Below are 55,095 nucleotides of genomic sequence, written 5' to 3' on the forward strand. Positions count from 1 at the left end.
ACTCCTCGGGGTTGGCGGAGTCGTTCCAGAGGACGGTGGGACCGTTCTCGACCATCGTGTTGAGCGGCCTGCTGTGGGACATCGAATCCTCCACGTCGAGGTTGGTCGGCTGAAGCCATCCCATCAGCCCGCGCTCCCCCTGTCAATCTATTGTCTTTACATTTTTGATGATCTGCGTGTCTCCCCGCGGACATCCGAGCGGCGGACCCGCTTCAACAGCGGCAGATGATCCTCCAGTACGTCGACGCCTACGGCAGCATCACGCGGGGCCAGGTGGCCGACTTGTGTTCGGTCACCGCACTCCAGGCACGCAGCCTGCTGAAGAAGCTCGTCGAGGCAGGCGAACTGGCCCTCATCGGCGAACGACGGGCGGCCCGCTACATCCGCGCACCCAGGTAGGAGCAACGTGTCCTGGGTCCGTGCCGTTCTGGACGCCACCCCCGGGCGCCCGGATCCGATGTCCTACCCCGGTAGGACGCAAGTCCACGTCCGGTATGACGCGGGGCACCCTCTCCTCCAAGGAATCTGGAGTCAGTTCGAAAGCCCCCGAACGATCCGGACCCACTGGTTCGGGCGACGTCGGGAGTCGCACCGCCTGAACCGAGAAGGAGAGTGGGATGGACGTCTCGACCATGCCGACGAGTCGCTCGTTCTTCGTCGCCCTGCCCGACACCCCCGCCGCCGGCGGAGTGGCGGCAAGGCTGAAGGACGTCACGAGCACGATGCTCCACCACGCCTCGGGGCGTCCCTGGATCGTCGGGCACGTCACGACCGATCGGGTCGTCACCGGCAGGGCCGGCGCCAACGCCGTCGCCGTCGTCGGCACGAGCAGCGCCACCACGGCCGACCTCGACCGTGTCGCGGCGAGCGCGCGCCGCCCCACCGACCTCACGGCCGTCTGCAGCGGGCACGCCGGCAGCTACGTCACGATCGGCTCGATCGACGGAGAGCTGTTCGCGGCCGGTCAGGCGATGGAGTCCCGTCGCCTGTGGTCCTCCCGCATCGGCGGCATCCGGGTCGTGTCCGACCGCGCCGACGTGCTGGCCGAACTCGGCGGATTCGACATCGACCCCACAGCCCTGGCCCTGCGGCTGCTCACCACGCTGCCCCACCCTCTCGACCGGCGAGGTCTGTGGCGCCAGGTGGAGCCGCTGCCCGGCGACCGTCATCTCGTGATCGGTGTCGACGGCACCAGGGTGAGGGAGGGGACCTGGTGGCACCTGCCCGCCGACGACCTCGGTCGCGCCGAGGGAGCCGACCGCTTCCGTCAGGCACTCGAGGCCGGGGTCGCCGCCCGCACCCGCGACGGGGAGTCCGTCGCCTGCGATCTCTCCGGCGGCCTGGACTCCACCCCACTCTGCTTCTTCGCGGCCCGGTCACCCCAAGGGGTCGTCGCGAGAACGCTGTACAACGACGACCCCGGCGGAGACGAGGACCTGCGCTGGGCGCGCAAGGCCCTGGAATCCATGCCGGGCGTGCACACCCACGTCGTCTCCTCCACCGACGAGTACGTCGACTTCTACGAGGGCATCGACGACATCGCCGCCCACTTCGACGAACCCACCCAGGCAGTGACCGCAGGGCCACGGATCATGGCGATGCTCCAGGACGATCGCCGACGAGGCATCCGGATGCACTTGAACGGGCTCGGTGGCGATCACATCCTCCGCGGCATCGGGGCATGGGAGCACTCCATCGCCCGACAGAGACCGCTGACCGCCTGGCGACGAGCCCGCGGACAGCACATCCCCGACGGCATCGGCATGCTCAGCACACTGCGGGCGCTCACCGACCGCCGCCCCTACCGGGCCTGGCTCGCGGACTCCTACCGGGCGGCCGGCGAACACACCGGGGCACCGGCCGCGCCAGGCATGAACGACTGGTCCAGCCCGATCTCGATGCCACCGTGGCTCAGCTCCGATGCGCGGGCCCTCATCGACTCCGCCGTGCGCGAGGTCATGGACGAGGCCGAACCCCTGCACGCCTCCATGGCCGGCCACGCCGACGTCTTCTTCGTCCGCGAGGCGTCCCGCCTGGTCCGCAGCACCGCACAACTCGGGCAGCCCTACCAGGTCAGTTACGAGGCGCCCCTGCTGGACGACCGCATCGTCGAGGCGGCACTGGCCGTGCAGCGAACCGAACGCGACACCCCGCTGGAATGGAAACCGCTGATGAAGGCGGCGATGCGCGGGCTCCTGCCGAACGACTACCTCATGCGCACCTCCAAGGTGGGCGGCGGGCCACAGTCGGTCCGCGGATACTCCCGCCACTACTCGACCCTGCTGAAGCTGATGGACGAGGCCCGCCTCTTCGACACCGGACTCATCGACCGCGACGCACTCCTGCGCACGACCCGCCCCAACCAGTGGGAGACGCCCGCCGTGCACGTGTACCAGGCCATCAACGCGGCCGTCTTCCTCCGCAACTCGTCATGCCGACCGGCCCTGGCCGCGCTCTGACCTGCGACGACCCGACAGGAGAGATCCATGTTGTTCCGCAAGACACCCCGCCGTCACGAATACACGACGGTGCCCACCGAGTACGGACACGTCATGCTGGATGAGTCCCGAGGCCAGTACTGGCATCTCAACGACAGCGCCCTGACCGTCACGCGCTCCTTGCGGGACGGAGGGTCTCGCGACGACGCCGCGGATGCCCTGGTCGCCTCCTACGGCATCGAGCGTGGTGTCGCCCGGCGCGACGTCGACGCCGCCTGCGAGACGTTGCAGAAGGTGGGCCTGCTGTGAGTGACGTCCTGCCCTACGAACCGGTGCGAGTCCGCCTTCGAGACGGTGTCGCCGTCGGCACCTCGGTCGCCCTCGCTCGACTTCTCGCCCACGCCCCGCCCGATGTCCTGCGCTCGGTCCTCGACGCTGTCAGCGCCGGCGCGCGACCTGCGGATTACGAACAGGCCCGCGCCGCACGGGACACGGTCCTCACCGCGAGCGCCTACACCCGAGGCGGCTCGGCCTGCCTCCCACGGTCCATCGCCACGGCCCTGATCTGCCGCTTGCGCGGAACCTGGCCCGCCTGGTGCGTCGGAGTCCTCTCCTCGCCGCCGTTCACGGCGCACGCGTGGATCGAGTCCGAAGGACGCATCGTCGACGAGCCGATGAACAGCTCCGACTTCTCCACCTTCTTCAGCGTCACCGCCGCTGCCACGGCCTCCACCGCCGCGACCGCGACGACTCCCACCACCATGACCGCCGCGTGATCAGGAGAGACCCATGAACTTCCCCGCCTACGCACCACCTTTCGCCTCACGACTCGGATGCTTCGAGGAATGCACCGGATTCGGTCTCGGCTACCAGCCGGAACGCTGGACCCCCTTCGGCGATCGGTGGGCCTGATGAACACCTACCAGGCTCCCGTCATCACCGTCCTCGGCAACTTCGCCGAGCGCACCGGATTCGGATTCCGCCCCGAGATCGTCGAGATCGGTACGGCCCTTCCCGACCGCGTCTGAGGCCCCCCGCACCCCCGTGACCCCGTGCTCCGGGAAGCCGCAGGGCCCCGGTGCCCGACATGGTCACGGGCCCCGACCCACCGATCGCCACGAGAGGAGGTGACCGTCATGCGCACCTACACCGCACCCGCCGCCGTCGCACTCGGCACGTTCAGCGACGAGACCGGCTTCGGCGTCGGCTTCCAGGCCGAGGGCTGGAACCCCATCGCCGACCGCAAGAGCTGACCCGCTCGCACGCCCACACAGAACCGCAGAACCAACCCAGAAGGAGAACCACCATGCAGAAGCGCTACGACACCCCCAACGTCATCGACCTCGGCGCCTTCGCCGAGCAGACCGGAGAGTTCATCGGCCCGCACTCCGAAGCCATCCTCCCGCTGGAGGACCACTCCAAGGAGGGCTGACCTCCTCGGCTGCGGCCCCGCAGCCGGCGAACGCAAACGCCGGGTGGTCGTCCGGCCACCCGACCTGTAGGACATCTCGGCACGAAACCACTGCAGAAGGAGAACACCATGCGCTACACCACCCCCACCGTCATCGACCTCGGCACGTTCAGCGACGAGACCGGCTTCGGCGTCGGCTTCCAGGCCGAGGGCTGGAACCCCATCGCCGACCGCAAGAGCTGACCCCACTCCGAGCACCACCACAGCAGAAGGAGAAGAACCATGCAGAAGCGTTACGACACCCCCAACGTCATCGACCTCGGCGCCTTCGCCGAGCAGACCGGAGAGTTCATCGGCCCGCACTCCGAAGCCATCCTCCCGCTGGAGGACCACTCGAAGGAGGGGTGACCCCCTCGAACAGGCGCTTCGAGCGTCTCGACGTGCCGCGGGTCGGTGCCGAGGGCAAGTCGGCACCGGCCCGTGGGCGTCTGTCAGCGAACACCTGAGACCGACAACACCAGGATAGGCGATGAACCATGCATGTGATGAGCCGTGATTCGCACCGATCCATCGACGACAGACCGATGCGACCCGCGGTCGAATCCCATGATCTGCGAATGCGATACGGGGACAAGACCGTGCTCGAAGGTGTCGACCTCACCATCGCCCCTGGCGAGGTCGTCGCCCTCCTCGGCCCGAACGGTGCCGGCAAGACCACCACGATCGAAGTCCTCGAGGGCTTTCGCCGACGGTCCTACGGGACCGTGCGAGTCCTGGGCGTGGACCCCGACCGGGGTGACGAGCGTTGGCAGGCGCGCATGGGCGTCGTCCTGCAGTCGTGGCGCGACCACCGCCGCTGGAAGGTGCGCCAGCTGCTGCACCACATGGCGGCCCACTACCGGCGCTTCTCCATCCCCGAGCGCCGCCCCTACGATCCGGACGAGCTGCTGGAACTCGTCGGTCTGACCGCGCAGGCGGAGGCACGGGTCGGGCAGCTCTCGGGCGGGCAACGGCGCCGGCTCGACGTGGCCATCGGCCTCGTCGGAAATCCCGAACTGCTGTTCCTCGACGAGCCCACGGTCGGGTTCGACCCCGAGGCTCGCCAACTCTTCCACGACCTGATCCGCTCGATCTCGCGCGACACGGAGATGGCGATCATCCTGACCACCCACGATCTCGGTGAGGCCGAACTCCTCGCCGACTCCGTTGCCATCCTCGTAGGAGGTCGGATCGTCGTGCGCGGCACCACGGCCGAGATCGCCCACAAGTACGCCTGGGGGACGCAGGTCTCCTATCGCTGCGGCGGATTGGTCCACACCGAGACCGTCACCGACGCGACGTCCTACGTGCGCGAGGTGCTGACGGCCCGACCGGACGCGACCGATCTCGTGGTGCGGCCGCTCAGCCTCCACGACGCCTACCTGCAGATGATCCGCGCCGTCGACGACGAACTGGCCGACGCGCAGGCGCTCACCACCATCCAGGAAGGACCGATGATCACCCATGCTCACTGACGTCCTCCGCAACGGCCTGAGCCGCGGGATCATCGAGTTCCGTCAGAGCTTCGGCCTCGTCTTCCACTACCTGTTCTTTCCGATGATCGCCCTCGTGGTGATGTACTTCCTGCGCGGCATCGACGTGCAGGGCAGCTCGCTGGGCAGCTACTCCGTGCCCGGCATCCTCGCCATGAACATCGTGTTCACGGGCGTCATGGGGCTGGCGACCAACCTCATCGCCGAGCGTGAGGACGGCACGCTGATGCGGGCGAAGTCCATCCCCTACGGCATCCACTCCTACCTCGTCGGCAAGGTCGGCAACCAGATCGCCCTGACGGTGCTGACCTTCGCGTTCGTCCTGGTCGTGGCCGCGATCATGTACCCGGATCTCCTGGACGCGAATCTGCGCAACACCGTGAGCCTGCTGTGGCTGCTGCCCCTGGGTCTGATGGCGACGCTGCCGTTCGGGGCGATCCTCGGCTCGTCGATCCGCAACCCGCGCAACCTCAGCTTCGTCTCGCTCGGGTTGATGGGTCTGGTCAGCGTGTCGGGTGTCTTCTACCCGCTCGCGGGACAACCCCAGTGGATGCAGGTGGCCGGGCAGTGCTCGCCGATCTACTGGCTGGGCCTGGCCATCCGTTCGACGATGCTGAACGACGCGGCCGTGGCCGCCGAGATCGGCCAGTCCTGGTGGACCGCACAAATCCACATGGTGCTCGGTGCCTGGAGCTTCATCGGGGTCCTGCTCGCGGTGTTCGTCCTGCGGCGCGGCGCCCGGCGGCAGGCGGGTAGCCGGATCCCTCGGCAGATCGTCCGTGCCGAGCGGCTTCCCGACGAGGTCGTCCCCTCGGAGTCGAGCACTCCGCCGGCCGACCGCACCCTCCAGCCGGGCTGAGCCCGGGCATCACCATCTCGTCGGCCTTCGCGCGACGACGACCGGGGCCCGACCACACGGTCGGGCCCCGGTCGTCCGTACGGCACCGGCGGGTCTCGCCTGGGCGCGAAGACCGCTGCAGCGCAGGCGTCTACGCGTCCTCGCCGTCGTCGGTCATGAGGCCGTTCTCGTAGGCGAACACGACGCCCTGGATCCGGTCGCGCAGCTCGAGCTTGCGCAGGACCCGGCCCACGTGGGTCTTGACCGTGACCTCGGCGATGAACAGGTGTCGGCCGATCTCCGTGTTGTTCATCCCCCGGCCGATGAGCCCCAGTACCTCCAGCTCCCGCTCGGTCAGGGAGTCCAGCCGCTTGCGCGCCCCCGCTGACGCATTCGAACCGGCGTACTTGCGCGTCATCGACGAGACGAGGCTCCGCGTCATCTTGGGTGAGACCACCGCCGTCCCGCCGTGGGTGGAGACGATGGCCGCCAGGAGCGAGTCGGGCGGGGTGTCCTTGAGGAGAAAACCGCTGGCCCCGTTGGCGATGGCCTCGTAGACGTACTCGTCGAAGGCCAGCGTGGTGAGGATCAGCACCTTCGGCGCCTCGGGAAGCGCGGCGATGCGTTGCGCCGCCTCGACCCCGTTGAGGGTCGGCATGTTGATGTCCATGAGGACCACGTCGACCTGGCCCAGGTGGGAACGCACGAAGCTCACCGCACCGGCACCGTCGCCGGCCTCACCGACGACCCTGGCCACCGTGGAGGAGTCGACGATCATGCGCAGTCCGGCCCGGAACAATTGGTCGTCGTCGACGACGAGGGTGCGGATCATCGGGACCTCCGGGGTTCGTCGTCCTCGTGCAACACGTGGGCCGCCCCCACGATGGCATTCGCACCCTCCGGCCCCGACACCGGCCGCTCCCGACGGGGGTGGGGCAGGTGTGCTCGGACGGTGAAACCCCCTCCGGTCGAGGACCGGCGTCGAACGACCCGTCGAGGAGTTCGACCCGTTCTCGCATGCCTCGCAGACCGAAGCCCCCGGAGGCGGTGTCCCCCTGGTCGTCGCCGGCGCCGCCCAGCTCCCCGTCGTCGGTGATCTCGATGTCGAGCCCGGTGTCGCGGAAGGTCAGCGTGACGACCACCCGCGTGACCGAGGTGCCGTGCTTCATGACGTTCGTCGTGGCCTCCTGCACGACTCGCAACAACGTCTGCTGCACCTCTCCGGAGACCTCGCGGCGGTCGCCGTGCACGACGAACTCCACCTCGATCCCCGCGGCAGACAGGCCGGTGAGCGGCGCGGCGATGCCGTCCACTCCCCGCGACGGCGTGGTCATCTCGGGAGGCTCGTCGCGCAGCACCTGCAGCAGGCGACGCAACTCGCCCAGGGACGATCGGCAGGACTCGCTGATGTGGTTCAGGACCTGCCGGTCGTTCTCGTGCAGGTGGGCGGACGCGCGCATCGTCCCCTCGCTGAGCATGAGGATGTTGGCGAGGCTGTGCGAGATGACATCGTGCAGATCCCGGGCGATCCGTGTGCGTTCGTCGGCGGCGGCGATCTGCGCGAGGTGGTCCTGTTCCCTCATGAGCTGCTCGGCCCTCTCGTCGAGGCTGCGCTCGTAGGCGGACCGCAGACGTGCGTTGGTGCCCGCCGACCAGGCTCCGAGGATGATGAGTGTGGCAGCGACGGCGGGGACGACCGCCGAGATCGCGTCGGCGTGGACCGTGGCGGCGGTCAGGACGAGGAGGATGGACACTCCGACACCGGTCAAGGACACCTCGCGACCGGTCTTGGCCGCGAGGCTGTAGATCACGAGAAGAAGGAGCACGTTGCCGGGGACGAAGGCGATGCCCAGTGCGATCTGGGCTGCGACGGCGACGAGTGTGAGGCCCGTGGCGAGAACCGGCATCGACCCGGCGATCATCCACGGAAAGCACAGGGCGACTGCGAGAGCGACGACGAACGGCTGCGGCTCGCCCTGCCAGGGCAAAGCTCCTGTGACGGTCAGCGTGTAGAAGAGGATGAAGACGACCAAGGCGGCACGTCCCGCCATGTCTGCCCAGGCAGGTCCCCGATACCGCTTCATTTCCCCGAACACCCAGGCAGCTTAACCAGACTGGCTATGGCGACCATGACCACAAGGACCGGTCCACCACCGACGTCGATGGTGTCCCGGCCCTCGTGGGCAGTGTGGTCCGCCGTGATCGCCGACGGACCGCGTCGTCGACTCACACGGCATTCGCGTCATGGCCGTGTGCTGTTCCTCCGAGGTTCACCATCGACAGCCGTGGCTCGCCCGACGTCCGTCGAGGGCGGCCTCGTCGAGGTCACGACCCGAGGAGGCGACCCATCGCGTCGCGGAGGGCCTGGTGCAGTTCGGTGTACTGCCCGACGGCCGGGTTGACCACGGACAGCGCCCACATCAACGCGACGAACCCGGTGAGCGCGAGCACCGTCGCCGAGGCGGCGACGCCGACCACGGACAGGGATCGATCCCCGTGGGAGCGTCGCAGCGCGCGGCATCCGAGCCACAGGCCGACGGCCGCGACGGCCGGTGGGACGAACCCGACGACGGGCACAAGGATGAGAACCGGGGCGATGACCAGCGCCACCGCGGCCAGGGCGATGGAGCCGAGGGCGAGGCCACGGGAGCCGTCACGAACGGGAGCCGGGGCGGTCGTGGGAGGGGAGTGCGGGTGATGTTCGACATGGTTGCTCCTTGGTCTGGTGGTCGGTTGTCGTGCGCGACGAACGGCCGGGGTCAGGCGCGGACGTCGCGGCGATCGAGGGTCACGGTGGTCAGGCCCACGACGACGGCAGTGAGCAGGGTGGTCGCGAGGACGACCATCGAGATCGATCCGGCGGTCAGCGGGCCTCCTGCGTCACCGAAGCTGCCGGTCGTGAGCTGGGCCGATCGGGTGGCCAGCGCGTGCGGCAGGACGAACACGGCCGCGGAGACGCCTGCGGTGAGCAGCACCACGCCGATCCCTGCGCCGACGAGTCCGACGGCGACGGGAGCGGCGAAGGACCGCATGAACATAGAGAGTCCGGACTGCAGCGCCGCGAGCGGCAGGCATCCGACCGCGACGAGCAGGCTGACGCCGACATACTGCGCCGGCAGCATCCCGGGCAGGCCGTAGGCGACCTTGCCGACGAGGACGACGATCGCCAGCAGCACCGCCTGCATGGCCGCGGCCAGGGTCCCCACGACGAGGGTCTTGGCCAGGACGATCCGCAGCGAGGACGTCGGACCGGTCATCAGCGCGTTCCAGTTCCCGTGGCGGTGTTCGGCCCGCCAGGTCAGGGACGCGAGCACCGCGACGCCCAGGATCATCGGGAACAGCCCGTGGAATCCGACGGTCCGCAACCAGAGCGTGTCCCACCCGTTCTCCAGCGGTTCTCCGGAGGACAGGGTGCGGAAGGTGGCGGCGGCGACGATCACCAGCGGCAGCACGAGCACGACGGCCCAGCTCTGGGATCGCTTCAGCTTGAGCAGTTCGGCGGAGAAGCTGGTCATGTCAGGCCTCCTGACGGTCGATCCGGCGCGTGATCAGGGCGAACACCGCGATGGCGATGGCACCGAGGACGAGCACGCTCACGTAGGACGGGGTGAGGGTGACGACCTCGCCGCCCTGGTAGCGGCCGGCGGCGATGAGGGCGTAGTACCCCCACGGGGTGGCGTGGGCGGCCCAGGAAGGCAGTCCCTCGGCCATGAGGGCGACGACGGTGCCGACGATCCCGATGCCGAGGGGGATCAGCTGGTTCTCCAGTCGCGCCGACAACACCACGTGCAGGGCAAGGACGACGAGGTTCGCCACAGTGGCCGCGAGCGCGTACCCGGCCAGCAGCCCGACCGGCGCGGCGGACGTGGCTCCGAGCAGCGTCGCGACGGCCGCGACGGCCAGGATGGCGACGACGGTCACCCCGGTGATGACGACGCCCGTGGTCAGCAGCTTGGCCCGGCACAATCGCCCCCGGTCGGTGCCGGCGCTCTGGTTGAGCAGCCAGCCGTTGCCCTGATGCTCGATCTCGATGCTGCGGGAGGCGACGATCGCGATGAGCAGCGGCGAGGCGAGCGCCATGCCTCGGGAAAGCGAGGCGAGGACGAGCGGCCAGGTCACCTGGTCGGCTCCCGCGGAGACGATGCCCAGCAGGGTCATCCCGAGGACGGCCAGGACGAGCATGGCGCCGACGGTGCCGACGTGCAGGTGGGCGAGTTTGGCGAATTCGTTGCGGACGAGTGAGGCGTTCACAGTCGACCTCCGCTGGTGATGTCCATGAAGACGTCCTCGAGCGACTGCTCGTCGCGACGGACGCCGTACACGGGGGCCCCGGCAGCGACGAGGTCGGCGACAGCCCGAGCGGTGTCGGGCTCGTCGATGCCGCCCAGCCGGATGGTGGTCCCCTCGATCCCGGTGACGCGGCCGTTGAGCGTGTGTTCGGCCCGTTGTGGCTCGGGGGTCTCGATGAGGACGTCGGGGGTGGAGGCGGCGAAGAGATCGGTCCGGGTGCCCTGGAACAGCAGCCGGCCGCCCGACAGGATGCCGAGCATGTCGGCGGTCTTGTCGATCTCGCCCAGCAGGTGGCTGGAGACCATGACCGTGGTGCCGGCGTCGGCGAGCTGCCGCATGAGCCCGCGGATCTCCTCGATGCCGGCCGGGTCGAGTCCGTTCGTCGGCTCGTCGAGGATGAGCAGCTTCGGCTCACGGGCGAGGGCCATCGCGATGCCAAGGCGCTGCTTCATGCCGAGCGAGTAGTTGCGGACCTTCTTGTCCAGCTGGTCCTGCAGCCGCACGGTGCGCACGGCTCGGTCGATCTGTTCGGAGGACAGACCCAGGGACCGCTGCACGATCCGCATGTTCTCCCCGCCGGTCAGGTGCCCGTAGCCGGGGGCGCCTCGATGAGCGAACCGATGTGCCCGAGGAGCTCGCGGCGGCTGCGCCTGCTCATCGGTCGCCCGAGCACCTCGACCTCACCGGTCGTGGGCGTCACGAGCGACAGGATCATCTTCATCGTCGTCGACTTGCCCGACCCGTTGGGTCCGAGGAAGCCGTAGACGCAACCGGCGGGAACGGCCAGGTCGACGTCGTCGACGACGGTGCGGTTTCCGTACGTCTTGCCGAGGTGGTGGGTGCTGACGATGTCCATGACTCGACCCTCCCGCGCCGGGGCGGGTCGGGTCGTCACGCCTGCGGAGTATTTCCGGCGTCATACCCAGGTATCACCCTGCCGGCGTGCTCGACATCGTCGCAGGTCAGCGGCTTTCACCAGCAATCACGTGTCGACGCGCCACGGCGGCATCCGCGATTCCGCGATGCGACGAGGCGATCTCACCATCCTCTGACCCCTGAACCGACGGCCGTGTGTTCGCGCGCCTCCGGTCAGTGGCCGTCGCCGTGGCCGACCCGGACGACTCCGCGCTCATAGGCCAGGATCACCGCCTGGGTGCGGTCGCGCAGGTCGAGCTTGGTGAGGATGCGCCCGACGTGCGTCTTGACCGTGACCTCCGAGAGCACCAGATGCCGGGCGATCTCGGCGTTGGTACGGCCGGTCGCGATGAGCTCGAGGACCTCGTGCTCGCGCGGGGTGAGCTCCTCGAGTCTGACCGGTTCCCCGCCCGGCTCGGCAGACGCGCCGGAGGTGAAGTGTTCGATGAGTTCGGTGGCGCGGGGTCCGACGATCGCGTCGGCGCGGTGCACGTGACCGATGCCGGTGAGCAGATCCTCGACGGGTGAGTCCTTGACGAGGAACCCGCCGGCCCCGGCGCGCAGGGCGTCGTACACGTACTCGTCCAGGTCGAAGGTCGTGAGGATGAGGACACCGGGTCCGCCGTCGGCGCGCGATCCGTAGGCGTCGCGGATCGCGCGGGTCGCCGCGATGCCGTCCGTTCCCGGCATGCGGACATCCATGAGCACGACGTCGGGGGAGGTGCGTGCGACGAGGTCCACGACGTCGGCGCCGTCGGTGGCCTCGCCGACGACGTCGACCTCCGGGCGGGCACCGAGGACCATGCGCAGACCTGCGCGGACGAGCTCCTGATCGTCGACGAGGACGAGACGGATGGGGCTCGACCCGGTGTTCTGTGCGGGGTCGGACGCCGTGGCGTCGCCGTGATCGGAGATGGAAACGGACCTGGGTTCTTTCGGATCGTTCATGGGTTCCTCCGTCGGGGCAGGACGGCGCGGACTTGGTAACCGTCGCCGGTGGGGCCGGTGTGCAACGTGCCCTCGAGGGCGGTGACGCGCTCGCGCATGCCGAGCAGCCCATGGCCGGGGCCGTCGGCGGTAGGGACGGGGTCGCCGCGACCGTCGTCGCTGACACGGGCCTCGATCTCGTTCTCGCCGTAGGTGATCGCGACCTCGACGTCGTCGACGTCACCGGCGTGCTTGCGGACGTTGGTCAGCGACTCCTGCACGATGCGGTAGATCGTGAGCTGGGTGCCGGCGGGGAGGTCTCCCGCGTCGCCGGCGACGTTCACGCGTACGGGGGATCCCGCCGCCCTCGCTTCGTCGACAAGGGCGTCGAGGTCGGCGAGCCCGGGTTGCGGTCCGAGATCGGCGTCGTCGTCCGAGCGCAGGACGCTGAGCATCGAGCGCATCTGGGTCATGGCCTCGCGGCCGGTGTCGCGGACGGTGATCATCGCCGTGCGGGCCTGCTCGGGGTCGGTGCGGACCGTGGACGCGGCCCCGTCGGCCAGCAGCGTGACGGCGCTGAGGTTGTGGGAGACGACGTCGTGGATCTCCCGGGCGATGCGGGCGCGTTCCTCGGCCGCGGCCATCCTGACCTGGATCTCCCGTTCGCGTTCGAGCTGACGGTTGCGCTCCTCGAGGCCCTGGATGTGTTGGCGGCGGGTGCGGGTGAGCTGGCCGGAGACCCACGCGGTGATCGGCAGCAGGACGAGCACCGCGACGTCGCCGAGCGTCAACGACTGATGCGCCTGATGCAGGGCGGAGGCGAGCACGACCCATGCGATGGTCAGCCCGGCCGCGGGAACGGACCGGGCCGGGACGTCACGGGCCGCGAGGCCGACGAGCGCCAGCACCAGCATGAGGTCGGCGACGAGCAACTCGATGCCCAGACCGAGTTGGACGTAGGCCGTGAGGAGGATGACGACGAACACGGCGACCGGATGACGCCGACGCCACACGTACGGCAGACACAACCCCACCGGCACGAGCAGCGCGAGCAGCGACGCCCCGCCTGCGGGGATGCCCTGGATCGGGAGGTTGTAGAGGAAGACCGCCGCCGCGACGATCACGTCGACGAGGACTCCCGACCGCGTCGGTGGAGGTCGCACCGGCTCGTCCAGCGCGCCGCGTTCGGCCCCCTTCTCGGGAGCGGCGGTGGGCAGACGAGGGTCGTCACGGCCACCGATACCCATGCGTTCGAGCCTAGACGAGGAGGGTCGACGCGGTCATGGACGGGAGAGCACGCTCGATGCTCACCTCGGTGGGGGTGGCTCAGCCCGAGACGGTCATGGTGCTGAACATCGGCCACCAGAAGAGTTGCAAGGCGAACAAGGGCGGCGCGGGCAGCAGCGCCGGGATCACGCGACGGAGGACCGGGGCGTTGGTGAGGCGCGGGACGAGCGCGCAGACCGCCCACACCCAGAACACCGCAGCCCAGGAGGCGATGAGCCAGCTCAGCAGCCAGAAGATGGTCGAACCCTCCATCGCGGTGTACCGCTCGGCCTTCTCGACGATGTCGTAGAGGACACCGACACCGATCGCCACGACCATCGACCCGGTGGCCAGGTGTGCCAGGACTAAACTGAGGGTGAAGGGTGAATCATCGGCGCGGACCGTCACGGGCGCGGTTGCCATGGCATCACCGTAGACCCGGACGCCACGTCCCGATAGACCGGCGCGGATCGATGCAGAGATGACTGCAGCCTTGGTGTCGTCATGACGACACCGATCCTGCCTTCACGGCTGCGTTCACGGCTGCCTTCACGGTGATGACGCTGCACGCCCTTGCGCCCGGGTCCGCGCGACGCTCCTGCAGGGCACGGCCTCATCAGAAGGGTGGGGGTCCTGGGTCGGTGTCGGTCCAGGGGTCGCGTCGTCGTTCGGTGGTTCGACGTAGCTGTGGTCGTCGTGGTCGGTGGATGTGGATGGGGTCGTCGCCGAGGTCTCCGACCAGGACGGTGTCGATCGTGGTGGTGCGTCGGCAGTCGGGGCAGCGGGTGATGCGATGCACCACGCGCTCCGGCTCGGCGGCCCTCGATCCGGACGCAGTGACCGCTCCGGGCGCGGGGTCGGCGGCGGGGTGGCCGGCAGTGCTGAGGGCCTCCAGGATCTGATCGGGTGAGGGTGGGTCGGGGTCGCGATAGTCCCAGGGTGTGGTGCGATAGCGGCGTCCGGTGGGGGTGGTCCAGATGATCGTCCCGTCGGGTGCGGGTTCTCGATGGGAGTGCCAGGTGCGGCGGGTCTTGTGGTTGTGCCCGCCACGATGCTTGGCCGACACGTTCGACTCGCTGGTGGGGCCGCCGTCGGCGTAGTCGATGTCGTGGTCCATGTCGCAGGCCCCGGCCGGACGGGTGCTGCCTGGCACTCGGGAGACCCGGTCCCGGGCCACGATCCGTTCGCGCAGGTCTCCGGTGACCGCGTATCCGGTGCTGGCCAGGTCGACCAGGTGCCCGCTCATCGGGTCGGTGACCAACCGCCGCCAGGTCGACCCCGCGGCGAACGCCACATCGCGCACGATCTCCGCGCAGATCCACTCCTGTCGGCCCGCGATCGCCACCATTCCCGGATCGGTACTGGCACCCATGAGGGAGGCCACCGAGATCACCACATCGACCCGCGCCGCGGGCAACCCTCCGGAGAACGTCGAATACGCGGACAGGCCGGCGACGTCCAGGATGGTTGAGTCGGTGGGCAGTTCGCCCCACTGCAGCAGGTCCAGGGTGATGTCGGAGCGCAGCTGGGCCAACGTGCGCGGATCCCCCTCGCCCCGCAGCCGGCGCGCGATCCGATCGACGCGTTCATGGGCGCTGGCCACGCGCAGCACATGTCCCGATACCGACAGGGTGGCCTCGCCCTCGGGTAGCACGTCGATGCGGGTGCACCGCTGCCGCATCCGCTGGGCGTGACGCTCGGAGGCGTCCACGTGCCTGGCCACGAGGCGCCGCAGCCGGGCGCTGAACACCTCGTGCGGCACCAAGAGTCCGCCCACTCCGTCGAGCGACCGCGCCGGATAGGGCGCCACGACCCGCGTCACCAGGTCTTCGATGTGCTCGGCCGGGACCTGAGTCGCGGACTCCATCACCCGCCGTGCCCGTTCCCAGGACAATTCACCCCGAGCCAGCGCCGCCCGGATCGGTCCCGTCCGGGCGGTCTCACCGCAGGCCAGGTCCAGTCGGGCGCGGCATTCATGAACCCGCAACCCCGTCGCCAGTGCCACCTCATCGACCACACACGCATCGGCCTCGGCGACCTCCAGGGTGCGCCGCCCCGCCGGGACGTCCGGCGTCAGCGCCGCGAGGGCCTCCCGCTGCCGACCGCGCGCCATGACCTCCATGAGGACCACCGACCGCGCCACCAGCGCCGCCCGCTCACGTTCGATCCGTTCCAACTCGGACAGCAACTCATCCCCGGACATGCCCGCGAACACCGCCGCCTCGACACGCTCACCGTCCGGGCGCGCGAGGAGGGTTGCAGGTCCCACATATTCGGTCGCTGTCGACACAACCCTCACCCCCGATCACCCGTCTGATTCCTTCCCCCATCCTACCGCTCACTTCTGGTGAAAGTTATGTTCAACCTAGAAATAATCGAATATGTGTACGAGTTATCCACAGCGCTGTTCATGCTCATACGTCGTCCACAGCGACACCAGGTCAAGCTGGCTCTACAGGAACGGACACCGTCTGATGATCTCCACCGCCACATCCCCCGGGGTGCCCTCGTCGGTGTGAGGGACGTCGTGCCCCGCGCCGAGTCGGTCCTTCCGCACGGCGGCCCGGAGGAGTTGACTGACCACCGAGCACACCCGATCTCGACGTCCCGGCGTCCTCGACGTCACCGCCCCACCCACCAGGAGTGAACGCATGCGCGCCACCGTCATCCACGGACCTCGGGACATCCGCGTCGAGGACCGTCCCGACCCGACGATCCTCGAACCCACCGACGCGATCGTCCGCACCGTGGCGGCCTGCGTGTGCGGCTCGGACCTGTGGCGCTACCGCGGCATCGCCGAGGTGCCGGAGCCGGTGAAGATCGGGCACGAGTACTTCGGGATCGTCGACGCCGTCGGGGATGCCGTGTCCACGGTGCGGCCGGGTCAGTTCGTCGTGGGCGGATTCCGGCACAGCGACGACACCTGCTCGATGTGCGCCGTCGGGATGCACGCGCACTGCCTGAACGGCGGCGGGTACGACGGCTGCCAGGCCGAGGCGATCCGCATCCCCAACGCCGACGGCACGTTGCTCGCCACTCCCGAGGAGCCCGGAAAGGAGCAGGTCGCCGATCTGTTGGCCCTCTCCGACGTCATGGCCACCGGGTGGCACGCCGCCGTGTGCGCCGACGTCCGCGAGGGCGGCACGGTCGTCGTCGTCGGGGACGGCGCAGTCGGTCTGTGCGGGGTGATCGCCGCCGCGCAGCTCGGCGCGGGCCGGATCATCGCGATGAGCCGGCACTCCGATCGGCAGGCCCTGGCCACGCACTTCGGCGCGACCGACATCGTCGCCGAGCGCGGCGACGAGGGCGTCGAGCGGGTCATGGAGCTCACCGGCGGCGGCGCGGAGTCGGTGCTGGAGTGCGTCGGGACCCAGGACTCCGTGGTGCAGGCGCTGCGGGTCGCCCGCCCCGGCGGGATGGTCGGTTGGGTCGGCGTGCCGCACGTGACCGACCTGCCGCAGGAGCACATGTTCTGGCGCAACGTCGGACTGCGCGGCGGTGTCGCCCCGGTGCGTGCCTACCTCCCGCACCTGCTCGACCTCACCCTCGCGGGGACGATCGACCCGGGCAAGGTCTTCGACCTCACCCTCCCGCTGGAAGAGGCGGCCGAGGCGTACGCCGCCATGGACGAACGCCGCGCCGTCAAGTCGCTGCTGCTGCCGTGATCGACCGCCGGGAGCGGGTCCAGCCGCGCATCGTGCCTGCCGATCAGGCCGACTGTTCCGACCTCGACACGGTCTTCGGCGACCGGGGAGGCGCGGCCGAGTGTCGGTGCCAGCGGTACCGCCTCGCGCGAGGTGAGTCCTTCGCGAACACCCCGGTGGAGGAGCGTGCCGAGCGGTTGCGGGAGCAGACCGGGTGCGGCGAGGCGGGGGCGCCGTCGACGAGTGGACTCCTCGCCTACCTCGGCGACGAGGCGGTGGGATGGTGCGCGGTCGCACCCCGAGCCGAGTACAAGGGCCTGGTCCGCGACGCGAACCAGACCGCGTGGCGTGGGCGTCAGGAGGACCGCAGCGACCCCGGGATCTGGGCCGTGACCTGCGTGCTGACCAGGGCGGGATGGCGCGGCCGCGGCATCGCGACAGCTCTCGTGGCAGCGACCGTCGACCACGCTCGCGAGCGCGGGGCCCGGGCACTGGAGGCGTATCCGATCACCGTGTCCGCGACATGGGGCGAGGAGCATCCCGGCCCCCTCGGGATCTACCTCGCCGCCGGATTCGCGGAGGTCGCGCGGCCCTCGAAGCGCAGGGCCGTCGTGCGCGTCGAGCTGTGAGGTGAAGCGTGCCGCCATACTGTGCGCACTCGACATCGGGGTCGTGCTGGCGACCGGGCCCGCAGACGTGATGAGCGTCGAGTCCGGGTTGCGGCCCGAGGGCGGCATCGTCCGAGGACCGCAGCACGCCGGGCATCGAGCGCATCTGGGTCATGGCCCCCGACGCGTGCCGGACGGCGACCGCCTAGCGGGTCGGTGCGCATGATCAACCGCCCACGGTGCGTGGACCCGGCGACATCTGTCTGGCGCCGTTCACCGCGCAGTTCGGATCGTCAGGCTGTGTTCTGTCCATCGAGATGTGCCTCGTACACGCGGCCCCAGGCGTTCATCGCCGCGACGACATCGGCAAGACCGGCGCCCAGCTCGGTCAGGGAGTACTCGACCCGCGGCGGCACCTCGGGGTAGACCCGTCGATGCACGACGCCGTCCTGCTCAAGCTCCCGCAGTTGCCTGGTCAGGGTGCGTTGACTCGCCTGCGGCACCGTGCGCGAGAGGTCGCCGGACCGCATCGTGCCGCCCTCCAGCAGATGCTTGACGACCGTCAGCTTCCACGTGCCGCCGAGGACCGCGATGCCCACCTCGACGGGGCACACCTCGAGCGCCACGCGAATGGGTGAACGGACGGGATCGGCTTCCATGCGGCCAATTCTGTCAGTAGGTGCATCTAATTTCCGTACTTGTGCCGAACGACGGTAATTCGGAAGGTGACTGCATGAACGACACGACCGTCCTGTGGGTGCACGCCCACCCCGAGCCCGACTCCCTCAACGGCCGCCTGGCCCGTCACGGCATGAGCCACCTGCGGACCACCGGGGCTACCGTGCTGGAGTCCGATCTGTACCGCATGGGGTGGCGGCCGATCCTAGACCGACAGGGTCTGGCCCCGGAGGGCGAGCCGTTCCGGCCGACCGAGCACGTGCGCGCCGCGTTCGCCACGGGGCGGCTGCCCGCCGACGTCGCGGCCGAGCAGAAGAAGATCCGCCGGGCGGACGGGATCGTCGTGCAGTTCCCGCTCTGGTGGTATGGGATGCCGGCCATGCTCAAGGGCTGGTTCGACCGGGTCTTCGTCGCCGGATTCGCCTTCGGCACCGACCCGGACACCGGGCGCCGCCTGCGGTTCGAGCATGGCCCGTTCATCGGAAAGCGGGCCCTCGTCGTCGCGACGATGGGCGACCGCCCCGCCTCGATCGGCCCTCGTGGCAAGAGCGGACACTTTCCGGAGCTGATGTTCGGGCTGCTCCACGGCACCTTCGCCTACACCGGCATGAGTGCGTTGCCGCCGTTTGCCGTCCCCAGCGCGGACTTCCTCGACGACGCCGGTGTCTCGCAGGCAGCGGCCGAGCTGACCCATCGTCTCGACGGCCTCTTCACCGAGCGGCCCCTCGCGTATCGCCCGCAGTTCCAGGGCGATTACACCGACGAGTGGGAACTCGCCGACCACGTCCGCCCAGGTGAGGCCGGCCTGTCGGTGCATCTACACGACGGCTGAGTCACACGAGGTCGCGGTGCAGCGACCCGCGCCGACCTCACCGGCGGCCGCGCAAGCCCGACGACGAGCACGTGGGGCGGCTCAGCGAGCGCCCTGTCGATACAAGCGAGTTCGAAGATGAGGCTGCGTGTGCTCGTCCTCGCTGTCGGCCGCAGTGACCGCCAGGCCTCGTGCACGTCGGGATGAATGTCGGCGGCGGACGTCTGAACGGCGATGTCGATGGTCATCGTCGCCCCGCCTTCACGGACACCTGGGTGTGGCGTCTCCAGGCGGTCTGATGGGTACGGAGGGCGATGCACGTCTATAGCCGGCCAGGCGTCGCGGTCCAGGCCACGCTGTCGCCGCCCCTTCGCGCGATGCCACCATTGTGCCGCCATCGGGCCTGACCATCATGCGCGGGCGGATCACCCTTCCGGTACGTAACGGTAGAAAAACCCTGCGCCCCGGCGGTTCTCGCGAGATGGACCGAGCCGTCCCTCCGCCTCGAGTCGGCGCAGCACTGACCCGACGTTGGTAGAGTGGGCGCCGAGGATGCCGCCGAGTTCAGTCGTGCTGATCCGACCCATGTGGTGGGCGTAGGCCAGCGCCACCTGCTCCCGGGTGGGGCCGCGACGAAGGCCGCGTCCCGTGTCAGCGCTGAGCCTGGCGAGCCGGTCCCAGGCAGGCGTGGTCAGCCCGAGAACTACGCCGCGCTCCGGCGGGACGCCGGGCACGTCGAACGTGACCGGTTGTTGCCCGATGCCGAGCCCCCGCAGGTGATGCATGACCTGGTCGGCCTCCGTGGCCGTCACCTGGAGGTACGGCGCGAGATCAAGCGCATCGACCCACCAGCGACGCGCCAGACGATCCAGGCTCATGAGGACGCGCAGGTCGCCGCGCACGTCGGGGGACATGTCCCGCAGCCAGAGCATCCACGCGGTGTCTGGATTCTCGCCGGCCAGAACGGCCAGCACCGACCGGCCGTCGACCTCGGTGATGTCCGGTAGAGGATGCCCGACGCGGATCATGTCGCCGAACATCCGGTCGACCCCGATTCCCTGGCGCTCGGCGACCCGGAGGAGGGCGAGTGCAGCGCTCAGGGAGGTGTTCCTCGAGATGGGTGGGTGATTGATGATGTTGTCCGGTCGGACCCCGCCGAAGAAGCCCCCTGGGCTCGTCACCCTCAGCGTGGCTCCTACGTGTTCGACGAACGTGGGACCCGGGTCCGTCCAGTCGCGGTGGGTCACGCCGTTGACGATGGCCTCGCGCAGGGCGCGCTCGGGCAGGAGCCGGGGACGGCCGATGACCAGGCCCTGATCGACGTGGGCCTCGGGGTTGTACGCCCGCGCCGTGGCGAAGACCTCGGACAGCTCTTCGAGCAGGGAACGCTCGGGGACGTTGACCCTCGCTTCGCTGTCCGCTCCTGCCCCCGATCGGCGGATGTAGTCCAGGGCCGGGGTCTCTCGCCCGTGGAACAGCAGAGCCCCCGCATTCGTCAGATCGCCCTCGCCCGTCACGACGGCCAGTCGTCGCAGGAGGTCCGGTGTGTCCGCCTCCGCGAGGTCCGCAGCTCGGTCGTCCTGCGCGTCCCGGAGGAAGGACCGCGCGAGGGAGACCGCCTCGACTCGGGCCTGGTCGACACCGATCCCGCTAGGCTCGTTCGACCAGTCGAAACCGGACCTCGCGCTGCGGCGGGCGTGCCACGAGGCGAGGTCGATGTCATGGCATTGGTCACCGACCCTCCATGTCGTACGCCCCCCGTACGTGAGGGGCTCGACGGCAGGTGGGCATCGGATGACGAGAAGGCGGCGCCCGCGGGCCGACTCCTCGGTGATGATCGTGGCCAGCTTGTGGTGCAGGAGCTGGTACAGGCGTTTCTGCAGCCAGTCGACGTCGAGGTCGGTGCCGATCGGCGTCCCGTCGTCGGCGACCCCGACGATGAGCGCGCCCCCGCCGGGAGTGTTCGCCATGCAGGCGACCTCGCCGGCGAGGCTCTTCGCCGCCGGCTCATTCTCAGGAAGACCGGGACGTATGACTCCGCCCTGCCCGCGTCGCCCCGCCTCCTCCTTGAAGTCGAAGTGCCGTCGCTCGGGCACCGAGCTGCCATCGCGCACCGCCACGAGTGCCGAGTCGACGGCACGCTGCACGGCGTCACCACCGAAAAGTGTCATCCCCGACACGCCTCCGACCAGATCATAATTTTTGGGACCAACAAATTATGACCTATGACTACGACGGAGTCCGGGCATACATTCCGTGCGCGTCGGCCTCCTCGGTGAGGAACATGGTGGTCGCGGCCCGACTCCACGGCGCCGACTGCGACGAGCAGTGCGACGGGCCCGTCCTGGGCCATCGCGATGAGCGCGAATCGGCCGAGGCCGAGGTCGCTAGCCTTCACACGGTCCTTCGCTACCCGGGTGACGCCCAGAATGCGGGCGTAGCGTCGGTGACGTGAAGCCTGACGGCGTGACCCTTGACCGGCCGGGAGGCCGGATCTCTCCGGCCGCCCGGGGAGCGATCGTCGGAGTCACCGCCGGGGCGGTGACCATCGGGGTGGCCGAGCTCGTCGCGGGGTTGATGCGACGGATCGGCGTGGCGGGCGGAACCCCCTCACCCATCGACGCCGTCGGCGGCGCGTTCATCGACCTCACCCCGCCGTGGCTCAAGGACTGGGCCATCGGCGTGTTCGGCGTCCACGACAAGACCGCGCTGTACGTCTCGATGACGCTCGTCCTCGTCCTCCTCAGCATCGCGGTGGGGGTGATCGCCTCCCGTGTCGTGCGGGCCGGGGTGATCGTGTTCGCCCTGCTCGTCGTGGTCGCCGTGACCGCGGTGTGGTCGCGACCCCACGCGTCGCTCATCGACCTCGTCCCGATCGTGCTCGGTGGCCTCATCGGATTGCGGCTCATCGCCACCCGAACCCGCGACGCCGGAGTCCGCGACGCCGAATCGATGACGGACGCGCACGTGTCGCGGCGGGTGCTCATCGGATCCGGCATCGGGGCCGTCGTGCTCGGTGCCGCGGCCGTCGCGGTGGGTCGGGTCGTCGCCGGTGGTGCGCGCGTGGCGGCCGTGGCGCGGGAGACGTTCGTCGTGCCCAAGGTCGCCTCACCGGTCGCCGTACCCGCCGGCGCCGACCTCGGCATCTCCGGCGTCACCCCGTTCATCGTGCCCAACGCCGAGTTCTACCGCATCGACACGGCCCTCGTCGTGCCTCAGGTCGACCCGGCGAACTGGTCGCTGCGGGTCACCGGCATGGTCGAGCGGGAGGTCACCCTCGACTGGAACACCCTGCTGGCCAAGCCCATGCAGGAGGCCATGGTCACGCTCATGTGCGTCTCCAACGAGGTCGGCGGCTCCCTCAACGGCAACGCGATCTGGACGGGGTGGCCCGTGCGGGAGCTGTTGCGCGAGGCGGGAGTTCGTCCCGGCGCCGACATGGTGCTCTCGACCAGCATCGACGGCTTCACCGCCGGCACCCCGCTGGCGGCGCTGACCGACGAGCGCAACTCCCTGCTCGTCGTGGCTCAGAACGGGCAACCACTGCTGCCCGAGCACGGGTTTCCGGTGCGCCTGGTCGTGCCGGGCTTGTACGGCTACGTGAGCGCGACGAAGTGGGTGACCGAGCTCAAGGTGACGACCTTCGACGCGGATCAGGGGTATTGGACCCCGCGCGGCTGGTCGGCACTCGGGCCGGTCAAGACGCAGTCGCGGATCGACGTGCCGCGCGACAGCGCCTCGGTGAGCGCGGGAACCGTCGCCGTGGCCGGTGTCGCCTGGGCACAGCATCGTGGGGTGACCGGCGTTCAGGTGCAGGTGGATTCGGGGCCGTGGCAGGACGCGCGGCTCGGTGTCGACGCCTCCGTCGACGTGTGGCGCCAATGGGTCTACGAGTGGCCGGCGACGCCCGGCACGCACACCCTCACCGTCCGCGCCATCGACGCCACGGGAGAGCCCGAGACCGCCACCTTCGCCCCACCCGCCCCCGACGGGGCGAGCGGCCACCACACCATCAGCGTCACCGTCGCGTAGTCGAGGCTCGGTGGGCGTCGGTGTCCGGCACGACGCACAGGGCCGGCAGCGGGCCGTCCACCGTGTCGGGGTAGCGGCCTAGGCTGGCCGGGTGCAGCCTGCCGCGCTTCCCCCTCCCGCCGCGACCGAGGTCGGTGTGCCCACCGACGACGACACCGCCGTCGATCCGAGGGCTCTCGCGGTGCTGCGGGAGGTGTGGGGGTACGAGCACTTCCGCGGTGACCAGGCGCGGATCATCGACACCGTGATCCGGGGCGGCGACGCCCTCGTGCTCATGCCGACCGGGGGCGGCAAATCGCTCTGTTACCAGGTGCCTTCGCTCGTGCGGGAGGGCACGGGAATCGTCGTCTCCCCGCTCATCGCGCTCATGGCCGATCAGGTCACCGCGCTCGAGGCGCTAGGGGTGCGGGCGGGGTTCCTCAACTCCACCCAGCTTCCGGACCAGCGCCGTAAGACCGAACGCGCCTACCTCGCGGGCGAACTCGACCTGCTGTACCTCGCTCCCGAGCGGTTGCGCAGCGAGCAGACCCTGCAGCTCCTCGAGGCCGGTCGCATCGCGTTGTTCGCCATCGACGAGGCCCACTGCGTCTCGCAGTGGGGACACGACTTCCGGCCCGACTACCTGCAACTCTCCATGCTCGCGCAGCGCTGGCCGCAGGTCCCGCGCATCGCCCTCACCGCGACCGCGACCCGGGCCACGCACCACGAGATCGCCGAACGCCTGCACCTCGTCGACGCCGAGCACTTCGTCGCCGACTTCGACCGCCCCAACATCACCTACCGCATCGTCGCGAAGAACAATCCGCGCGCCCAGCTCCTGCAGTTCCTGCGCACCGAGCACACGGGCGATTCCGGCATCGTCTACTGCCTGAGCAGGGCGAGTGTGGAGAAGACCGCCGACCACCTCGTCGACCAGGGCATCCCGGCCCTGCCCTATCACGCAGGCCTCGACCGCGAGACGCGTGCGCGCAACCAGGCGCGGTTCCTTCGGGAAGAGGGGTTGGTCATGGTCGCGACGATCGCGTTCGGCATGGGAATCGACAAACCCGATGTGCGCTTCGTCGCCCACCTCGACCTGCCCAAATCGGTCGAGGGCTACTACCAGGAGACCGGCCGCGCCGGCCGCGACGGGCTGCCCTCGACCGCGTGGCTCACCTACGGCCTCGCCGACGTGGTCCAACTGCGGCGCATGATCGAGGGCGGGGAGGGCGACGCCGCCCACCGCCGTCGCCAGCAGCAGCACCTCGATGCGATCCTCGCGCTCTGCGAGACCGTGACGTGCCGCCGTTCGCAACTGCTCGCCTACTTCGGCCAGGAGGGCACCGCGCCCTGCGGCAACTGCGACACGTGCCTGCAGCCGCCGCAGGCCTGGGACGGCACCATCCCGGCACAGAAGCTGCTCTCGACCGTCGTCCGCCTCGACCGTCGCGGGCAGCGTTACGGCGCAGGCCATCTCATCGACATCCTGCTCGGCCGGACGACCCAGCGCGTCACCCAGTTCGGACACGACGACCTCACGACGTTCGGTATCGGCACCGAGCTGAGCGAGGTCGAGTGGCGCGGCGTCGTGCGGCAGCTGCTCGCCGCCGGTCTGCTGGCCGTCGAGGGGGAGTACGGCGTGCTCGGCCTGACCCCCGCGAGCGGGGAGGTGCTGCGCGGGGAGCGTGAGCTCATGCTCCGCCGCGAGCCGGCCACGTCGCGGTCCCGCACCTCCGGCAGCACGAAGAAGAAGACCGACGCCGCGGTCGCCGACCTCGACCCGGAGTCCGCCGAGCGGTTCGAACGACTGCGCGCGTGGCGGGCCGCGACGGCCAAGGAGGCCGGGGTGCCCGCCTACGTCGTCTTCCATGACGCGACGCTGCGCGCCGTCGCCGCGCAGGCCCCGACCTCCCTCGAGGCCCTCGGCGGGATCAGCGGCATCGGGGCCACAAAACTCGACCGCTACGGGGCAGGCCTGCTCGCGGCGCTCGACGAGGAATCCTGAGCCGTTTTCATTGCGGACAGAAGTTGACCGCAGCGCTGTCTAGCGTCGGTCCTGTCATCGAGACACGACCTGAGGAGATGTCATGAGCGAGCGCGACGACCTGATCGAGACCCTGGCACGACACCGGGGATTCCTGCTGCAGACCGCCGAGGGCCTGACCGACGAGCAGGCGCGGACCTCGAGCACCGTGAGTGCCCTGAGCATCGCGAGCCTGCTCAAGCACGTGGCCGACACCGAGGAGCAGTGGATGGACTTCGCCGTGCGCGGCGCCGAGGCGTTCGGCGACTCGACCGTCTACGACGCCGACGTCGACTGGGAGGCCGTCGATGCCGAGGCGGCGACGAACGACGGGGACTGGTCCGACAGCGACTGGGAGGACACGCGGTTCGTGCTGACCGACGAGGAGACCCTGGAGGTGTTGCGCGCTCGCGTCGCGGAGGTGGCGGCGAAGACCGAGGCGATCCTGCGCGAGGTGGACCTCGACGTCACACACCCCCTGCCCGAGGCTCCGTGGTTCGACGCCGGCGCGAGCTGGTCGGCACGTCGCGTGGCGCTGCACGTCATCGCCGAGATCAGCCAGCACTCCGGCCACGCCGACATCATCCGCGAGGCCGTCGACGGGCAACGCACGATGGGGTGAGCGATCCACACACCGAAGAGCGCCGCACAGGTCAGGCAATCTGCAAGTAGGTGGCCAGCACGTCGTGCACCACCGCTTCGGGTGATTGGCCGTCCTTCTTCGCGCGCTCATCGATCGCATCCAAGAAGTCGACCGGGACGATCTGCAACCGCTGGAAGTGTGGATTCGGCTCCGATGGCAGGTCGGACGAATCGTATCCGGCATCCGCCTCCGACACGATGGCGGCCACCTGCTCTGTGTCAGCCCCGGCACGCGGATGGTCTCATCGAGACCTTCCCCCGACACGGGCGACTCGGTAGCGTTCACGCATCGACCCGCCCGAGGAGGGCCCCATGGCGCACGGCGACATCACCCACATCGACATCCCCGTCGAAGACCTGGATCGGGCTCAGGCCTTCTACTCCCGCCTGTTCGGATGGCAGATCTCGGCGCCGCCCGGCTTCGAGGACTACCCCATGTGGCAGGCGCCCAACAAGGTCAGCGGTGGCGGGTTGGCGCCCAGGGAGGGCGGATTCACCCAACCCCGCTCCTACGTCGAGGTCGACTCCATCGACGACACCCTCGCGCTGGCCACCGAGAACGGCGGCACCGTCGCCATGGAGAAGTCGCCGATCACCGACACGAGCTGGTTCGCGGTCTTCACCGACCCCGACGGCAACCACATCGGCCTCTACGAAGGAATCACCGAGGTCTCCCAGGGCTGAGTCACCCGCCGCGGAGGCACACGAGCCGGCCACGGGCGCCCACCCCACTCACCGATAGAACGCGCGGACCATCTCCGCCTCGGCCTCGGCCAGGTGGGCGGCCATCACGGCCCCCGCCCGCTCGGGGTCACCCGCGCCGATGGCGTCGAGGACGTCACGATGCGCGGACCGTTCGCTGTCGGCGCCGATGTAGGTGGCCAGTGGCGGCAGCAGTCGGTGGGCCCGGGCCGTCTCGGCCCACAGGGATTCGAGGATGCGCAGCGCGCGCTTGTTCCGCGCAGCCACGGCGATCCGGCGATGGAACCGGTGAGCGGCGTCGACGGCCTGCGGGGCGGTCGGCGCCGAGATCTGCTCCTCCAACAGACCCTCGAGGTCGGCACGCAGATCCGGAGAGGTCGCGGCCGCCGCAGCCGACGCGGCGGCCGGTTCGAGGATCTGCCGAAGGTGCATGACCTCGCGGATGTCGTTGAAGCCCATGCTGCTCACCGCGTACCCGCGACGGGGGATGAGCGTGATCCACCCTTCGACGACGAGCATCTGCAGCGCCTCACGCACCGGGGTCTTGGAGACGCCGAACTCGGCGGCGAGGGACTTCTCGAGCAGGAGATCTCCCGGATGCAACACGGTCGTGACGATCTGCCGGCGGATCGTGTCACGCAGCGACTCGGCCAGAGACGCAGGTGCGTGGAGGTCGGCCGGGTCGGAGGTCACAGGGGACATCACATCCCGCGCCGTCCTCAGAAAGCAACTGCGGAGGGGGTTCCGTGATCCCGGTCACGATGCTAAACATATATCTCCGTCATCCACTCGTCAGGAGCGACCACCCATGTCCTCGATCCCGCAGTCACGCGATGTCCGCGGGGACCTGTCCCCGGGAGCGCGCAGAGCCCTGTTCGCCTCCATGGTCGGCACCCTCATCGAGTGGTACGACTACGCGCTCTACGGGGCCGCGGCAGCCCTGATCATCGGTCCCCTCTTCTTCCCCGGCAGCATCGATTCCGCTGCTCAGATGGCGGCGTTCGCGACGTTCGCCGTCGGGTTCGTCGTCCGGCCGCTCGGCGGGCTGATCGTCGCGCACATCGGCGACACCTTCGGGCGAAAGCCCGCGATGATCCTCACGATCGTGCTCATGGGTGCCGCCACCGTCGGCATCGGCCTGCTGCCCACGGCCGCCTCGATCGGGGTGTGGGCCCCGATCCTCCTCGTGGTGTTCCGCCTCCTGCAGGGCTTCGGCGCCGGAGCGGAGTTGGCCGGAGCGATGACGGTCGTCGCCGAGTTCACCCCCGTGCGTCGGCGCGGCTTCTTCACCGCGCTGGTCCTGTCGGCACCGCCGGCGGGCACCCTGCTCGCGACGCTCGCGTTCCTCGCCGTCTCCTGGCTGCCGACGCCGGTGCTGCTCGGGTGGGCCTGGCGTATCCCGTTCCTGATCTCGGCCGTGTTGTTCTTCGTCGCCCTCTACATCCGCAACCGCATGGAGGAGACCCCGGAGTTCGCCCACGTCGCCCGCCGCCAGAGCGAGGCCCGCCGTCAGGCCGTTCCGGTCGGGCAGTTGCTGCGCGGGTCGTGGCGCAACGTCATCACCGCGTTCCTCGCTGTGACCGGCCACAACGCGAACAACTACATCCTCGCGGCGTTCTCCCTGTCGTTCATGACGAAGGTCGCCGGCATGCCCCGGGGTTCGGCCCTGCTCGCCGTGTCGATCGCGTCCCTGTTCGGCGTCGTCGGCTCTCCGGTCGGTGGGTGGCTGGCGGACCGCTTCGGCGCCGGCCGGATCATGGGGATCGGCGCGGCCATCGGCATGCTCTACGCCTACCCGCTGTTCCTCGCCATGCAGTCGGGCAACGTGCTCATCGCCACGCTGGTGCTGTGCTTCGGTTACGGCGTCGTGCTCTCCATGACCTCCGGGGCGCAGGGCGCGTTCCTCACCAACCTGTTCCCGATCCGCTACCGGTTCTCGGGAGTGGCGATGTCGCGCGAGCTGAACGGCGCGATCGTCGCCGGCAACACGCCCCTCATCGCGACTGCGCTCATCGCGGCGGCGGGTGGCGGCATCCACCTGGCGGCCGGCTTCCTGGCCGTGTGCTTCGCCGTCACGATCCTCGCCGTGGTCCTGGCGCGGGGGAAGGCCGACTCCCCGCACGCCGAGACCGAGGAGGACTCCCGGGACGCGGCCGTGACCCCCGGGGCGGCATCGTGAAGCGTCGGCTCCCTCAGGTCGGTGAGTTGCGGGCTCTCGTCAACGTCGCCCCACCGACTCTGGATCGCACCGGTGCCCGACTCCGACGTGCTGCCGACGTGGCCGACCTGCGCCGGATCGCCAGGCGCGTCACCCCCGTGCCGCGTTCGACTACGTCGACGGTGCTGCCGGCAGCGAGGAGGGGATGCGCCGCAACCTCAACGCCTTTCGCGACCTGGAGCTGCGCCCCCACGTGTTGAACGACGTGGGGACCCTCGACCTGTCCCGTGAGGTGTTCGGTCGACGCAGCACCCTGCCGGTCGGCATCGCGCCCACGGGATTCACGCGCATGATGCACACCGAGGGTGAGATCGCCGGAGCGCGAGCGGCGGCCCGGTTCGGCATCCCGTACGCGCTGTCGACGATGGGCACCACCTCGATCGAGGACGTCGCCGCGGCGGCACCCGACGGGCGGCGCTGGTTCCAGCTGTACCTGTGGCGGGACCGGCGCGAGTTGTCCCTCGCCCTGCTCGAACGGGCCCGTACCTCCGGGTACGACGCCCTGCTCGTCACCGTCGACACCGCCACCGGCGGCCTACGACACCGCGACGTGCGCAACGGCATGACGATCCCGCCGCAGCTCACCGCACGGACGATCCTCGATGCCTCCTACCGCCCACGATGGTGGTTCGACTTCCTCACCACCGAGCCGCTGCGGTTCGCCACGCTGACCGACTCGGCCAGCATGACCTCCCAGGTCATCGGGTCGATGTTCGACCCAACCCTGTCCCTGGACGACCTCGCCTGGATCCGGCAGGCCTGGCCGGGCACCCTCGTCGTCAAGGGCGTCCAGACCGTCGACGACGCACGCCGGGTCGTCGATCACGGAGTCGACGGCATCTACCTGTCGAATCACGGCGGCCGGCAACTGGATCGGCCTCCGGTACCGCTGCGGGTGCTCCCGGCGGTGCGCGAGGCGGTCGGGCCGGACCCGACGATCGTGCTCGACTCCGGCATCACCAACGGTGGCGACATCCTCGCGGCCCTCGCCCTCGGGGCCGACTTCACGATGATCGGCCGCGCCTACCTGTACGGCCTGATGGCCGGCGGTCAGGCCGGGGTGGAGCGGTGTCTGGAGATCCTGGCCCGCGAGATGGCCGTGACGCTGCAGCTCATGGGTGTGCCCAGCGTTGCCGACCTGACTCCGGACGACGTCGTCCTCGACGCCGACGCCGCGGCGCGGTGGCGCTGAGACCTCAACCGCTCCCTGAGAGCGGCGCGTCGATCCCGGCGGCGAAGATCGCCCGGGATCGACGTGCTCGGCATGAAGGCGGGCCTACGTGGGGCCGTCTCCTGGTCGATGCCGCGGGCCCTGGCGTCTCCTCGGATGCGGGAATGAGGAGACATCTACGCATTAATAAGATCGGTTTTCACTACTGCTAGTGTCCCTGGGCATGAGCGACGACGGCTACGCGGCGAACTCGGAATGGTATGCGGCCCTGGTGGCGTCCTGGCAGGACGACAACGACAGCGTCGTGGGGTCGCTGCTCGGTCGGATCGAGGGCGGCGCCATCGTCGACATCGCCTCGGGTGTGGGCACCGGGTTGCCGCTCCTGCGGAGGCTGGGGGCCGAGCGCCTGTTCGCGGTGGAACCATCGGCCTCGATGCGTGCCGGGCTGATGACGACGGTCGCGGCCGACCCGGACCTCATGGCGCGGACGACCGTCATCGCGTCGCCGTTGCCACAAGCCCTGAACGAGCTGCCGGACCATTGGAGCGCGGTCGTCATGCTCAACGCCATCGGCCACCTCGACGACGTCACGCGGACAGCCCTGTGGGCCGCGACGAGCGACAGACTCCGCGCTGGTGGCCGCTTCGTCATCTCCCTGCAGCCCCCGGATGCGGTGACGACGATCCCGTGGACGGACTTCGGGCCGGTGCAGATCGGCGAGCGCCGGGTGGCCACGCGGGGACAAGCGGAGCCCGTGGACGACGCTCACGTGGTGTGGACCATGGAATGGACCCTGACGGACGCAGTGGGCGAGGTCCTGGACCAGCGCAGGGCGAGCCACCCGTGGCGCGTCCTCAGCCGCGCCCAGATCGGCGACGAAGCGGCCGAGTACGGTCTCAGTCCGGCCGAGGAGGGCGGAACGGCGTCCTTCTTCGCGCTCGAGAAGCGCTGACACTCTGAGGTTGTCAGCGCCGGGCGGTGAGGACGGCCAGTGGCGGTTCGGCGACCTCCACGAGGTGGGCGCCGACGTAACCGGTCTGAGGCGTGGGCCGCCCGCATCAGCGGATCGCCGTGGGCCGTCGGACGCTGCTACAGGTCCCGGCAGGCCGGGTTGGCGGCGTAGGCGTCTCGGAGCTCGCGTCGACGTTCGATCTGCCGAGCGAGGCGAGGGGCTGCGGTGTAGGCCGCCTGCGCGGCGCTCGCCACCTGGGCCGGTGCCAACGGGTCGATCCGAGAAGCGGAACCCTCGATGAACTCGGCGGCGTCGGTGACCGCGTCCCGCCGTTCTGTGAAGCTCTCGCGTAGCTCGGTGAGGACCGTGTCACCGCGCTCAACAGGAGGCGCGCCTACGGAATCCAACACGGTGAGAGCGGTGCCGATCTCGGCGTCCACGCGTCGCAGGTGTGTCACCAGCTCAGCTGCCTTGCCTCGATCCGAGACGTCCTGCCAGTCGAGCTGATTTCGTTCGTCGGCAACGGTTCTGACGGATCCCACGGCCCCGCAGACCTTCGCCAGCCACGGGTCGAGGTCACCGCCTGCCGATCGGGCCGCCTCCCGCACAGCCGGGCCGCCGTCGACCGGCTCGCCGGGGCCGCACCCCGCCAGGGCGAGAACGCCGGTGAGAGTACATGCCGTGGCCATGCGCGCGGCTCGTGTCGATGCTGTACCCATGCCGTCTTGTCCCAACTCTCGGTGAGGTGTTCGGCGAGGCTCGATCCCGCCGATTCCCAAACTAGCACGGCCGTGCTAGTTTCGATTCATGGCACGGGTGAACCACGAGGAACGACGACGCGAGATCGTCGAAGCGGTATGGCGACTGCTGGAGAACGGCGGGCTCGAGGCCGCGTCCGTACGAGGCGTCATCGCCGAGACGGGACTGTCGTCGGGCTCGATCCGGTACTTCTTCTCCACACAGGCCGGGCTGCACGAGTTCGCGATGGCCGGCCTCGCCGACCGCGTCCAGGAGCGCATCCGTGACGCCGCGACAGTGCCCGATCTGGCTCGGCGGGCCGTGGCGATGGTGAGTGAGCTCATGCCACTGCGGGATGACACCGAGCGAGAGCTGGGCATCTGGATGACGTTCGTCACCAAGGGCCGTCATGACCCTGCTCTGGCTCGGATCGTGACGGAGCAGGCCGGGGCCGTCCGCGAGTTCCTGACCACGGTCGTCATCGATCTGATCCACCTGGGGCTCAGACCCTCCGACACCGACGTCGACTCCGAGGTGACGCATCTCAATGCCGTCATCGACGGGCTGACCTTCGAACTGCTGACGACGCCCGGCCTCATCAGCCGCGATCAGGCCGGCGCCACCATCCACCGCGTACTGCTGCCCGACCAGGGGCGGCCCGAGCAAGAAGGAACATCATCATGACCGACCCCACGCGCACAGACCCCACCTCAACCCAGCAGACGAGCTCACACAAGTGGGCGCCATGGTGGATCTACCTGATCGTGCTGCTCGGCGCCAACTACCTGCGCAGCTACTTCATCCCGGGCAGTTCCTTGCCCTTGCCCGTCATCGCGGTCATCGCCATCGGCCAGGCGGCGCTGCTGTTCGTGATCGTCACCGCGATCTGGCGAGCCACCCGCCACGACCGGATGTGAGGGGGTTCTCCCAGTTTCCACACACCTGCCCGGGCACCGACCGCGCGGTGCCCGGGATCACGAACCCCGGAGGGGCGACCAGCGGTCAGGCGAGACGCCGGCGCCAGCCCACCGACCAGGGGAACGGCGCTCGAGTCAGCCCTCGACCGGACAGCTCCACCACGACACCGTCGAACAGATCCTCCAACAGGGCGTCATGCAGCGGGATGACGACGACCTGGATCATTCGGCCCGGCCGTTCGAGGACCAGCACGTGCCGCCACAGCAAGCCGTTGTCACGGCCCTCGACGCGAAACTCGTGGTGGCCCGTCAGGCCCGCATCGGGAGTGAAGCCGAATCGGACCCCGGTGCCGTCGGGGGCGACCTCGTCCACCCGATAACGCACGGGACCGTGTCCACCGGTGCTACCCACGACCAGGCCGCGATCGAGCACCAGCGGCGGCCACCGGTCGGCCGGCCACACCGAGCCGTCACGGTCGGCCAGCCTGGCGATGATTCCCCCGGCCTGGTCGATGGTCCCTGGGGTCGTGCGCTCGTGGACGTTGCGGATGCCGGTCAGGGTTCTCGTGGTCCAGCGAGAGGACATCGCCGCCCACCTACCGTACGGGTGCGTATGGGACGGTCGATCTGAACCATACGCATCCGTACAGTAATCTGCAAGGCATGCCCGGCACCCGTACGAAACCCAGATTGAGCCGCACCGATTGGATCGAGGGCGCCCTGGAGGTCGTGGCCGAGAGCGGACTGGACGCTCTGGCCGTCGAGCCCCTGGCCCGCAGGATGGGTGCCACCAAGGGGAGCTTCTACTGGCACTTCGCCGACCGCGGCGCCCTGCTGCAGGCCGTGCTCGACCACTGGCGGCAGGATGCGACGGCGCGCGTGATCACGGAGGTGGAGGCGATCGAGCCCCGCCGACGATTGGAGTCCCTGCTCGAGCACTCCACGACGCCGGGCGAGGAGCGCCTCGAGCACGCCATCATCGCCGCCGCCGGACACGAGACTCTCGGTGCACTGGTCGGCCCGGTCGTGGATGAGGTCCACTCCGCTCGGATCGACTACGTGGACCGGCTTCTTCGCGACCTCGGCCTGCCGCCGGACTCCGCCCGGACCCGCGCTCGGCTCGTCTATGCCGCCTACCTGGGCCACCTGATGCTGCTCAGCCGGTTGTCCGAGGGAACGCCCCGCGCCGACGTGCTGGACGACTTCCGACGCGAGCTCCTGGTCCTCCTCCGAACCCCTGCCCCGTCCACCGCGATCCTCGACGACTTCTCAGCGGGGGCCACCTCCACGTGAAGGCGGCCCGCACTCGCGTGCGGTGCGGAGACGAACTCTCCCATGGTGGGATGGGCCATCGTCGACGATGGACCGAGAAGCGAGGACCGCGATCATGAGCACATCGCTGGCATGGGCGGCCGCCGCCGTCAGTGTCATGACCTTTCTCGGCCATGTCTTCATAGGTGGTCCGCAGGTCGCCAGGCCCCTCCTCGACTCCGACGATCTGCCGACGCAGGCGAGATGGCTGGCCTACTTCTGCTGGCATGTGACCAGCCTGGTGGTGCTCGCCATGGGCGTCGGGTTCGCCGTCGTCGCAGTGCGAGGGCAGCATTCGGACCTGGCCGTCTTCCTCCCCACCCTCAGCGCGCTGATCTGGGCACTCAGCATCGGGATCACCGTGGTGGGAGGCCTGCCGCCACGCCGGAACCCAGGGGTGTGGCTGTTCGGACTCATCACCCTTCTGGGTGCGACCTCGGCCGCCCTGTGACGCGCATGCGATCAGCACGCGGCAGGGTCCTGCCCTCGATGTCCTGAAGGGAACCCGGAAGCAGATCTCAGGGCGGCGCTCGAACTGAACTCGACAACGTGAGGTCTCGTCGCTCTGTCAACGGCATGAGCGCATGCCTTGCCCAGGGCGGACGTTACATGTAACTTCTTTGGTATGTCTGTTCGTGAGCGCGTGAGCGCGTACCGGGCGCGGATGCGTGCGCAGGGACTCCGTCCTGTCCAGATCTGGGTTCCGGATGTGCGCGCGCCCGAGTTCGCTGCGGAAGCTCATCGGCAGTCGGCACTGGTCGCGGCGGCTGCGGGGGCCGCCACCGACATGGACTTCATCGAGGCGATCTCCGAAGACTGGGACGAATGAGACGGGGCGACATTGTCACCGTGGCCGGCGGTGTGTATGCCGGCAAGCCTCGACCGGCGCTCATCGTTCAAGACGACAGGTTCGACGCGACGGATTCACTCACCGTCTGCCCCTTCACCACCACCGAGGTGGAGGCCCCGCTACTTCGCGTGCTCGTACGGGCCGATGAGCACAGCGGCCTGAGTCGCGACTCCTACCTGATGGTGGACAAAGTGACCACGGTCCGGCGCAGCAACGCGCACTTGGTGATCGGTCGACTGGAAGCTACTACCCTCGTCGAGTTCGAGCGCCGACTGTTGGTCTTCCTCGGCTTCGGCAACTGAGCCCCAGAGGGCGGCACGCTGGGCGGCAGTCTGCCCGGGAGTAGCGGCGCTGCGGAGCCGTCTGCCGGTGCGGGGACGGGCATGGGGGTTCTGATGATGGTTGGGCATCTCAGGCAATCCCCTGGCTGGGGGTGATGCCGAGGCTCCGGTTAGCCCCGGTCTTTCATGACGGTGCCGACGACGGCATCGCTGCGTGGGGTGAGTCGATGACGGTGCGCGGGTACGACGTTGGGCCGGCTGGCGCTGCCGGGCTGCGGTTCTCCGGGTCGTGATGTCGTGGGCGGACGGGGGGTCAGGCGGGTTGTGGGATCGCGGCGATGTTGGCGAAGACTGCGACGATCGCGGCCGCCCATGGCCACGACTCGGGTATCCGCAAGCGTCGTCGGCGGGCGCTGTGAGTCAGCCGGGCTGGGACGTGAAGGAAGCGGTAGCGCAGCGCTTTCGGCTCACACGCCGCCAGCGACTTCGCGTCTCCGGTCAGTGCGAGGAGCCGGGTCCATGCGGTCAGGTCGGCAGCGATCTGCACCAGCATCAGCCACACCCGGTTGATCTCGAACTCCCGCGACGGGAACCGCCCCAGCCCCGAGTCCTTGGCGTGCCGGATCCGGTCCTCGACCCGAGCGTGCGCCCGATGCCGGGCCTCGAGGAAAGCCAGTTGTCCGGTCGTGGTGTTGGTGACGAAGGCTTGGTAGCGCCAGCCGTCACGTTCCTCGAACAGCGACAGTTGGGCGCCGGGATGGGGTCGTTCGCGGCGCACGATGACGCGCATTCCGGTCGGCCAGCTGCTCAGGTCCAAGAGCCCGGTGAGCTCGGCGACGTCACCTCCTTCGCGGATCCCACCGTCGGCGTCCAGTGCCGGGGTCCAGACCTTCTTCGGGACCAGGTCGATGGCGTCGCGGATCTTCTCGGTGACCGCGAAACCCACGCTGTACTCCACGCTGCGGCCACGGACCCGGTTCTGCTCGGTAAGCCAGTCCAGCAGCTTGTGCGATGCGCCCGCGCCGTCGGAGCGGATGAGCAGCTTCTTGCGGTGCGTGCCGGGGATCTGCGCGATCGCGTCGGTGAGGACCTCGATGTGGTCGGCGGCGGTGTTCGAGCCGGCATTGCCAGCGCGGAGCTTGGCGGCGAGGAACTCACTCGTGTTGTCGCACCACACCCCGAGTGGGTGGAACCCGAAGGTCCGCTTGAACGTGGCCGCCGCGTTCTCCTTCTCGCTGTGGCTGATCACGATGGTCGCGTCGGTATCGAGCACGATCAGATCGTCAAGATCGGTCCCGGCGACCTTGCTCGCCGGGACGCCGTCAGGCAGCTGGGACCAGACCTGGCGGCGGACCCGCGCCCGCGCGTTCTGGATCCTCTTCAACCGGCCAGGTGTGACCTCGTCCAGTGCCCGCCACACCGTCGGCGCCGACGCGACACGGCCCAGCACGCTGGACTGGTGGCGCAGCACGTCGATGTCGGCGATCGCCTCCCCGCCGTCGGCGAGCATCACCGCGACGTCGGTCAGCACCCTGCCGCGGTCGTGACCGGGGACGAAGTTGCGGCGGACCATCACCTTGGACAACTCGGACGTGAGGCCGACCCGGTCGGCCAGAAGGCGGGTGGCGACGCTGCCCGCATGGGCCACCACGCCGACACCATCGGAGGTCACGGACAAGCCGGTAGACCACGAAGTACGCTTCACCTACGGAGTGCCTTCCGGTTCGGAGATCTTGAGTCGTCGCAAACCCAAGTTTCCCCTGCTGGACAGGCACTTCCGTGCTTCTACGCGCCGATCACACCCGAGTCTCGTGAACGATCCGGGCTAGCCGCAATTGTTTCCTGCCGCCGGGGGTTGTGCTCACCACGTACCCCGTCCAATCCCACTCTTCTGGCTCATCGAGGTCCTTCTTCTCGTCGAAGACCTTGTATACGTAGCGGGATGGGTGACCTGCGTCTCGTCCCCATCGGGCGACAAAGCTGCGATATGCGTAGACACGGTCAGGATGTCTGCCCTTGGCCCACACGACCTCGTTGCCCTCGTTGAGCTTCTCGAAGACGATCGGCACGTTTCACCCCCTCACGAACCACTAGTCAACAGCGTAACTCCGATAGCCACTAACCTAAGGGGATGCGTTGTCTGGAGGCTGGAAGAAGTCGAACGACCCTGGGTGCAACCCCGTGCTTCTCGCGAAGGGTGCCGGTTGAGCGCTGCCATCTCGATCGAGACGGCCCGCCTCTGCCTCCGGCGGCATCCCAACCGACCTGCTCACCTTCCTCGTGGTCAGGGTCGGCCCGCCCGAGTCCGAACTCTCGTCGGCGCCAACGCGCACGACCAGCAGCGTCGGGCATTCACCGCCACCCTCACCACGTACAAGTGGTCCAAGAGCGCGTCGGTGCTGGTGAGGACTTTTCCGCCCGACCATGCACGTCTTGAGAAGAACATTCGGCCCTGGGCGGCCAGCTCCGGTACGGGGGATAGAAAAAGCGCCTTCGTGACCAAGACGCTCATGCTGTTCATTGCATTTCACCGCAAGCAGCCGAGACGATCCTGGGTGGGGTCGCCACGACGGGTTTCCACCTGACCCTCAGGTCAGCGATGACCTGGCTCAGGGCGGCGTGGGTGGTTTTTTTGGGAACTAGCCCGAGAGGGTACCCAGCAGTCAGGTTGCTGGAAGGTCTTCGGGGACTGGCGTTGCGGATCGCAAACCGGCCGCACGTAACGCCGGACGCCTCCGCCCGATGGGGTCCAGGGACGCGGAAGGAATCGACATGACCGGTGACGTGCAGGCGATCCGTGGTGAGGACGGGCTCCTCCTGATCGGTGAGGCTGAGGATGTGGAGCGTCTCGTCGAGGCGGAAGGGTGGCGTGCCCGCACGCTCGACTCGGCGGCGATGACCCGGTTGACCGGTCTGGCGGCGGCGGGTCTGCACGGGGGCGCCGCGTTGGCGGCGGGATCGGGGCGGTGGGTGCAGCTGACGGCCGAGTCGGCGCAGAAGGTCTCCGAGATGGGGCTTTCTATCAGCTCCACGACGGGGAACGCCACCGGCGTGTTCCGGAACGCAGCGGGGCAGATCGCGGGTCACGCCGAGTTCGTCCCCAACCCCGCAATGTTGGCCAACCCCGCCGTTCTTGGTGGCGCGGCGGGTGTCATGGCGCAGGTGGCGCTGCAGCAGGCGATCTCCGAACTGCGCGACTACCTCGTCGTCATCGACGCCAAACTCGACGACCTACTCCGACGCCAGAAGGACGACATCCTCGCCGACCTCATCGGCGTCGGCATGCTCATCGAGGAGGCCTGCGCGATCCGCGATGAGGTGGGGTATGTCTCCGACATCACGTGGTCGAAGCTGCAGAGCGCACCCATGGGCCTCGCCCACGGACGCGCCTATGCCATACGCCAGATCGAGCACCTCACCGAGCAGGTGCGGGAGGCGGACTCCTTCTCGGCGCGGTCGGATGCGGTGAAGGCCGCGCGGGACGAGATGCGTGAGTGGCTGGCGGTGCTCGCCCAGACGACTCTGTTCCAGGACTCCCTCAGCGTCCTCGAGATCGAACGCGTCCTCGACGCCGCCCCCGAAGACGTCCCGCAGCACCGGCGGGCACTTCAGACGGTCCGAGAATCGCAGATCGCCGGCGTCGCCGCTCTGTTCGACCGCGTCGCGGACACGATGCAAGCGGCGGCGCAGGACGCCAACGGCAAGGTGCTCCTCCATCCCCGAACCGCGGCCGGGATCGTCACGTCGGCCAACAGCATGGTCGCCGACGTCGCCCTACTCCGCAGCAAGCTGGGCTTCGACGCCGCCGACAGCTCGATCGAAGCACGCCGTTGGGCTGCTGCCGCCGCTGACCTGCGCGATGCAGCAGTCGAGCGAAGCACCGACCAGCTCGACGCCCTCCGGCGGTTCGGCGATACCGCGGGCAACCGCGTCCGGGGCACGGCGCGTTCGCTTCGCGCTGTCCCCCGGGTACGCAAATCCCGCGAGCTGCCCCGCGGCGAGGCCGGGCAGTAGCGGATTCCTCCGTACTACGGAATCACGAGGGCGAAAGTTCCTACACGTGCGGCAGGTGTGTTGCGGGTGCTGCTTGGTTGACCGGTGGCGGGATGGGTGCCTCACGTCCGACACGTGTCGCGTGCCCGAGGCGGGCGGGTTCTCACGCGCTGAGCCAGGTGAGAACCCCTTCCAGATCCTCGCGCAGCGCAGCCCACGGCAGGCCGAGGTCCAGAGTCCGGGCGCCGATACGGTTGCCCTGGATCACGGCGTCGAGATCGGGCTGCGTCGTGGCGTCGGTCTTGGCGTAGAGGAGCATCCCGCTCACGGAGCCGTCACCCTGGCGGTCGGCGTTCTTGGTGTACGCGAGGACCTGGTAGAGGTTCGCCGAGTGCACGCTCAGTTTGCCGTAGGCCCCGGACTGCATCGAGGTGCCGTAGTACTTCGCGTCGATGATCAAGGCACGGTCCGGACCGCGCAGGGTCACGTCGGTGCGCATGGCCGGCAACTGTTCGACCCCGAACGAGGCCTCGCTGTCGTAATCCCATTCGACCGCCCGCGCAGCCGGTGACAGCTCCGGATGATGGAACGCGTAGTACTCCCGGATGAAGCGCTCATACAGGGTGCTCATCGCCTCGTCATTGAGCCACCCCGACAAGACGGCGTCGCCCGATTCCTCGGTCATCAGCAGACCCCGCACCACCAGCTCGCACACTCCCAACAGCATCCGGTACGACGCGGTGGCACGGTGATAGCTGAATCGACTCCACTGGATCTGCGACGGTGCGATCAGCGTGACGGCCTCCAGGTACGGCAAGAGGCGACGCAGCGCTTCCTTGCGGGCCGGCCCGACCTGACCGCGCCGGAGCAGCAGGACGACGACCGACTTCAAGGCGCGGTTCAGCGGTGTGTCCGGCTCGAACTCGTCAAAAGAGCAGACAACGCTCCCCGGAGACACCGCGCGACCCATGGCGGTTCGACTCACATCGATGCGGCCACGGACCCCGAGGAGCTGCTCCTCACGGCGCAGGTAGTCATGATGAAGCCCGCGCTTCACCTGAGCCGACAACCCCTGGGCCAGGATCTCCGCGAACAAGTCGTGCAGATGGTCGAAGCGTTCCGTCTCGGCAGGCCCCGAATCCGTCGCCCGGAGCGCCCTGAAGGCGTACGCCATCATCACGTAGACGTTCCGGATGACGATCGAGCGGTCCTTCACTGCACCGCAGCCCGCAACTTCGACGACCACTCCTGCACCCGGGCCGCCTCGTCGAACCAGTACTCCTCCAGGAGCGGGATGAGCTCGTCCTCGACGACCGACGACAACCAGCTGTCGTCCACCGAGACGTCCGTCGGGCACGACAAGAAGCTGTGGCCGATCTCGAAGCCGCGGCCGAGCGCCGGGTCGTCGGCGATGGCCGCGTTGAGGGAGACGACCGTCTCGACGAGGCGATCCAGCGTCGGGCTGCCCGCCTCGCTCTGCCATGCCGTGAAGCCGTCGGAGGTGAAACCGGGGCGCATCTCGAAGAACCCGAACCGCCGGCGCAACGCGTAGTCGAGCACCGCCAGGCTGCGGTCGGCGGTGTTCATCATCCCGATGAGGAACACGTTCGGCGGCACCGAGAATGTCTCGTTCTTGTACAGCAGTCGCAGCTCGTGCCCACGCTTGTCTGCCTCGATGAGCATGAGCAGCTCACCGAAGATCTTGGAGATGTTGCCGCGGTTGATCTCGTCGACGATGAAGAAATACGAGTGCTCCGGGTCGTCAGCGGCACGATTGCAGAAGCGGTAGAACGGCCCCTCCGCCAACATGAACCCGCCCGACTCCGTGGGTCGGTACCCCATCATGAAATCCTCGTACGAGTAGCTCTGATGGAACTGCACCACCTGCACCCGGCTCGGGTCCTTCGCGCCGATGATCGAATACGCCAGCCGCTTGGCCGCGAACGTCTTCCCGACCCCCGGCGGGCCGGCCAAGATGACGTTCTTCTTCCGCAGCAGCAGGGAAGACAGACGCTTGTATCCCGACTCGGGCAGGTAGACCTCGCTGAGGAAGCTCCCCTTGTCGTAGGGAGGCGTGGGGGGAGGCTTGGGAGGTTCATGCTCGTCCTCCGGGCCCACCACCAGAGCCTCCAGCTTGTCGACGTAGTCGTGATACCGGGTGATGTCGGTCAGAGTCTTCATGGCGGCGTCCCCGGGATGTGGCCACGAGCCCTTGTGCGTCCACTCGACCGACCGAACGTGACGGTGCTCCGCACGATCGGGCTCGTAGCGCGGACCTGATGTCACCACCCCGCGGCCGACGATCTCGCTGCGACCACGCTTGGCAAAGACGACGTCACCTTCGGTCATCTCGTGCTGGAACTGCCACAGCGCCAGCACGACGTTTCGCATCGATCCACCAGAACCATCAGGGTCCAATGCCTGCCGGATGGCCTCTCGGGACGAGAACTGTGCCAGATCCCCCACGCCGTCCCAGCCGATCCCCATGAGCCCCTTCTCGGAGAACTCGGGCCATGCGAACGCCTTCTCGCCGGGTGAGTAGAGCCAGTAGTGCGTCTCGCGCGGCTCCTGTCCCCCTCCGCCTTGTTCATCATCGTCTTGCTCTTCGTCGCCAGGCGAGGCCGGTGCTTTGCGCCACAGTTCGTCGACGCCCGGGGACCAGAAGTGGAAGGTACCCTGCTTCTCCGCGGCCAGCACTCCGCGGATCGCATACAGGTCGCGGTCGACAGCGTCGGGGCCGTCGCCGGAACCGCCACCGATCCGGTTCCTGAGTCCATCCCGGATCAGCTTCTTCATCTGGCCCGACGAGATGGGCTCGAACGCATCCGGCGCGGCGAGAAACTGCAGCGCATTGCGGATGTCCGCCTGATCGGAGTCGACGGCCAGCATCTGTCGCTGCAGTTGCCAGGGGTCTTGTCGAGCGGCCTCGCGGTCGGGCTCGGGCAGGTTCGCCCAATGCCGGACGAACGTGGCCGCCCAGATGATGTGCTTCCACAGCGCGCCGTTGTACGCCTGCCCGGGATTGAAGCCCGCCTCCCCCGACGGACGCTGGAGACTCGCGGACATGGCCTCAGGAATATGGACCGTTTCACCCAGGGGCGCGAGGACGCGCTCGACGTGCTCGCGTCGGGTCTTCGGGATCGCCGCCCGGACAGGCTGTTCACGCAGGAACACGAGCTCCGCGGCCAGGAGGACCACCGCGCGGGGAGCGCCCGCGAGCTGAACGTCGAACTTGTCCCACTGGCCGCTCTCGGTCCCCATGATCGGGTTGTCTTGCACCCGTGCCCGCAGGTCCTCGGCGGCTTCCGCAGTCCAGATCACGGTCTCCGGATCGATCGTCGACCGCCCGTCGCCGAGCATGTGGGAGATCAGCCCGCTGACCTCGCGGGCGATCTGCATGTCCGGTTCCGGCCGGGAGCGTGCCAGGGCCGCGGCCTGCGTGGGGTCCATGTCCGACTGCATGATCCCAGTCTCCGCTACCGTCCCCGCCGCTGTCCGGGCGCGGGGGGCACCCTTTCCTTCAGCCGCACGGGGTATTTCCCGATCCTTGGTGTATGACCACGCCACCACCCGTACGGCCCCGTCGATACCTCGGCGAAATCCTCGAGGACGCCGACTTCGTGCCCGAGGACGTCCTCGTCATCCGGCACGCCTACAAGGCAGACGGGCTGCGCAGCGCCGCGGACGTCACCCCCGACGCCGTCCGCGCCTACACACGCGGACAACTCCTCACCGGCGGCAAATTCCCGGCCGACCCGCCCCGCTGGTGGATCGTGTTCATCCCGGACACCGGCAACCGTGCCCGCCTGTACACGGTGTACGAGAACCACGGCGAACTCGAAACCGAGCGCACCGATACCGACCGCTACTTCGACCTGCGGGAGACGGACATCCTCGCCGATCAGCGTGACCACTTGGTCATCGAGTGGGGCAAAGACCCCATCAACTGGGTCAAGAGCGGCTACAGGGCATGGACGATGCAGGTCGTGGAGGCTGGTTCTCAAGGCGTCCGTTGATGGCCGCAGTAGACCCGTTGGATGCCGGGCCGGTCGGAGCAGGCGAAGACGTCCTCGGCGCGGCGTTTCAAAGACCGTCTCGGCGTGATGACCTCGACCAGGCCGGTGGGGACTCCGCTGCTGATAGTGGCGATGCCTAGACGGGCTCGCCGCCGGCGCTCGTGGAGTCACCTCCGCGCCCCGGCCAGGTCGCCCGAGGCGCGAATTACCAGCGTCCGTACGCCCACAAGCGCGGACATCACGTCAGGCGCCCACCTGCCACGCGTAGGCCCTGACAAGCTCATCCTCGAGGATGAGCTTGATGGCCCTCGCCTCGAGCTGCCGCACCCTTTCGCGCGTCACGCCGAAGAGGTGACCGACCTCTTCCAGAGTCATCGGTTCACCGCCACCCAGGCCGTGTCGAAGCTCCAACACTGTCCACAGACGGCCATCTCGGGACGTTCGAGCAAGACAGTCCTGCATGAGCCGCAAGAGCAAAGCAGGGCCGGAAGCATCGACGAGGGCGCTGGTGGGATCCTGCGCGACCAGTTCGGGCCGGTCCTCGGGAAGGTCGTCGATCCTGAAGACGGGCAGGAATGTCTCACGCGCGGCTTTGACCTGCTTGTCCGTCCAATCGCCACCCAAGCGTCCCGGGTTGGCAAGGACCTCGCGCCACGTCAGACTCTCCGCGCGTCGAGCACGGTCGACCCCCCGCGCGTCCTCCAGGGCGTGTACCGGAACTCGCACAACCCGGGACTGATCATCGATGGCCCGAGTGATCGACTGCCGGATCCACCAGGTGGCGTACGTCGAGAACTTGTTGCCCTGCCGATAGTCGAACTTCTCGACAGCATGCATGAGCCCCAAGTTTCCCTCCTGGATCAGATCCAGGAACAGCACCCCCGGCCCGTGTACCGCTTGGCGAGGGACACGACGAGACGGAGATTCGCCTCGATCATCCGCCGTTTGGCGTCCTGGCCGTCCTCCGCGATAAGCCGCAGTTCAGAGGCCGCTCGCCTGTGGGGGAAATCTCCAGCGGTCAGCCGGTGGCGGGCATAAAGCCCCGCCTCGATGCGCTTGGCAAGCTCGACCTCCTGCGTGGCATTGAGCAGTGGTACCCTCCCGATCCGCTTCAGGTAGTACTTGAGCGGGTCCGCCGGACCATCAAAGGCGGCGAGGCGTTCAGGCGCCGCGTCCGCATCGTTCTCGTCCACGACGAATCCGGATGATCTGTCGTCTGCGTCCGACGGCCGACCATTCTTCCTGCTCCGGACTGGGGTCTCGTCGTCCCAGAGTTCCGTCCCCACCCTGGGGAACGGCGCGGTACGGACGGAGCCGGTATCGGTTGCTGGCGGGACGGCCGGAAGTTCTTCATCCTTCGCGTGCGCCTCTTCTGGCGGCGGCAGGAGAGTCGGCTCCCTCGGCATCACCGGTACCGGCTGTCCCTGCAGGAAGGCCAGGAGGTCATCGACCCCGTCCCGTTCCAGATCGCTCACCAGCACCTCAGAAGCGTGCGGCATGAGTTCGTCGAACTCGGGAGGCTCGTCCCCGAACCGGGGATCCTCGGATGTCGAATTCGCGAAGACGACCACGAGCGTCGCCGACCGCCCATCCGACTTGCGCCGCACGAGACGCCCGAGCCGCTGGATCATCTGGCGGCGGCTCCGGCTTCGGGCCAGCACGAAACCCAGATCGACGTCTGGAACATCGACCCCTTCATCGAGGACCCGCGGGGCTGCCAGAGCGGCAATGTCACCCGAACCGAGAGCAACGAGATTCTCCTCGCGTTCCTCATCAGAGGACTCCCCGTGGACACTCTGCGCCCGGCACCCCCGCTCGATCAGTACTCGCGCCGCCTGATCCGCCGACTCGCGTGTCTGGGTGAAGACCAGGGTTCCCCGGCGCCCTCGAATCACGTCGCTGGTAGCGGCCAGCACGCGGGTCTTCCCGGAACAGCCGGCGAGGATCGAACGCCGCTCACTGAAGGCCTGCAAGTAGACCTTCGCGACGTACATCGCGGCCGTCTGCCTCTCGGCCGCAGCCTGCGCGGCCCGGAGAAATGCCATGCCTTCGGAGTCGTCGAAGCCGAACTGGGACACCAGTCTCCGCCGAGCTCTTCGCATCCGCTCGCCGGCCTCGTCGTAACGGTGTCGTTCGTGTGGCGCAAGATCCACACCGGCGAACGCGATTCGGTACGGGGCGATGACCCCAGCGGCCAGAGCCTCGCCGTACCCCAGCCGAAAGACGATGCCCCCGAAATACGCCGCCAAAGCACCATCTCCGTCGTCACCGCGGCGAGCGGTCGCCGACAGGCCGAGACGGCCGGAAAACCCCGGGAGTAGTGCGCGGGCAAAGGTCGGTGCCCCGTAACGATGACACTCATCGGCGACGAGGAGCGCGCCTTCCGCGTGGTCGGCGAAGAATCGTCGATTGAACGACTGCGGCGTCGTGATCAGCACATGCCACTCGTCCCGCGCGTAGTCCGTGCGAACCGCATGATCCGGAAAGCTCTTCTGGAGCACCCTCCGCCACTGCGACTGCAACACCAAGGTAGGGACCAGCACGACCGCCCGCCTCGCTTGCCGGAGGGCGTCTGCGATGACATGGATCCCCACGCGCGTCTTTCCCGCACCGGTGACGGCCTCGACCATGCCATGATCGCCGGCGTCTCTCCATGCTGTGATCGCCTCCTCTTGCCACGGGTACAGCGGCAGGTCCTCCAACGTTCCCACCGGTGGCATCGCAGGTGCGCGCGACACAGATGTGTCGGCACTCTGCGCGGCGAGCAGCTCGTCACGGCTGCGCCTCAGCAGTTCGAGGGACGTCTGGGCTGCGCTGATAGCCGAGAGGATGTCCTGCTCGCGGGCAGCCAGATCGGCCAACATTGCGTCGACCGAGTCCTGGCGGCTCTCAGCATCCACGTTCATGTTCCCTTCCAACAGCGAGATCATCGAGGCGACGGGCCGCGGTGTTACCGAAGCGTCCCTTCCACGGGTGATCGCCCGGATAGCACCGGCCAGGTTCCGGGCGTTCTCATCCGGTTACCGAACGCGGCAGCGGCGAACACAGGCATGGACCTTCCGCGCGCTCGAAGCGGGAGCGGGAATCAGCTGTGGCAGCATGCGGTCGACCTAGGCCCGCCAAACGTTTGCCGATCGAGACGGCTACAACCAATCAGCAACCATAATCATGGTCGACATTGGTCACGGCAGACTGTTTAGGACTCGCAGCACCAGCACTTTCAGTACCGGCCATGCGCCTGAGGCACGCGGCCAGGGACTCATCGAAATCCGGCGGGGCCGGGTCGAACCACGTGTGAGGCGGGCGGGCCAGCAGGAGGGCAGGCAACAGTGGGTGGCCGTCTCGCACGGGAATCTCCCACTCGCCCCAGCGGCAATCGTTGTCGAACATGTCCGAGACCAGCCCCCACTCGTCGTCACCGAGGAGATACTCCTCGTCGTCGGTTGCCGCCGCGCGCGGCGGAATGCCCTCGAACAGCTCGATCTCATCCTCGAGCATGTCCGGCGCCTCGGTCAGCGCGGCAGCGATGAGCACTTCGTCGATGAACGGACCCGGCCGGTCGAAGGGCAGAACCCCTGCTCGATCTCCTCAGCCAGCACATCGCACCGCCGACGCACGCCCTCGACCCAAGCCCTGTTCTCGCCGACCAGCACCAGCACCCGCAGATCGAATTGACAGAAGGGGCTGACGTCATGCAGCGGGTCCCGAGGCTCAGCGATCCACGGCTTCAGATAGAGGTCACTCCATGTGCCCAGCGTCGCCGACAACGCCCACGCCTGCCTCGGCGTCAAGCGCGGCGAATCACCCCAGGCCGTCAAAACGCCCCTGAGCGCCGCGTCGCCCATGCCGGCCGCTACACCGCCGACCAGCATTTGCTCACACTTGCTCGCAGTCTTCTCCCGCACCGATGAAGGGTCGGCCTCCCACCGCCGCCACGTGGCGAGGCTGACCGAGGCCCGCCGAGCTGCCTCTGTCTGAGTAAGACCCTTGGCGACGCGCTGCTTCACCCGTTCATTCATAGACGCAGACTACAGAGTGCTCAATGAGTACTCAATGTCGGTCTGTGGTTGGGTGTCCTTCCCCCAGGTGCGCCTCTAGCCACCTTTATCGGTCTAAAGTTCTACAGAACCGTCGGAGCGGAAGGAAAACGCCATGGGCCAGTGGCACCCGGCCTGCTGGGAGTCCGATGTGACCGGGGTCCCCCGCCGCGAGCGCCGATCGGGCGAATACCGGTGGTACCAGCCTGACCTTCTCGTGGATCGGCCACGCCTCGTCGAGCGGGAGCTGGCGCGACGAATCGCCCAGGTCGAGCGCCGTATCCGTTCGCTCGACGGCCCCGACGCTGACGTCCTCTCCTCGGTGGCGCGGTTCCTCCTTCGGTCCGAAGCCATCGCGTCGTCCCGCATCGAAGGCGTCGCCCCGTCGGCCAAGCAGGTCGCTCTGGCCGAACTGAGCAGCAGCGAGCAGGTGCACGGACTCAGCGCCCAAGCCCGACTCGTCGCCAACAACCTCACCGTCGTTCAAGAAGCATCCGGCCGCCTGGCCGACACCGACACCATCACGGCCGCAAACCTGGAGAGACTGCACGCCGCCCTCCTCGCCGACGAATCACGACTGCACGGCATCCGCACCCGCCAGAACTGGATCGGCGGCGCCGACCACCATCCCCTCGACGCAGAATTCGTCCCCCCGGCCGCCGAGCACGTCCCCGCGCTCGTCGCCGACCTCCTCGACTACGCATCAGGCGCCGCAGACTCGCCCCTGGTCCAAGCAGCCGTCGTCCACGCCCAGTTCGAGACGATTCACCCCTTCAGTGACGGCAATGGGCGCGTCGGCCGCGCCCTCATCCATACCGTCCTCACTAGACGTGGGCTGACGACCACGGCTGTCCTACCGATCAGCCTGGTTCTGGCGACACGAAAGGAGGAGTACGTCCGCGGGCTGACGGACTATCGGTTCGAGCAGGCCTCGGCTGCCGGCACGGAAGACGCCGCCATCAGCGCGTGGGTCAGCATGTTCGTCGAAGCCGCGGACGACGCCGTAGACCAATCACGCCGCATCATCCACGACATTCACGAGGTGCGCGCCGACTGGGAACAGCGGCTCATCGACCACCGGGAGACCCAAGGGCGTCGACGTGCTCTGCGATCCGACTCCACGACAGCCCACATCCTCGACGCGCTCCCGTCCGCGCCAGTGTTGACCGTCAGGACCACTGCCAACCTCTTCGACGTCAGCCCCAAAGCGGCGTCCGCCGCACTCGACGAGCTCGCCGCCGCTGAGATCCTCTCCACCAGATCCATCGCACGAGGAGCCCGCGCCTTCGTCGCCGACGACCTCCTCGACCTGATCACCGTCGCCGAACGACGACTCGCCAGCACGCGATTCGACACCCGCGAGTCCCCTCCCGTGCGCCCCGTCCCGGCACGGCCGCAGACATGACCGGAACCGCCGGCGCCGCAGGCCGGGTGCACGACAGATCCCCGGTACCGGCCGTCGTTGACGCGGACGATCCCGGCGTCCCTGAGTGAGGAGAGTGTCGATCGGAGATCGTCCGAGTCCCGGCCGAGTTCGCTGCGGAGATCCCCGACGGTCGCGCCACTCTGCTGGTGGATGACGAGGACAACCGCAGCCTCCTGATGCGGCAAGGGGCCCGGCATCTTCTCAGTGAGCCACCGCTGGATCTTCGGCACTTCGGCTCCGTGTCGCCGGAGCACCATGCGACGGTGAGTCGAGCGTCCGTCTACTCACGCTGCTGCATCAAGGACTACCTTGAACGACCGATGAGGACGACGCTGAGGCTCAGCTCACGATCGGCGCGTCGGACGACGAAGGGGAAGCGCATGAAGATGAAAGATGAATCGCCAATCCGGCCGGTTGGATGCATCCGATGTCATTTCATGACAACGGAATTGAATCGCCCCGGGTCTGATGGAGGCTCTCAATCCATGGAGGATGAGAGTCATGGCAGCACCCAGGAAGTACCCCGACGAGCTGCGTGAGCGGGCCACTCGGATGGCCGTTGAGTTGCGGCAGGACCCCGCCACGAAGCCGGGCGCTATCGCTCGTGTGGCCGAGCAGCTCGGGATGCATCCGGAGACGTTGCGCAACTGGGTCCGGCAAGCCGAGATCGACGGTGGAGTCCGGCCGGGCACCACGACGAGCGATGCGCAGCGGCTGGCCGAGCTCGAGCGGGAGAATCGCGAGCTCCGGCGGGCCAACCACATCTTGAAGACGGCCTCGGCTTTCTTCGCGGCGGAGCTCGACCGCCCCATCAACAGGTAGTCGCCTACATCGACGCCCATCGCCATGACGTGGTCGATGGGCGCGAGGTCGGGGTCGAGCCGATCTGCGCCGTGCTGAAGAAGGCCGGCGTGCAGGTCGCCCCGAGCAGCTACTACGCCGCCAAGACCAGGCCACCGTCCGCGCGTGCGATCCGCGACGCGGAGCTGGTCACCGACATCAAGGTCGCCCACAAAGCGAACCTGGGTGTCTACGGCGCCCGGAAGATCCATGCCGAGCTCAACCGCGAGGGCGTGAAGGTCGCCCGCTGCACCGTGGAGCGCCTCATGAAGGCCGAGGGCCTGCGTGGCATCCCGCGGGAGAAGACCCGCACGACCACCATCGGCGACGGAGCCGAGACCGAGCGGCCCGAGGACCTGGTCGACCGCAAGTTCGTCGCCACCGCGCCGAACCAGCTGTGGGTCGCCGACCTGACCTACGTCCGCACGCACGCCGGATGGACCTACGTTGCGTTCGTCCTGGACGTCTTCAGCCGGATGATCGTGGGCTGGCAGGTGTCCACCTCGCTGCGCACCGACCTCGCACTGGACGCGCTCGACATGGGGCTGTGGTCCCGGCAGCGGGCCGGCCAGGACGTCACCGGCCTCGTCCACCACAGCGATCGCGGAGTGCAGTATCGAGCGATCCGCTACACCGAGCGGCTCGCCGAGGCCGAGGCCGTCGCGTCGGTCGGATCGCGCGGCGACAGCTACGACAACGCGATGGCCGAGGCGCTCAACTCGCTGTTCAAGGCTGAATGCATCCGCAACCCGGCCATGCGCCCCAAGGGCGGCTGGAAGAACGTCGGCGACGTCGAGATCGCCGTCGCCGAGTACGTCGACTGGTACAACCACCGCCGCCTACACGGCGAGATCGGGCTCGTCCCGCCCGCCGAGCACGAGGCCAACCACTGGGCCACCATCACGCCCGAGCACTACCCTGAAGCACCCGTCCCGACCAGGGCTGGTACCAAGTAACCGAGCCTCCACGAAACCCGGGGCGATTCACCGCGTGGCAGCCGTGCTCAGCCTGCCCCTGGTGGTGCTGGCGATGGTCCCGGCCCTGGCCGTCGGGGCGTGGGTGCCCTGGGTCGAACTCGCGCTGTCCACCCCCGTGGTGTGGTGGGCCGGGTGGCCATTCTTCGCACGTGGCGCCCGATCAGTGGCCAGCCGGCACCTCAACATGTTCACCCTCGTCAGCCTCGGTGTGGGTGCCGCGTGGTTCTACAGTGTGGTCGCCGTCCTGGCCCCGGGGATCTTCCCGGCCATCATGCGTGATGACGGTGGCCGGGTCGGCGTCTACTTCGAGGCCGCCGCCGTGATCATCACCCTGGTGCTGCTGGGGCAGGTACTCGAACTGCGGGCACGCGACCAGACCTCGGGTGCCATCCGCGCCCTGCTGGACCTGTCGCCAGCCACCGCGCACCGCATCAACCCCGACGGAGAAGAAGAGGAAGTGCCATCCGCGGACCTGCAGGTCGGCGACCATTGCCGGGTCCGCCCCGGTGAGAAGATCCCAGCAGACGGCATCGTGGTCGACGGCCACGCCTACGTCGACGAATCCATGATCACCGGCGAGCCGGTACCTGTTGACAAGAACCCCGGCGACCGTGTGATCGGCGGCACCATCACCAGCGGCGGCAGCCTGGTCAACGAGGCCACCGGCCTGGGCGCCGACTCGACCCTGGCCCGCATCGTCGACCTCGTGTCCCAGGCGCAACGTTCCCAAGCCCCCATCCAAGGGCTCGTCGACAAGATCTCCGCTGTGTTCGTGCCGGTCGTGATCGGCATCGCACTGATCACCTTCGCCGTCTGGGCCACGGTCGGGCCACAGCCCCGGCTACCGTTCGCGATCGTTGCTGCAGTGTCCGTGCTCATCATCGCCTGCCCTTGCGCGCTTGGCCTTGCCACACCCATGTCCATCATGGTCGGGGTTGGTCGCGGAGCCCGCGATGGCGTCCTGGTCAAGAACGCCGAAGCACTCGAACGACTGCAGAAGATCGACACCCTGGTGGTCGACAAGACCGGGACCCTGACCCAGGGCCATCCCAGCCTCGTCGACCAGAAGGTCGTCGCCGGCCACCACGCCGAGATCGTGCTGGCCATGGCGGCCGCTGTCGAGTCCGGGTCCGAACATCCCTTGGCCCGCGCGATCGTCGACGCGGCGCGAGAACGCGACGTCACCGTACCGACCGCCACTGCATTCACCGCCCGCCCGGGTGGCGGCGTCGAAGCATTGGTCGACGGTCACCAGGTCATGGTCGGCAGCCCTGCCTTCCTCACGACCCAGCATGCCGACACGACCCCCTGACCGACGACATCGACGCCTTCCGTCGCCAAGGAGCCACTGCCGTCATCGTGACTGTCGATGGTCAGCCTGCAAGCATCCTGGCCATCGCCGACCCACTCAAGCCCACCACCGCCCAGGCCATCGACGACCTACGTCACCGTGGCATGCGGATCGTGATGCTGACCGGGGACAACGCCACCACCGCCCACGCCATCGCCGACGAGCTCCACATCGACGAGGTGATCGCGGACGTGCTTCCGGATCAGAAGCATGGGCACGTCCAGCGGTTCCAGGAGCAAGGTCACACGGTCGCGATGGCCGGTGACGGCGTCAACGACGCCCCTGCCCTGGCCGGGGCGGACGTTGGCGTCGCCATGGGCACCGGGACCGACGTCGCCATCGAGAGCGCAGACGTGACCCTCCTCGGCGGCGACCTCGCAGCCCTGGTCAAGGCCCGCGACCTGTCCGTCGACACTATGCGCAACATCAAGCAGAACCTGCTGTTCGCATTCATCTACAACGTCATCGGCATTCCGATCGCCGCGGGAGTGCTCTACCCCGCCTTCGGCTGGCTGTTGTCCCCGATGATCGCCGCAGCCGCCATGGCCCTCAGTTCGGTGAGCGTCATCACCAACTCCCTGCGCCTGCGCCGACACCACTGACATGAACTGCCCCCCATAAGCTGCCCGGAGTTCACTCTGGGTTGGCTTCTCGCACCCAACCGGGGCCCAGCCAGACCGACAACCCGGGGCCAAATGAAGTTGACATAGCCAGTGCAGACGCGGCCGGCGATTGACTGCGTGAGGACGGGCCGCACGAACAGCTCCTCTACCTGGGCGGGGGTGAGGAGCGGCTGAGCAGAAACGGTTGTGACCATGAGAATGCCTCCTGAGGCATGAACGGGTTGGGTTCGATGCCCGAGGAGGCGAGTCCTGCGGGGTGCCGGTGAGGGCGACCGCGGCGACCACGGTCGGGGGTGAACCCGAACGGGTGCCGCGGTCGCCATTCTACCTACGTCAGGTCATTGGTCGTGGAGTGCGTTCTGGAACGCTTGCCCCCACGTGGTGGTCGCGTCGCGCGCGCCGGAGGGTCCCTGGGAGGGGTCGGGGCGTGGGGCGCGGCTCACGCCGAGCTGTTGGATCGCAGTGTCCTCAGCGGCGTCGAGTGCGGCACGGTCGAGGGTGCCGTCCGTGTTGAACAGGGCGGCGGGGTCGGCTCCGGTGGCCCACAACGCGGCCGGTCGATACAGGCGGCTGACCTGTTCGATGACCTGCCGTTGCAGCGCCTGCACCTGGGAGCGGAGGTCGTCGCGTTCGGCCTCGGCTGCCTGGGCGCGTTTGCGCATCTTGGTGGCCTTGTCCCCGCCCGTGTCGTCGTTCTCCTCGCCCTCGGTGGCGTCAGGGGTGTCGGGCTGCTCCTCGTCGTCAGCCGGTGGGCCGTGGGTGACTTCGAGGTCGTCGGGGGTGCGTTCGGTGGGCTGCTGCTGGTCGTTGGTCATCGCTGGTCTCCTGTCTCGGTCCGCTCAAGCGCGGCGACGAGGTCGGTACGGGTCTCGGCGAGCATGCCGGTCAGGTGTCCGGTCTCCACGGCGGCGAGCATCCGCACGTAGGTGCCGACGTGGACGGACGCGGCCGCGATGGTGTGGGGTGCGAGGGCGTCGACTTCGTCGTCGCGGCCGGCGATGATCGCCTCGACCCGCGCGACTGCGGCGATGCTGACCAGGACGCTGCGACGGCGATGGCTATTGAGGTGTGGCTACGTGCTCAAGTGCATCGATGTCGAGAATCGTGACGTCTCGGCGCCCGTGTAATTCGATGATGCCGCAGGCGGAGAGCGCGGCGAGGCGTCGACTCAGGGTTTCCGGCGTCGTGCCAAGGTACGCCGCGATTTCCTGTTTCGCCATCGGCAGTCTCACCATGGCCGCTCCGTCCCGGATGCTGCCGGGTAGGTCCAGTAGGTAGGCCGCGACGCGGGCATTGACATCGCTGGAAGTGACGGCCGCCAGCAGGCGCTCAACGGAGGAGAGCCGGTCGGAGAGCGTGCGCAGCATCCGCTGACTGATGTCGGGGTAGTCACGCAGCAGGACCGCAAGGTCGGCGTGGTCGAAGACGCACATCCGGCTGTCTTCCAGCGCGATGGCGAGGTCGTTGGGGCGGTGGCCTGTCAGGAAGGCCCGTTCGCCGACGACATCACCGTCGGTCACCGTTCGCAGGATCTGTTCCTGGCCGTTGGCGGCCGCGTGGCTGACCTTGAGCTGTCCGCTGTGCATCACCAGCAGGCGCGAGGCCGACTGTCCGGGCGCATAGACAATCTCCCCTTTTTTGGCGAGTACCGGGCGGGCGAAGTCCGCGACGCGCAACTGCTCCTGCGGGGTGAGACCTTGGAAGATCGGGACGCGGGTGACGCACAAGTCATCCTCGGACATGACGCCAGTCTATCGCACGCTGGCTGGACGTCACTGTGACGGACGGAGCGAGCGGCGCTGGGCAGGAGCCCCGCGAACTTGATCTATGTCAAGGAGTTCGGGGCACGGTGAACCTACGGTGAAGGTGTCAATAAGAAACACCACGATGGAAGGATTCCACAATGACCACCGCGACCACAACCCACACCATCCTCCGCGCGGAAGGTTTTTCCTGCCCCTCCTGCGTGGCCAAGATCGAGAAGCAGGTCGGCCGCCTCAAGGGTGTCGAGAACGTGAAGGTCCACTTCGCCTCCGCCCGCATCGAGATCGACCACGACGCCGAGCGCGTTTCGGTGGATGACCTTGTCGCCGCCGTCGTGAAGGCCGGCTACAAGGCCACGCCCGCGGCCTTCTAACACCAGCCAGCCAGCGGGCCCCGCGGGGCCCGCGCACACCCTTCATTCCAGTCCGCCGGTCCGCCGGCTCGAAACGCAGAAAGGTCGTACCCGAAAGTGAACAGGCTCCAGAAATGGGTCTATGGGAACTGGTCCGTTCCCGTCGTGTCCGGCGTGCTCATCATCATCTCGTTCGCCCTCCAATGGCTAGGCGGGGGTGTCGCCAACCTCACCGTCAGCCCGCAGTGGTGGCTGGACGCCGGCGCCCACGGCACGCATGCCAGCGCGGTCTTCACCCTCGGGGACGTCTTCATGATCGCCGCGGCCACCGTCGCCGGCTACGGAATCGTACTCAAGGCGGTTCGCGCGCTGATCGCCAAGGTCATCGGCATCGACCTGCTGGTGTCGGTCGCGGCCATCGGCGCTGTCATCATCGGCAACTTCTGGGAGGCCGCGGCGGTCACGTTCCTGTTCGCGATCGGCCACGCCCTGGAAGCTGCCACCTTGAACAAGACGCGTTCGGCACTGGCGGAACTGGTCGC

61 protein-coding genes and 2 pseudogenes (2 of these 63 cut by a window edge) are annotated in these 55,095 nt (G+C 68.4%); 34 read left to right on the plus strand and 29 right to left on the minus strand.

Going from position 1 to position 55,095, the window contains the following annotated elements; genetic code table 11:
- Positions 1-82 carry the 5' end (the start) of a transaldolase family protein gene (locus QQK49_RS18425; protein WP_284305244.1) on the minus strand. 986 nt of this gene lie to the left of the window's left edge, so 82 of the gene's 1,068 nt are visible here — the first part of the coding sequence; its start codon is at positions 80-82; the stop codon falls past the left edge of the window.
- A gap of 143 nt (positions 83-225) precedes the next feature.
- Here QQK49_RS18425 and QQK49_RS18430 point away from each other — a divergent pair, with 143 nt between their 5' ends.
- The 10 genes from QQK49_RS18430 (at position 226) to QQK49_RS18475 (ending at position 6,240) form a co-directional block, all read left to right on the plus strand.
- A complete protein-coding gene (locus tag QQK49_RS18430; RefSeq protein WP_284305245.1) occupies positions 226-399 on the plus strand; it encodes a hypothetical protein in 174 nt (57 codons plus the stop codon).
- Between the two features lie 218 nt (positions 400-617).
- Positions 618-2,459, plus strand: coding sequence for an asparagine synthase-related protein (locus QQK49_RS18435; RefSeq protein WP_284305246.1), 1,842 nt, complete (start codon positions 618-620; stop codon positions 2,457-2,459).
- A 27-nt stretch (positions 2,460-2,486) separates the two neighbouring features.
- A complete protein-coding gene (locus QQK49_RS18440) occupies positions 2,487-2,747 on the plus strand; it encodes a lasso peptide biosynthesis PqqD family chaperone (RefSeq protein WP_284305248.1) in 261 nt (86 codons plus the stop codon).
- Positions 2,744-3,214, plus strand: coding sequence for a lasso peptide biosynthesis B2 protein (locus QQK49_RS18445; protein ID WP_284305249.1), 471 nt, complete (start codon positions 2,744-2,746; stop codon positions 3,212-3,214). Before QQK49_RS18440 ends, QQK49_RS18445 begins: the two co-directional genes overlap by 4 nt.
- Positions 3,215-3,227: 13 nt before the next feature.
- Positions 3,228-3,350, plus strand: a complete 123-nt coding sequence (locus QQK49_RS18450) for a hypothetical protein (RefSeq protein ID WP_284305250.1) — start codon at positions 3,228-3,230, stop codon at positions 3,348-3,350.
- The gene (locus QQK49_RS18455; protein WP_284305251.1) at positions 3,350-3,466 is read left to right on the plus strand and encodes a keywimysin-related RiPP; all 117 of its coding nucleotides are present in this window, start codon (positions 3,350-3,352) and stop codon (positions 3,464-3,466) included. Before QQK49_RS18450 ends, QQK49_RS18455 begins: the two co-directional genes overlap by 1 nt.
- A gap of 278 nt (positions 3,467-3,744) precedes the next feature.
- Positions 3,745-3,870, plus strand: a complete 126-nt coding sequence (locus QQK49_RS18460) for a hypothetical protein (protein ID WP_284305252.1) — start codon at positions 3,745-3,747, stop codon at positions 3,868-3,870.
- Between the two features lie 261 nt (positions 3,871-4,131).
- Positions 4,132-4,257: a hypothetical protein gene (locus QQK49_RS18465; protein WP_284305252.1), complete on the plus strand. Its 126-nt coding sequence runs from the start codon at positions 4,132-4,134 to the stop codon at positions 4,255-4,257.
- 209 nt (positions 4,258-4,466) lie between these two features.
- Positions 4,467-5,363, plus strand: a complete 897-nt coding sequence (locus QQK49_RS18470) for an ABC transporter ATP-binding protein (protein WP_284305253.1) — start codon at positions 4,467-4,469, stop codon at positions 5,361-5,363.
- Positions 5,353-6,240 carry an ABC transporter permease gene (locus QQK49_RS18475; protein WP_284305254.1) on the plus strand — a complete coding sequence of 296 codons (888 nt, stop codon included), beginning with the start codon at positions 5,353-5,355 and terminating at the stop codon, positions 6,238-6,240. Before QQK49_RS18470 ends, QQK49_RS18475 begins: the two co-directional genes overlap by 11 nt.
- Positions 6,241-6,370: 130 nt before the next feature.
- Here the strand turns inward: QQK49_RS18475 and QQK49_RS18480 are convergent, their stop codons facing one another.
- The 11 genes from QQK49_RS18480 to QQK49_RS18530 form a co-directional block, all read right to left on the minus strand.
- Complete coding sequence (locus QQK49_RS18480; RefSeq protein WP_284305255.1) at positions 6,371-7,051, minus strand: response regulator; 681 nt, start codon at positions 7,049-7,051, stop codon at positions 6,371-6,373.
- A complete protein-coding gene (locus tag QQK49_RS18485) occupies positions 6,957-8,303 on the minus strand; it encodes a sensor histidine kinase (RefSeq protein WP_431310596.1) in 1,347 nt (448 codons plus the stop codon). The genes QQK49_RS18480 and QQK49_RS18485 overlap by 95 nt, the downstream gene beginning before the upstream one ends.
- Before the next feature lie 241 nt (positions 8,304-8,544).
- A complete protein-coding gene (locus tag QQK49_RS18490; RefSeq protein ID WP_284305257.1) occupies positions 8,545-8,829 on the minus strand; it encodes a hypothetical protein in 285 nt (94 codons plus the stop codon).
- A 149-nt stretch (positions 8,830-8,978) separates the two neighbouring features.
- A complete protein-coding gene (locus QQK49_RS18495; RefSeq protein ID WP_284305258.1) occupies positions 8,979-9,734 on the minus strand; it encodes an ABC transporter permease in 756 nt (251 codons plus the stop codon).
- 1 nt (position 9,735) lies between these two features.
- On the minus strand, positions 9,736-10,470 hold the full coding sequence (locus QQK49_RS18500; protein ID WP_284305259.1) for an ABC transporter permease: 735 nt from the start codon (positions 10,468-10,470) through the stop codon (positions 9,736-9,738).
- Positions 10,467-11,066: an ATP-binding cassette domain-containing protein gene (locus QQK49_RS18505; RefSeq protein ID WP_284305260.1), complete on the minus strand. Its 600-nt coding sequence runs from the start codon at positions 11,064-11,066 to the stop codon at positions 10,467-10,469. The genes QQK49_RS18500 and QQK49_RS18505 overlap by 4 nt, the downstream gene beginning before the upstream one ends.
- A 23-nt stretch (positions 11,067-11,089) precedes the next feature.
- On the minus strand, positions 11,090-11,365 hold the full coding sequence (locus QQK49_RS18510) for an ATP-binding cassette domain-containing protein (protein WP_284305261.1): 276 nt from the start codon (positions 11,363-11,365) through the stop codon (positions 11,090-11,092).
- 233 nt (positions 11,366-11,598) lie between these two features.
- On the minus strand, positions 11,599-12,372 hold the full coding sequence (locus tag QQK49_RS18515) for a response regulator transcription factor (RefSeq protein ID WP_284305262.1): 774 nt from the start codon (positions 12,370-12,372) through the stop codon (positions 11,599-11,601).
- Complete coding sequence (locus QQK49_RS18520) at positions 12,369-13,598, minus strand: sensor histidine kinase (RefSeq protein ID WP_284305263.1); 1,230 nt, start codon at positions 13,596-13,598, stop codon at positions 12,369-12,371. Before QQK49_RS18520 ends, QQK49_RS18515 begins: the two co-directional genes overlap by 4 nt.
- Before the next feature lie 79 nt (positions 13,599-13,677).
- Entirely contained in the window at positions 13,678-14,040 is a 363-nt protein-coding gene (locus tag QQK49_RS18525; RefSeq protein WP_284305264.1) for a hypothetical protein, read from the minus strand.
- A gap of 193 nt (positions 14,041-14,233) precedes the next feature.
- Positions 14,234-15,886 (minus strand): HNH endonuclease signature motif containing protein, encoded by a 1,653-nt coding sequence (locus QQK49_RS18530; protein WP_284305265.1) that lies wholly within the window; start codon positions 15,884-15,886, stop codon positions 14,234-14,236.
- A 382-nt stretch (positions 15,887-16,268) separates the two neighbouring features.
- On the opposite strand from QQK49_RS18530, the gene QQK49_RS18535 reads away from it, so the two are divergent.
- Both QQK49_RS18535 and QQK49_RS18540 read left to right on the plus strand, forming a co-directional pair.
- Entirely contained in the window at positions 16,269-17,282 is a 1,014-nt protein-coding gene (locus QQK49_RS18535; RefSeq protein WP_284305266.1) for a zinc-binding dehydrogenase, read from the plus strand.
- Complete coding sequence (locus tag QQK49_RS18540; protein WP_284305267.1) at positions 17,279-17,890, plus strand: GNAT family N-acetyltransferase; 612 nt, start codon at positions 17,279-17,281, stop codon at positions 17,888-17,890. The genes QQK49_RS18535 and QQK49_RS18540 overlap by 4 nt, the downstream gene beginning before the upstream one ends.
- Before the next feature lie 272 nt (positions 17,891-18,162).
- On the opposite strand, the gene QQK49_RS18545 is transcribed toward QQK49_RS18540, so the two are convergent.
- The gene (locus tag QQK49_RS18545; protein WP_284305268.1) at positions 18,163-18,528 is read right to left on the minus strand and encodes a winged helix-turn-helix transcriptional regulator; all 366 of its coding nucleotides are present in this window, start codon (positions 18,526-18,528) and stop codon (positions 18,163-18,165) included.
- A 74-nt stretch (positions 18,529-18,602) separates the two neighbouring features.
- Here QQK49_RS18545 and QQK49_RS18550 point away from each other — a divergent pair, with 74 nt between their 5' ends.
- Positions 18,603-19,379 carry an NAD(P)H-dependent oxidoreductase gene (locus tag QQK49_RS18550; RefSeq protein WP_284305269.1) on the plus strand — a complete coding sequence of 259 codons (777 nt, stop codon included), beginning with the start codon at positions 18,603-18,605 and terminating at the stop codon, positions 19,377-19,379.
- Positions 19,380-19,783: 404 nt separating this feature from the next.
- Here the strand turns inward: QQK49_RS18550 and QQK49_RS18555 are convergent, their stop codons facing one another.
- A complete protein-coding gene (locus QQK49_RS18555) occupies positions 19,784-21,529 on the minus strand; it encodes an RNA-binding domain-containing protein (RefSeq protein WP_284305271.1) in 1,746 nt (581 codons plus the stop codon).
- Positions 21,530-21,935: 406 nt separating this feature from the next.
- On the opposite strand from QQK49_RS18555, the gene QQK49_RS18560 reads away from it, so the two are divergent.
- The 3 genes from QQK49_RS18560 (at position 21,936) to QQK49_RS18570 (ending at position 26,014) form a co-directional block, all read left to right on the plus strand.
- Complete coding sequence (locus QQK49_RS18560) at positions 21,936-23,390, plus strand: molybdopterin-dependent oxidoreductase (protein ID WP_431310597.1); 1,455 nt, start codon at positions 21,936-21,938, stop codon at positions 23,388-23,390.
- Positions 23,391-23,481: 91 nt separating this feature from the next.
- Entirely contained in the window at positions 23,482-25,374 is a 1,893-nt protein-coding gene (gene recQ / locus QQK49_RS18565) for a DNA helicase RecQ (RefSeq protein WP_431310550.1), read from the plus strand.
- 82 nt (positions 25,375-25,456) lie between these two features.
- Entirely contained in the window at positions 25,457-26,014 is a 558-nt protein-coding gene (locus QQK49_RS18570) for a DinB family protein (protein ID WP_284305274.1), read from the plus strand.
- A 31-nt stretch (positions 26,015-26,045) separates the two neighbouring features.
- Here the strand turns inward: QQK49_RS18570 and QQK49_RS18575 are convergent, their stop codons facing one another.
- Positions 26,046-26,243 carry a hypothetical protein gene (locus QQK49_RS18575; RefSeq protein ID WP_284305275.1) on the minus strand — a complete coding sequence of 66 codons (198 nt, stop codon included), beginning with the start codon at positions 26,241-26,243 and terminating at the stop codon, positions 26,046-26,048.
- Positions 26,244-26,346: 103 nt separating this feature from the next.
- On the opposite strand from QQK49_RS18575, the gene QQK49_RS18580 reads away from it, so the two are divergent.
- Entirely contained in the window at positions 26,347-26,718 is a 372-nt protein-coding gene (locus QQK49_RS18580) for a VOC family protein (RefSeq protein ID WP_284305276.1), read from the plus strand.
- Positions 26,719-26,766: 48 nt separating this feature from the next.
- On the opposite strand, the gene QQK49_RS18585 is transcribed toward QQK49_RS18580, so the two are convergent.
- Positions 26,767-27,438 carry a GntR family transcriptional regulator gene (locus QQK49_RS18585; RefSeq protein ID WP_284305277.1) on the minus strand — a complete coding sequence of 224 codons (672 nt, stop codon included), beginning with the start codon at positions 27,436-27,438 and terminating at the stop codon, positions 26,767-26,769.
- Positions 27,439-27,544: 106 nt separating this feature from the next.
- On the opposite strand from QQK49_RS18585, the gene QQK49_RS18590 reads away from it, so the two are divergent.
- The 3 genes and pseudogenes from QQK49_RS18590 to QQK49_RS18600 all read left to right on the plus strand — a co-directional run bounded on the left by QQK49_RS18590 (position 27,545) and on the right by QQK49_RS18600 (position 31,077).
- On the plus strand, positions 27,545-28,915 hold the full coding sequence (locus tag QQK49_RS18590) for an MFS transporter (protein WP_284305278.1): 1,371 nt from the start codon (positions 27,545-27,547) through the stop codon (positions 28,913-28,915).
- Positions 28,912-30,146, plus strand: a pseudogene (locus QQK49_RS18595) (alpha-hydroxy acid oxidase). Before QQK49_RS18590 ends, QQK49_RS18595 begins: the two are co-directional and overlap by 4 nt.
- 202 nt (positions 30,147-30,348) lie before the next feature.
- Positions 30,349-31,077 carry a methyltransferase domain-containing protein gene (locus QQK49_RS18600; RefSeq protein WP_284305279.1) on the plus strand — a complete coding sequence of 243 codons (729 nt, stop codon included), beginning with the start codon at positions 30,349-30,351 and terminating at the stop codon, positions 31,075-31,077.
- A gap of 137 nt (positions 31,078-31,214) precedes the next feature.
- Here the strand turns inward: QQK49_RS18600 and QQK49_RS18605 are convergent, their stop codons facing one another.
- Positions 31,215-31,796 carry a hypothetical protein gene (locus QQK49_RS18605; protein ID WP_284305280.1) on the minus strand — a complete coding sequence of 194 codons (582 nt, stop codon included), beginning with the start codon at positions 31,794-31,796 and terminating at the stop codon, positions 31,215-31,217.
- A gap of 88 nt (positions 31,797-31,884) precedes the next feature.
- On the opposite strand from QQK49_RS18605, the gene QQK49_RS18610 reads away from it, so the two are divergent.
- Positions 31,885-32,499 (plus strand): TetR/AcrR family transcriptional regulator, encoded by a 615-nt coding sequence (locus tag QQK49_RS18610; RefSeq protein ID WP_284305281.1) that lies wholly within the window; start codon positions 31,885-31,887, stop codon positions 32,497-32,499.
- Positions 32,496-32,732 (plus strand): hypothetical protein, encoded by a 237-nt coding sequence (locus QQK49_RS18615; RefSeq protein ID WP_284305282.1) that lies wholly within the window; start codon positions 32,496-32,498, stop codon positions 32,730-32,732. The genes QQK49_RS18610 and QQK49_RS18615 overlap by 4 nt, the downstream gene beginning before the upstream one ends.
- An 85-nt stretch (positions 32,733-32,817) precedes the next feature.
- Here the strand turns inward: QQK49_RS18615 and QQK49_RS18620 are convergent, their stop codons facing one another.
- On the minus strand, positions 32,818-33,318 hold the full coding sequence (locus tag QQK49_RS18620) for a hypothetical protein (protein ID WP_284305283.1): 501 nt from the start codon (positions 33,316-33,318) through the stop codon (positions 32,818-32,820).
- 77 nt (positions 33,319-33,395) lie between these two features.
- Between QQK49_RS18620 and QQK49_RS18625 the strand changes: the two genes are divergently transcribed.
- From QQK49_RS18625 to QQK49_RS18640, 4 genes are all read left to right on the plus strand, one after another.
- Positions 33,396-34,025, plus strand: coding sequence for a TetR/AcrR family transcriptional regulator (locus QQK49_RS18625; RefSeq protein ID WP_284305284.1), 630 nt, complete (start codon positions 33,396-33,398; stop codon positions 34,023-34,025).
- 94 nt (positions 34,026-34,119) lie between these two features.
- Positions 34,120-34,494 (plus strand): hypothetical protein, encoded by a 375-nt coding sequence (locus QQK49_RS18630; protein WP_284305285.1) that lies wholly within the window; start codon positions 34,120-34,122, stop codon positions 34,492-34,494.
- Between the two features lie 192 nt (positions 34,495-34,686).
- Positions 34,687-34,872, plus strand: coding sequence for an antitoxin MazE family protein (locus QQK49_RS18635; RefSeq protein WP_284305286.1), 186 nt, complete (start codon positions 34,687-34,689; stop codon positions 34,870-34,872).
- Positions 34,869-35,195 carry a type II toxin-antitoxin system PemK/MazF family toxin gene (locus QQK49_RS18640; protein WP_284305287.1) on the plus strand — a complete coding sequence of 109 codons (327 nt, stop codon included), beginning with the start codon at positions 34,869-34,871 and terminating at the stop codon, positions 35,193-35,195. The genes QQK49_RS18635 and QQK49_RS18640 overlap by 4 nt, the downstream gene beginning before the upstream one ends.
- A gap of 292 nt (positions 35,196-35,487) precedes the next feature.
- Here the strand turns inward: QQK49_RS18640 and QQK49_RS18645 are convergent, their stop codons facing one another.
- A complete protein-coding gene (locus QQK49_RS18645) occupies positions 35,488-36,879 on the minus strand; it encodes an IS1380 family transposase (RefSeq protein WP_284305288.1) in 1,392 nt (463 codons plus the stop codon).
- A gap of 91 nt (positions 36,880-36,970) precedes the next feature.
- Positions 36,971-37,243: a hypothetical protein gene (locus QQK49_RS18650; RefSeq protein ID WP_284305289.1), complete on the minus strand. Its 273-nt coding sequence runs from the start codon at positions 37,241-37,243 to the stop codon at positions 36,971-36,973.
- 703 nt (positions 37,244-37,946) lie between these two features.
- Between QQK49_RS18650 and QQK49_RS18655 the strand changes: the two genes are divergently transcribed.
- Complete coding sequence (locus tag QQK49_RS18655) at positions 37,947-39,188, plus strand: hypothetical protein (protein ID WP_284305290.1); 1,242 nt, start codon at positions 37,947-37,949, stop codon at positions 39,186-39,188.
- A 142-nt stretch (positions 39,189-39,330) separates the two neighbouring features.
- Here QQK49_RS18655 and mcrC read toward each other — a convergent pair whose 3' ends face one another.
- Positions 39,331-40,413, minus strand: coding sequence for a 5-methylcytosine-specific restriction endonuclease system specificity protein McrC (gene mcrC, locus QQK49_RS18660; protein ID WP_284305291.1), 1,083 nt, complete (start codon positions 40,411-40,413; stop codon positions 39,331-39,333).
- Complete coding sequence (locus QQK49_RS18665) at positions 40,380-42,629, minus strand: AAA family ATPase (protein WP_284305292.1); 2,250 nt, start codon at positions 42,627-42,629, stop codon at positions 40,380-40,382. Before QQK49_RS18665 ends, mcrC begins: the two co-directional genes overlap by 34 nt.
- Before the next feature lie 92 nt (positions 42,630-42,721).
- Between QQK49_RS18665 and QQK49_RS18670 the strand changes: the two genes are divergently transcribed.
- Entirely contained in the window at positions 42,722-43,183 is a 462-nt protein-coding gene (locus tag QQK49_RS18670; protein WP_284305293.1) for a MerR family transcriptional regulator, read from the plus strand.
- Here QQK49_RS18670 and QQK49_RS18675 read toward each other — a convergent pair.
- The 5 genes and pseudogenes from QQK49_RS18675 to QQK49_RS18695 all read right to left on the minus strand — a co-directional run.
- A pseudogene (locus QQK49_RS18675) lies at positions 43,164-43,296 on the minus strand (ISL3 family transposase); the annotation flags it as partial. The gene QQK49_RS18670 and the pseudogene QQK49_RS18675 sit on opposite strands and share 20 nt — an antisense overlap.
- Before the next feature lie 130 nt (positions 43,297-43,426).
- The gene (locus tag QQK49_RS18680) at positions 43,427-44,062 is read right to left on the minus strand and encodes a sigma-70 family RNA polymerase sigma factor (protein ID WP_284305294.1); all 636 of its coding nucleotides are present in this window, start codon (positions 44,060-44,062) and stop codon (positions 43,427-43,429) included.
- On the minus strand, positions 44,044-46,113 hold the full coding sequence (locus QQK49_RS18685) for a DEAD/DEAH box helicase family protein (protein WP_284305295.1): 2,070 nt from the start codon (positions 46,111-46,113) through the stop codon (positions 44,044-44,046). The genes QQK49_RS18680 and QQK49_RS18685 overlap by 19 nt, the downstream gene beginning before the upstream one ends.
- Positions 46,114-46,336: 223 nt before the next feature.
- The gene (locus QQK49_RS18690; RefSeq protein WP_284305296.1) at positions 46,337-46,717 is read right to left on the minus strand and encodes a hypothetical protein; all 381 of its coding nucleotides are present in this window, start codon (positions 46,715-46,717) and stop codon (positions 46,337-46,339) included.
- On the minus strand, positions 46,696-47,190 hold the full coding sequence (locus QQK49_RS18695; RefSeq protein ID WP_284305297.1) for a helix-turn-helix domain-containing protein: 495 nt from the start codon (positions 47,188-47,190) through the stop codon (positions 46,696-46,698). The genes QQK49_RS18690 and QQK49_RS18695 overlap by 22 nt, the downstream gene beginning before the upstream one ends.
- Before the next feature lie 145 nt (positions 47,191-47,335).
- On the opposite strand from QQK49_RS18695, the gene QQK49_RS18700 reads away from it, so the two are divergent.
- The 4 genes from QQK49_RS18700 to QQK49_RS18715 all read left to right on the plus strand — a co-directional run bounded on the left by QQK49_RS18700 (position 47,336) and on the right by QQK49_RS18715 (position 52,416).
- Entirely contained in the window at positions 47,336-48,625 is a 1,290-nt protein-coding gene (locus QQK49_RS18700) for a Fic family protein (protein WP_284305298.1), read from the plus strand.
- 522 nt (positions 48,626-49,147) lie between these two features.
- A protein-coding gene (locus tag QQK49_RS18705) for an IS3 family transposase (RefSeq protein ID WP_284305299.1) occupies positions 49,148-50,442 on the plus strand; the annotation gives its coding sequence in 2 pieces (ribosomal slippage) (positions 49,148-49,427 and positions 49,427-50,442; 1,296 coding nt in all).
- 205 nt (positions 50,443-50,647) lie between these two features.
- Positions 50,648-51,775 carry a heavy metal translocating P-type ATPase gene (locus tag QQK49_RS18710; RefSeq protein ID WP_284305300.1) on the plus strand — a complete coding sequence of 376 codons (1,128 nt, stop codon included), beginning with the start codon at positions 50,648-50,650 and terminating at the stop codon, positions 51,773-51,775.
- Between the two features lie 47 nt (positions 51,776-51,822).
- Positions 51,823-52,416 (plus strand): HAD-IC family P-type ATPase, encoded by a 594-nt coding sequence (locus QQK49_RS18715; protein WP_284305301.1) that lies wholly within the window; start codon positions 51,823-51,825, stop codon positions 52,414-52,416.
- 359 nt (positions 52,417-52,775) lie between these two features.
- On the opposite strand, the gene QQK49_RS18720 is transcribed toward QQK49_RS18715, so the two are convergent.
- Complete coding sequence (locus tag QQK49_RS18720) at positions 52,776-53,252, minus strand: hypothetical protein (RefSeq protein WP_284305302.1); 477 nt, start codon at positions 53,250-53,252, stop codon at positions 52,776-52,778.
- Between the two features lie 243 nt (positions 53,253-53,495).
- On the minus strand, positions 53,496-54,179 hold the full coding sequence (locus QQK49_RS18725; RefSeq protein WP_284305303.1) for a Crp/Fnr family transcriptional regulator: 684 nt from the start codon (positions 54,177-54,179) through the stop codon (positions 53,496-53,498).
- Between the two features lie 161 nt (positions 54,180-54,340).
- Between QQK49_RS18725 and QQK49_RS18730 the strand changes: the two genes are divergently transcribed.
- Positions 54,341-54,574: a heavy-metal-associated domain-containing protein gene (locus QQK49_RS18730; protein ID WP_071644956.1), complete on the plus strand. Its 234-nt coding sequence runs from the start codon at positions 54,341-54,343 to the stop codon at positions 54,572-54,574.
- 96 nt (positions 54,575-54,670) lie between these two features.
- Positions 54,671-55,095, plus strand: partial view of a heavy metal translocating P-type ATPase gene (locus tag QQK49_RS18735; RefSeq protein ID WP_284305304.1) — the 5' portion only. It continues 1,576 nt past the right edge of the window; 425 of the gene's 2,001 nt are visible here — the first part of the coding sequence; its start codon is at positions 54,671-54,673; the stop codon falls past the right edge of the window.

It is taken from the genome of Mobilicoccus caccae, assembly GCF_030161635.1.
GTDB classification, from domain to species: domain Bacteria; phylum Actinomycetota; class Actinomycetes; order Actinomycetales; family Dermatophilaceae; genus Mobilicoccus; species Mobilicoccus caccae.

Excerpts from the sequence above, each read along its gene's own strand:
- QQK49_RS18430 (WP_284305245.1), top strand. The coding sequence starts at position 226 with ATGATCCTCCAGTACGTCGACGCCTACGGCAGCATCACGCGGGGCCAG.
- QQK49_RS18435 (WP_284305246.1), top strand. The coding sequence starts at position 618 with ATGGACGTCTCGACCATGCCGACGAGTCGCTCGTTCTTCGTCGCCCTG.
- QQK49_RS18440 (WP_284305248.1), top strand. The coding sequence starts at position 2,487 with ATGTTGTTCCGCAAGACACCCCGCCGTCACGAATACACGACGGTGCCC.
- QQK49_RS18450 (WP_284305250.1), top strand. The coding sequence starts at position 3,228 with ATGAACTTCCCCGCCTACGCACCACCTTTCGCCTCACGACTCGGATGC.
- QQK49_RS18455 (WP_284305251.1), top strand. The coding sequence starts at position 3,350 with ATGAACACCTACCAGGCTCCCGTCATCACCGTCCTCGGCAACTTCGCC.
- QQK49_RS18460 (WP_284305252.1), top strand. The coding sequence starts at position 3,745 with ATGCAGAAGCGCTACGACACCCCCAACGTCATCGACCTCGGCGCCTTC.
- QQK49_RS18465 (WP_284305252.1), top strand. The coding sequence starts at position 4,132 with ATGCAGAAGCGTTACGACACCCCCAACGTCATCGACCTCGGCGCCTTC.
- QQK49_RS18470 (WP_284305253.1), top strand. The coding sequence starts at position 4,467 with ATGCGATACGGGGACAAGACCGTGCTCGAAGGTGTCGACCTCACCATC.
- QQK49_RS18475 (WP_284305254.1), top strand. The coding sequence starts at position 5,353 with ATGCTCACTGACGTCCTCCGCAACGGCCTGAGCCGCGGGATCATCGAG.
- QQK49_RS18480 (WP_284305255.1), bottom strand. The coding sequence starts at position 7,051 with ATGATCCGCACCCTCGTCGTCGACGACGACCAATTGTTCCGGGCCGGA.
- QQK49_RS18485 (WP_431310596.1), bottom strand. The coding sequence starts at position 8,303 with ATGAAGCGGTATCGGGGACCTGCCTGGGCAGACATGGCGGGACGTGCC.
- QQK49_RS18495 (WP_284305258.1), bottom strand. The coding sequence starts at position 9,734 with ATGACCAGCTTCTCCGCCGAACTGCTCAAGCTGAAGCGATCCCAGAGC.
- QQK49_RS18510 (WP_284305261.1), bottom strand. The coding sequence starts at position 11,365 with ATGGACATCGTCAGCACCCACCACCTCGGCAAGACGTACGGAAACCGC.
- QQK49_RS18515 (WP_284305262.1), bottom strand. The coding sequence starts at position 12,372 with ATGAACGATCCGAAAGAACCCAGGTCCGTTTCCATCTCCGATCACGGC.
- QQK49_RS18520 (WP_284305263.1), bottom strand. The coding sequence starts at position 13,598 with ATGGGTATCGGTGGCCGTGACGACCCTCGTCTGCCCACCGCCGCTCCC.
- QQK49_RS18525 (WP_284305264.1), bottom strand. The coding sequence starts at position 14,040 with ATGGCAACCGCGCCCGTGACGGTCCGCGCCGATGATTCACCCTTCACC.
- QQK49_RS18535 (WP_284305266.1), top strand. The coding sequence starts at position 16,269 with ATGCGCGCCACCGTCATCCACGGACCTCGGGACATCCGCGTCGAGGAC.
- QQK49_RS18545 (WP_284305268.1), bottom strand. The coding sequence starts at position 18,528 with ATGGAAGCCGATCCCGTCCGTTCACCCATTCGCGTGGCGCTCGAGGTG.
- QQK49_RS18550 (WP_284305269.1), top strand. The coding sequence starts at position 18,603 with ATGAACGACACGACCGTCCTGTGGGTGCACGCCCACCCCGAGCCCGAC.
- QQK49_RS18555 (WP_284305271.1), bottom strand. The coding sequence starts at position 21,529 with ATGACACTTTTCGGTGGTGACGCCGTGCAGCGTGCCGTCGACTCGGCA.
- QQK49_RS18560 (WP_431310597.1), top strand. The coding sequence starts at position 21,936 with ATGCGACGGATCGGCGTGGCGGGCGGAACCCCCTCACCCATCGACGCC.
- QQK49_RS18570 (WP_284305274.1), top strand. The coding sequence starts at position 25,457 with ATGAGCGAGCGCGACGACCTGATCGAGACCCTGGCACGACACCGGGGA.
- QQK49_RS18580 (WP_284305276.1), top strand. The coding sequence starts at position 26,347 with ATGGCGCACGGCGACATCACCCACATCGACATCCCCGTCGAAGACCTG.
- QQK49_RS18585 (WP_284305277.1), bottom strand. The coding sequence starts at position 27,438 with ATGTCCCCTGTGACCTCCGACCCGGCCGACCTCCACGCACCTGCGTCT.
- QQK49_RS18590 (WP_284305278.1), top strand. The coding sequence starts at position 27,545 with ATGTCCTCGATCCCGCAGTCACGCGATGTCCGCGGGGACCTGTCCCCG.
- QQK49_RS18600 (WP_284305279.1), top strand. The coding sequence starts at position 30,349 with ATGAGCGACGACGGCTACGCGGCGAACTCGGAATGGTATGCGGCCCTG.
- QQK49_RS18605 (WP_284305280.1), bottom strand. The coding sequence starts at position 31,796 with ATGGGTACAGCATCGACACGAGCCGCGCGCATGGCCACGGCATGTACT.
- QQK49_RS18610 (WP_284305281.1), top strand. The coding sequence starts at position 31,885 with ATGGCACGGGTGAACCACGAGGAACGACGACGCGAGATCGTCGAAGCG.
- QQK49_RS18615 (WP_284305282.1), top strand. The coding sequence starts at position 32,496 with ATGACCGACCCCACGCGCACAGACCCCACCTCAACCCAGCAGACGAGC.
- QQK49_RS18620 (WP_284305283.1), bottom strand. The coding sequence starts at position 33,318 with ATGTCCTCTCGCTGGACCACGAGAACCCTGACCGGCATCCGCAACGTC.
- QQK49_RS18625 (WP_284305284.1), top strand. The coding sequence starts at position 33,396 with ATGCCCGGCACCCGTACGAAACCCAGATTGAGCCGCACCGATTGGATC.
- QQK49_RS18630 (WP_284305285.1), top strand. The coding sequence starts at position 34,120 with ATGAGCACATCGCTGGCATGGGCGGCCGCCGCCGTCAGTGTCATGACC.
- QQK49_RS18640 (WP_284305287.1), top strand. The coding sequence starts at position 34,869 with ATGAGACGGGGCGACATTGTCACCGTGGCCGGCGGTGTGTATGCCGGC.
- QQK49_RS18655 (WP_284305290.1), top strand. The coding sequence starts at position 37,947 with ATGACCGGTGACGTGCAGGCGATCCGTGGTGAGGACGGGCTCCTCCTG.
- QQK49_RS18665 (WP_284305292.1), bottom strand. The coding sequence starts at position 42,629 with ATGCAGTCGGACATGGACCCCACGCAGGCCGCGGCCCTGGCACGCTCC.
- QQK49_RS18670 (WP_284305293.1), top strand. The coding sequence starts at position 42,722 with ATGACCACGCCACCACCCGTACGGCCCCGTCGATACCTCGGCGAAATC.
- QQK49_RS18685 (WP_284305295.1), bottom strand. The coding sequence starts at position 46,113 with ATGATCTCGCTGTTGGAAGGGAACATGAACGTGGATGCTGAGAGCCGC.
- QQK49_RS18700 (WP_284305298.1), top strand. The coding sequence starts at position 47,336 with ATGGGCCAGTGGCACCCGGCCTGCTGGGAGTCCGATGTGACCGGGGTC.
- QQK49_RS18710 (WP_284305300.1), top strand. The coding sequence starts at position 50,648 with ATGTTCACCCTCGTCAGCCTCGGTGTGGGTGCCGCGTGGTTCTACAGT.
- QQK49_RS18720 (WP_284305302.1), bottom strand. The coding sequence starts at position 53,252 with ATGACCAACGACCAGCAGCAGCCCACCGAACGCACCCCCGACGACCTC.
- QQK49_RS18725 (WP_284305303.1), bottom strand. The coding sequence starts at position 54,179 with ATGTCCGAGGATGACTTGTGCGTCACCCGCGTCCCGATCTTCCAAGGT.
- QQK49_RS18730 (WP_071644956.1), top strand. The coding sequence starts at position 54,341 with ATGACCACCGCGACCACAACCCACACCATCCTCCGCGCGGAAGGTTTT.